The sequence below is a fragment of the Belnapia sp. AC561 genome, assembly GCF_979252845.1.
On sequence record NZ_CEEDBP010000018.1, the window covers coordinates 56,338 to 110,488 of the forward strand.

Sequence of the window (54,151 nt, forward strand, 5' to 3'; positions counted from 1 at the left end):
CGAGTTCGGCTGGAGTCATGGGCTGAGGTCCTGAAACAATAAGGGTCGGCAGGCATAGCCCCGCGGGGCAGGCGGCGCTACCCCTTTGGCGCCGCTTCCGGCGGGACTTCCCCTGGTGCCAAAAGGCGTAGCGACAGCGCATGCAAGCCACCGGCGAATTCGGCGGCCAGCGCAGCATGCACCGCGCGGGACCGGGCGAGGCGGCCCATGCCGTTGAAATCCGGGCTGACCATGGCCAGGCTGTAATGTGTCTCCCCGCCCGGGGCGGCGCCGGCATGGCCGGCATGGCGATGGCTGTCGTCCTGGATCTCGAGCGCTGCCACCGCGAAGGCGGCTTCGAGGGCCTGGCGGATGCGGCCGGCGCGGGTTTCCGAAGCAGGGGTTTCCGTCGGGGAAGGTTCCATGTCGGGTTTCTCGGCGGTTTTGCCGCCGGTGCCAAGCGGGCGTCATCGGGCCGCCTTGCGGAGCCGCCGGGGCACGCCCATAAATCGGGGATGCCTCCTCGACGTGGCGCCTCCCCCGAGCCTCAGAGCCCTGCGCGCCCCTGCGATGCGCCGGGCTGCGAGGCGCATGGCGAGTTCCGGGCGCCGAAATCCCGCGACAGCCTGAACGAATACCGCTGGTTCTGCCTGCCCCACATCCGGGAATTCAATGCTTCCTGGGACTATTACAAGGGCATGGGACCGGCGCAGATCGAGGCCAACCTGCGGCATGACACCGCCTGGCAGCGGCCGACCTGGCCACTGGGCCGCCTGGGCGGCGGGCATCGCTTCAGCGAGGAATACCTGCGGGACCCGCTGGGCCTGCTCTATGCCACCCCGCTGCATGCGCGGCGGACCCGGCCGGCGGAAAAGCCGGTGGCGCCGCCCGAACTGCGGGCCGCGCTGGACGTTCTCGGCCTGGAGTGGCCACTCGACCAGGCGACCCTGCGCGGTCGCTACCATGAGCTGGCCAAGCAGCTGCACCCCGATGTCAACGGCGGCGACCGCGGCGCGGAAGACCGTCTGAAGGATGTGAACCGCGCCTATAGCCTGCTGCGGCGGAAGGTGAGCGGCGGCCATGCCGCCCCGGAAGCCGCCGAAGCGAGTGCCGCGGGCTGATGATGAGGCCGGTTTGGAAAACGCCCCGATGCGGGTAGCCTGCCGCGCCTGCCTGTCCTAGTCTTTCATTCAAGAACCTGAGCGGATGCCGATGACCAAGGTCGCCAACCTCGCCGAAATCCGACCCACCTCGGCGATCGACGCCCCGGATACCACCGTGAATGCGCGGGAGGCCTTCGGACTCGATCTCGACATGCAGGTGCCGGCCTTCTCCGTCCGCACCGAGCACGTGCCGGAAGTGGACGACACCTATCGCTTCGACAAGGAGACGACTCTGGCCATCCTGGCCGGCTTCGCCAACAACCGTCGCGTGATGATCCAGGGCTACCACGGCACGGGCAAGTCGACCCATATCGAGCAGGTGGCGGCCCGGCTGAACTGGCCCTGCATCCGCGTCAACCTCGACAGCCACATCAGCCGCATCGACCTGATCGGCAAGGACGCCATCGTCCTGAAGGATGGCAAGCAGATCACCGAATTCCGCGAGGGCATCCTGCCCTGGGCGCTGCAGCATCCCTGCGCCCTGGTCTTCGACGAATACGATGCCGGCCGCCCGGACGTCATGTTCGTTATCCAGCGCGTGCTGGAGGTCGAGGGCAAGCTGACCCTGCTCGACCAGAACAAGGTGATCCGCCCGAACCCGTATTTCCGGCTGTTTGCCACGGCGAATACCGTTGGCCTGGGCGATACCACCGGCCTCTATCACGGCACCCAGCAGATCAACCAGGGCCAGATGGACCGCTGGAACATCGTCGCCACGCTGAACTACCTGCCGCATGGGCAGGAGACGCAGATCGTGCTGGCGAAGCTCGGCGTCGATGCCGCGGACGCCAAGGCGAAGAAGCGCGTCGAGGCGATGGTGGCGCTGGCCGACCTGACCCGCGCCGGCTTCATCGCCGGCGACATCAGCACCGTCATGTCGCCGCGCACCGTCATCACCTGGGCCGAGAATACCCGCATCTTCGGCGATATCGGCTTCGCCTTCCGCCTCACCTTCCTCAACAAGTGCGACGAGGCGGAGCGCAGCACGGTGGCCGAATACTACCAGCGCTGCTTCAACGAGGACCTGCCGACCGGCACGCAGCTGAAGAAGGCGGGCTGAGACGACGGCCGGGCGCAGCCGTTGGGTGGCGCCCGGCATGGGTCCCTGACCTGGGCAACTAAGGTTGGGGACCGCATGTTGATACTCCGGATCGATCAGGCACTCCCATGAGCAAGCAGGACCTGACCCGTCAGGAAGAATTCAAGCGTGCCACCGCCGGCACCTTGCGCGCCATCGCCCATGCCAATGCCGAGGTGCAGGTCGCCTTCCAGCCCGGCCCCGGCGGCGTCTCCGGCAAGCGGGTGCGGCTGCCGCTGCCGACCCGGGCCCTGCCGGCTGCCGAGATGGCCAAGCTGCGCGGCGCCGCCGATGCCGCCGCGCTGCGCATCCGCCACCATTCCGAAACCGTCCATGCCGCGCGCCTGCCGCAGCGGCGGGAGGCGAAGGAAGTCTACGATGCGCTCGAGGACGTGCGGGTCGAGGCGGTCGGCTCCAGGCACATGTCCGGCGTGGCGGCGAACCTCCGCGCCCGCCTGACCGACATGTGCGAGACCGAGGGCTACGACCGGATGACCCGGAAGGACCAGCTGCCGCTGCCCGCGGCGCTGGCGCTCCTCACCCGCGAACGCATCTCCGGCGAGCCGGCCCCGGCCGCGGCCAAGCGGGTGCTGGACCTCTGGCGGGACAGCCTGGGCGACCGCGCCGACGATGCCCTGGCCGAGATGGCCACCGCGACCGACGACCAGGACGCCTTCGCGCGCGCCGCCCGCAAGCTGCTGACCGCGCTCGACCTGGCCGAGGCCGAGGTGGAAGCCGAGGCGGAGGACCAGGACGACGGCGAGGAAAGCGGCGAGAATTCCAGCCAGCAGGACCAGTCCGGCGAGGGCGAGGCCCAGGCGCAGGACCAGGAATCCATGCTCGGCGCCCAGCCCGAGACCATGCAGGGCGAGGCGGCCGAGGAAGAGGCCCAGGAATCCGAGGACGAGGGCGCCGCCGCCGAGGGCGACGACAAGCCCGGCGGGCCGCAGCAGCGCCGCGAGGTGCCGCAGACCGACGACGCCAGCCGCTACCACCCCTTCACCACCGCGCACGACGAGATCGTCGAGGCGGATGAGCTCTGCGACCCGGAGGAGCTGGGCCGGCTGCGCCAGCAGCTCGACCAGCAGCTCAGCCACCTCCAGGGCGTCGTCTCCAAGCTGGCCAACCGGCTGCAGCGCCGCCTGCTGGCGCAGCAGCAGCGCGCCTGGGAATTCGACATCGAGGAAGGCATGCTGGACGCCGCCCGGCTGTCCCGCATCATCACCAACCCGCTGCTGGCGCTGACCTACAAGCGCGAGCGCGAGGCGGACTTCCGCGATACCGTCGTCTCCCTGCTGATCGACAACTCGGGCTCCATGCGCGGCCGGCCGATCACGGTCGCCGCCATGTGCTCCGACATCCTCGCCCGCACGCTGGAGCGCTGCGCGGTGAAGACCGAGATCCTCGGCTTCACCACCCGCGCCTGGAAGGGCGGCCAGTCCCGCGAGAAATGGGTGCAGGAGGGCAAGCCGCGCAATCCCGGCCGGCTGAACGACCTGCGGCACGTCGTCTACAAGGCGGCCGATGCCCCCTGGCGCCGGGCGCGGAAGAACCTCGGGCTGATGCTGCGGGAAGGCCTGCTGAAGGAGAACATCGACGGCGAGGCCTTGGAGTGGGCCTACAAGCGCCTGCGCAACCGGCCGGAGCATCGCCGCATCCTGATGGTGATCTCGGATGGCGCCCCGGTCGACGACAGCACGCTGAGCGTGAACCCGGGCAACTACCTGGAGCGCCACCTGCGCAAGACCATCGCCGATATCGAGGGCCGCGGCGACGTGGAGCTGATCGCCATCGGCATCGGCCATGACGTGACCCGCTACTACCGCCGCGCCGTGACCATCGTGGATGCCGAGGAGCTGGGCGGCACCATGATGAAGAAGCTGGCCGAGCTCTTCGACGAGGATGCTGCCGAGGCCTGGCAGCGTGCCGCCACGGAACGCTCTTCGCTCGTCGCCTGATTGGCGCAAGGTCTTTCCCGGCGCTGGTTGCTGGCGGGGCTGGCGACCAGCGGTTGCGTGCCCGGAGGCGTGGGCCTTGCCCAGGGCAATGCCCCCCCTGCCCGGCCCCTGGCGCTGGAGCCGATGCCGGCCGGCAGCGTGCTGGAAGCGCTGGGCGGCCTGGTCATCGATGACCAGGCCATGGGATTCGGCGGGCTCTCCGCCCTGCATATCGACGACGACCTGCGGCTGACCGCCATCAGCGACGTCGCCCATTGGATGACGGCGCGGCTGGTCCTGCGGGATGGCCGACCGGCCGGGCTGGCGGAGATGCGGGTCGGGCCCCTGCGCGACGGCGCCGGGCAACCCCTGCCCCGCGGCTATGGCGGCGATGCCGAGGCCCTGACCCGCCTGCCGGACGGTACCTGGCTGGTCGGTTTCGAACGCTGGCACCGCATCCGCGCCTATCGGACCCTCGATGGCCCCGGCGGCTTCGTGGAAGCCCCGCCGGGGCTGGAGCTGGCGCCGGGCAATGGCGGATTGGAAGCCCTGGCGGTGCTGGCGGATGGCCGCTGGCTGGCGATCGCCGAGCAGCTTCGGCCGCCGCGGCAGCCGATGCTGCGCCAGGGCTGGATCGGCGGCCCCGGCCGCTGGCGGCCCTTCGCCTATCGGCCGGAGGATGGCTTCGAGCCGGCCGATGCGGCGCCCCTGCCGGATGGCGGGGCGCTGGTGCTGGAACGCAGCTTCTCCATCTTCGCCGGCTTCGGCGGCCGGCTGGTGCGGCTGAGTGCCGCCCAGCTGCGGGCGGCGCCGGAGGGCGGGGTGCTGGAAGGCGAGGTCATCCTGCGCTTCGCCGCCCCCTTGCCGCGCGACAATTTCGAAGGCGTGACCGTCTTCCGCGCCGGCGGCCGGACGCTGATCGGGCTGGTCTCGGACGACAACGAGAACATGCTGCAGCGGACCCTGCTGCTGGTCTTCGCGCTGCCGGAGGATTGAAGCGATCCGGAAACGGATTCGTAGGAGTTTCGCGGTTTCATGCGGGCCTCGACCCATTGAGGTGCGTCCCATGTCCGCAGCGCTTCGCCGTCTCTGCTACTTCAGCCAAAGCCTGATCGAGGGGTCGGCGGAGGCCAAGGCCCAGGAGATCGAGCGGCTTCTCGCGGTTGCCCGCCGGGTCAACGCGGAGATGAGCGTGACCGGCATGCTGATGACCAGCGAGGATTGCTTCGCCCAGATCCTGGAAGGGACGCCCGAGGCCGTCGGCGAGATCTATGGCCGCATCCGGCAGGATGGCCGGCACGCCGGGGTCACCCTGCTGCGCGATGATCCCGTGGCGGACCGCGCCTTCGCCGGCTGGGCCATGCGCTCGGTCCATAGCCTGTCCTGGCCGCAACTGGCGGCGATGCGGCCGCAGCCGCTGTACGAGCGGCTCAACGCTTTGGCGACGGAGCCGGCGGCGCCGCAGTAGCGCTGCGCGTGGCGAGCCAATCCAGCATGCCACGGGCCGCGGCGACGCCGGTGCTGAAGCAGGCCTGCAGCAGGTAGCCGCCGGTCGGTGCCTCCCAATCCAGCATCTCCCCCGCCAGGAAAACGCCTGGGCGGGTATGCAGCATGAAGCGCTCGTCCACCTCCGCCCAGCCGACGCCGCCGGCCGAGGAGATGGCGCGGTCGATGGGCGCCACGCCGGTCAACCGCAGCGGCAGTGCCTTCACCAGGACGGATAACGGGGCCTGGGCACCGCCATGCAGCGCTTCCTGCACCAGCCCGATCGCCACCGGCGGCAGCCCGGCCCGGCGCAGATGATTGGCCAGCGATTGCCCGCCGCGCGGGCCATCCAGCCGGGTCGCCAGTTCCGCCGCGCCGACATCGGGCCGCAGGTCGAGGTGCAGGATGGCATGGCCCTCGGCGGCGATCGCCTCCCGCAAGGGGGCCGAGAGCGCATAGACCGCCCCGCCTTCAAGGCCATGGGCGGTTACCAGCGCCTCCCCCCGCACCCGGTGGCCGGCGAATTCGAGGGCGATGCGCTTCAGCGGCGCGCCCTCGTGCCGCTGGCGGAAGACATCGGACCACTCCACCAGGACGCCGCAATTGGAAGGCCGGAAGGGCACCACGCCCGGCAGCAGCCCGGTCCAGTTGCCGTCCGAGCCGAGCCGCGGCCAGGAAGCGCCGCCCAATGCCAGGATCGCCGCCGCGGGCCGGACCGCCACCGGCCCCTCCGGCGCGGCGAAGCGCAAGGCGCCCTCGGCGTCCCAGCCCTCCCAGTGGTGGCGGCTGCGCAGGGTCACCCCCAGCCCGCCCAGCCGGCCGAGCCAGGCGCGCAGCAGCGGGGAGGATTTCAGCGCCTTGGGGAAGATGCGCCCGCTGCTGCCGGTGAAGACCGGCTGCCCCAGCGCCTCGGCCCAGGCGGTCAGCGCCTCCGGCGGGAAGCCGGCGATGGCGGCCTCCAGCCGGGGCCGGGCCTCGGCATAGCGGCCGAGGAAGGCGGGCAGCGCCTCGCCATGGGTCAGGTTCAGCCCGCCGCGGCCGGCGATGAGAAATTTCCGGCCGGGGCTGGGCATCCGGTCGAAGACCGTGACGGCGGCCCCGGCCTGGGCCAGCACCTCGGCTGCCATGAGCCCGGCCGGGCCGGCGCCGATGACCGCAACGGCTGCATCTGTCTGAAACATGACGCCTTGTAGGGGCCGAAGCCCAGGCGGTGAACCCTTGGGCCTTCCGGCCGTTAGGGCGCCGCAACCTCCAAAGGGGAATTTCGATGGCTGACGGCTATTTTTCCAACCTCCGCTCGCGCGCCGAGGATGTCCGCGACTCCGCTGGGAAGTATGGCCGCGATGCCCGCGACTCCGCCGAGAAGTATGGCCGCCGCGCCTCCAGCTCCCTGCGCGATGCGGGCGAGACGATCCGCGACCGTGGCGACGATGCCCGGGGCGAGCTGGCGAAGCTCTGGAACGACCTCGAGGATCTGGTGGAGCGGCGCATCTCCCCCGCCGCGCAGGATGCGGCGCGCTATGCCGGCAGTTATGCCCGGGACGGCCGGGATGCGGCGCTCGACATGGCCTCCCAGCTGCGGGACGCGACCCGGTCGCGGCCGCTGATGGCGATCGGCATTGCCGTCGCCGCCACCTGGGTCATCAGCACCATGCTGCGCAGCAGCAAGCGCTGACCGAGCCGGACCGCGGCGGCCCAGACCGCCGCGGTCCATTCTCGGTGCCTTCCCGGCGGCGGGGGCGTAGGCCTCGCCGTGCCGTGTCGATCTTGAGTTTCCCTGGATGCTCGCCGTCGTGGCAGCATGGCGGGAATGCTTCGGCAGAGCTTCAAGCCGCGCCACCGCAGCCCAAGATAGGCAGGCGATGAACCACATCCTCTCCCCGGTCAGCTTCTTCCCCGCCAAGCGCCCGGCCCCGCCGCCGGAGCGGCGGCTGAAGGTCGTCTCCCCCTTCGAGCCGAACGGCGACCAGCCGGCCGCCATCAAGCAGCTGGTGGCAGGGCTGCGGGCGGAGGAACGCGACCAGGTTCTGCTCGGCGTGACCGGGTCCGGCAAGACCTTCACCATGGCCAAGGTGATCGAGGAATTGCAGCGCCCGACGCTGATCCTCGCCCCGAACAAGACCCTGGCGGCGCAGCTCTATGGCGAGATGAAGAGCTTCTTCCCGGACAACGCGGTCGAATACTTCGTCAGCTACTACGACTACTACCAGCCGGAAGCCTATGTTCCGCGCACCGATACCTATATCGAAAAAGATGCGCAGATCAACGAGCAGATCGACCGCATGCGCCACTCCGCCACCCAGTCCCTGCTGGAGCGGAACGACGTGGTCATCGTCGCCTCGGTCTCCTGCATCTACGGTATCGGCTCGGTCGAGACCTATTCGCGGATGGTGGTGAAGCTGGAGGTCGGCGGCCAGATCGACCGCGACGTGCTGATCAAGGGCCTGGTCGAGCAGCAGTATCGCCGCAACGACAGCTTCTTCGCCCGCGGCACCTTCCGCATCCGCGGCGAGACGGTGGATATCTGGCCGGCCCAGCTCGAGGACCGCGCCTGGCGCGTCAGCCTGTTCGGCGACGACATCGAATCCTTACGCGAATTCGACCCGCTGACCGGCGAGATCACCGGCGAGATGGAGCGGGTCAGCGTCTATGCCAATAGCCACTACGTCACGCCCCGCCCGACCCTGCAGCAGGCCATCATCTCCATCAAGGCGGAGCTGAAGGAGCGGCTGGCGGAGCTGCACGCGGCCGGCCGGCTGCTGGAAGCGCAGCGGCTGGAGCAGCGCACGCAGTTCGACATCGAGATGCTGGAGACGACCGGCGTCTGCAAGGGGATCGAGAACTACAGCCGCTACCTGACCGGGCGCCGGCCGGGCGAGCCGCCGCCGACGCTGTTCGAATACCTGCCGGAGAATGCGCTGCTGGTGGTGGACGAAAGCCATGTCACCATCGGCCAGCTCGGCGGCATGTACCGGGGCGACTTCGCGCGCAAAAGCGTGCTCGACGAATTCGGCTTCCGGCTGCCCTCCTGCAAGGACAACCGGCCGCTGAAGTTCGAGGAATGGGAGGCCTATCGCCCCGCCACCGTCTTCGTCAGCGCGACGCCAGGGCCCTGGGAGATGGAGCGCACCGGCGGCACCTTCGCCGAGCAGGTCATCCGCCCCACCGGCTTGATCGACCCGGTCACCGAGATCCGCCCGGTCGAGAAGCAGGTGGACGACCTGCTGGCCGAATGCCGGGAGCAGATGCAGAAGGGCGGCCGGGTGCTGGTGACGACGCTCACCAAGCGCATGGCCGAGGACCTGACGGAATACATGACCGAGGCGGGCATCAAGGTCCGCTACCTGCATTCGGACGTGGATACGCTGGAGCGGATCGAGATCATCCGCGACCTGCGCCGCGGCGTCTTCGACGTGCTGGTCGGCATCAACCTGCTGCGGGAGGGGCTCGACATCCCCGAATGCACCCTGGTCGCCATCCTGGATGCCGACAAGGAAGGCTTCCTGCGCTCCGCCACCGCGCTGATCCAGACCATCGGCCGCGCCGCGCGGAACGTGGAGGGCAAGGTGATCCTCTACGCCGACAAGATGACCGACAGCCTGCGCAAGGCGCTGGAGGAGACCGACCGCCGCCGGACCAAGCAGATCGCCTGGAATACCGCGCACGGCATCACGCCGACGACCATCAAGCGGCAGATCGCCGATGTCATGCAATCCGTCTACGAGGCGGATTACGTGACGGTCGAGGCGGTGGAGGGCGATGCCACCGCGCAGTTCATCGGCAAGGACCTGAAGGCCAGCATCGCCGAGCTGGAGAAGCGGATGCGGGCGGCGGCGGCGGACCTCGAGTTCGAGGAGGCGGCGCGGCTGCGCGACGAGATCAAGCGGATGGAGGCGATGGACCTGGGGCTGGAGCCGAACCTGGCCGGGCGCAGCCTGCAGGACAGCGTGCCGCGGGCGCCGGCCAAGGCCAAGCCGAAGGGCGACTGGAAGCCGAAGCCGCTGGGCCCGGGCGGCGGCGGCTACGACCCGGAGAAGAAGCGCGGCGGCCGCCGCCGCGCCTCATAGGGCCAAGGCGGAACATTCGCCCCTCTTGGCGCGTTCCGGCCGAAAGGCCAAGGAGGATGCGTCCATGGGTGAATATCGCGGCGAGATCGCCATCGACCGGCCGGCGGCGGAAGTCTTCGGCTTCCTCTCCGATATCCGCAACATGCCGCGCTACCTGCCCACGGTCCGCAAGGCCGCGCCGAGCGGCGACGGCAAGGTGGCCATGCAGGGCGAGGCCAATGGCCACCCCTACAAGGACGAAGGCTGGCTGAAATGCGATGCCGGTGCCCTCAGGATGCAGTGGGGCTCGGACAGCAAGCCGGACTACGGCGGCACGATCGAGGTGCGGGAGGCCGGTTCGGGCGCCCGGGTCTCGCTGAGCATGAGCCTGACGCCGGAGTCCGAGGTGGCGGCGCGGATGCAGCGGGACTCCGGCTCGGTGGACCACGCCATGCGGCAGGCGATGGACCGCACGCTGGAGGCCATCAAGGGCGCCTGCGAGACCCCGGCCGAGGCGCCATCCCGTGCCGACGACCTGCCCGAGAGCCGGCCCTTCGGCAGCAGCGCGACGCTAAACCCGGATATCTGAGCCGACTGAGCGAGGTGTCCTGATTGCTGCGGCGCAAGAAAACCTTGCGTCGCCGGGGCGGTCCGATAGCTTCTCCCGCGATCCCGAGGGAGACCGATCATGCTGCGCCGCGCCGTCCTTGCCACCGCCCTCGCCACGCCCCTGGCGATGCCCTTCCTGGCGCGGGCGCAGAGCTTCCCCAAGATCACCATCGGCATGTCCGGCTGGACCGGCTTCGCGCCGCTGACCCTGGCCGAGCAGGCTGGGCTCTTCAAGGCGAATGGCCTGGAGGTCGAAACCAAGTTCGTCCCGCAGCGGGAGCGCAACCTGGCGCTCGTCGGCGGCGCGCTGAACTGCGTGGTGACCACGGTCGATACCATGATCCTCTGGGCCAGCGCGGCGCCGCTGGTGCAGGTGCTGGTGCTGGACCGCTCCAAAGGCGGCGACGGCGTCGCGGTGCGGCCGGCCATCAATGGCTGGGCCGACCTCAAGGGCAAGACCATCGCGGTGGATGGCGCCGGGACCACGCCCTATTTCGTGCTGGCCTACATGATGCGGGAGAATGGCGTCAGCATAAAGGACGTCACCACCGCGACCCTGGCGCCGCAGCCGGCAGCCCAGGCCTTCGTCGCCGGGCAATTCGACGGCTGCTCCACCTATGAGCCCTATCTCTCCCAGGTCCGCGGCATGGGCGCCGACAAGGGCAGGATCCTGGCGACCACGGTGAACCATGCCTGCGTGGTGGATACGCTCGGCTTCCAGCCCGCCTTCATCCAGGCCAATCCGGAAGCGGTCCGCCGCGTGGTGAAGAGCTGGTACGACGCCCTGGCGATGATCGAGCGCGAGCCGGACCGCAGCTACGAGATCATGGGCAAGCGGGTCAACCAGACCGGCGAGGCCTTCAAGGCCAGCGCGCAATACATCGAGTGGCTGGATCAGGCGAAGAACAAGGACTACGTCGCCGGCGGCCTGCCGACCTTCATGCAGAAGGCGCATCTGGTGCAGCGGGAGACGGGCGTGGTCCGGCAGGACGTGGACCTGGGCAAGCTGCTGGATACCAAGTTTATCTAATTTTCCAGGACAAATATTTACCCAAGTCATTATTTTGGAATTATTAAGAAGGATTGAGAAGATTGAATACTCCAGAAGATGCACTCGACGGCGTCCTAAATTTTGGAGGCATCGACGCGCCATCGGATACATTGCTTGACGAATGTTTTGAAAGTCACGCTGCATATGTTGATGCTCGTGGTCACAGTAGGTTTGTCATAATTGGCCGCAAAGGAAGCGGAAAATCAGCAGTTTTTCGTCGCCTTCAGGCTTCGGCGGACTCAACACGCTTCGCATTTGGCCACGTGTTTTCCGATTATCCGTGGCACTTCCACACAAAACAAAAGCAGCATGGCGTTCCAGAAGAACATTGCTATATCAATAGCTGGTCATACTTAATATTTATGACCTTAGCTAAGCTTCTTTTAAATCAAGACAATTCTCAGCCTTACTCAGAATCATCGGTCGAGCAATTAGCCCTATTAGAGAGCTTTGTTTCCGACACATACGGATCCCGAGATCCGTCTATTGTGAGTATATTTGTTCCAACAAAAGAAATTAAGCTTAAAGCTGAGTTAGGCATTGACTGGAAAATTATAAAAGGAAAAATATCTGGAGAAGGAATGCCAATTGAATATTTGCCTTTAATAGCTGACGATTTAAATAGAACTCTTTTAACTGCTGTAACTTCTTGCGCCAATCCAGATAAAGAGTACTTTGTTTGCTTTGATGAGCTAGATCTCGGCATGAGTCTTTCAGACGGAGACTATCAAAATCGCATTGTCGGGCTTTTATTAGCCGCAAGAAAAATCAACTATTTTTCAAGAAGTAAATCAAAGCGCATCACAGTCGTTGTTTTTCTTAGAGACGATATTTATAGCTCACTACATTTCGAGGATAAAAATAAAATCACAGAATCGGATGTATCTATTATTCAATGGGATGAAGACAAAAATAATCCGACATTGAAGCCTTTGATGGAAAAGCGGTTTCATAAGGTTCTTGGGGTTGATGAAGCAAAAGCATGGGACCAAGTTTTTGACGAGACAAAAGAGATGACAGGACATCAAACTAAATATCAACACATAGCAGATCGAACTTTTTTGCGGCCGCGTGATTTTATAAAATTTTGCAACGAAACTCTCGCCGTATATAAAAGCAGAAATGATTCCCGACAAGGAAAATTCGAGAATATTGATGTTATTCAAGCAAGACGTTCTTATTCTGAATATTTACTCAATGAGCTTGACGATGAAATCCGCAAACATCATCCAAATTATAAAATGTACCTTGAGGTTTTTAAAACTATAAACAGTTTACAATTTACAATGGCTGATATGGAGAAGGCCTGCGAAGAACGAAAAAGCTTCTTGCCTGAAAATTTACGACCTCAAGATATATTATCTCAAATGTTCGATTTTTCGGTGGTCGGTTATTATCGCCCTGGTGGTGGAGCAGGTGGTGCAGACTACATTTTCCGCCACAAAGATAGACGCGCAATGTTTAATGAAAATGCAGCCAATTATCGAATTCATGCCGGATTCATGGAGGCATTAGGAGTGAAGAAGTTTACGAAATCTGCATAAATTTTGAAGGCGCTACACTGTGGCTTTGAGCTTTTCTCCGTTGCAGCCGGTCTCCCCCGGCGCCCGGGTCGTCCTGGGCGCCGGCTTCTTCGTCGTCTTCATCGCCGCCTGGGGGCTGGCGACCTATGGCGGCTGGGTGCCGCCGCTCTTCCTTGCTTCGCCGGGGAAGACGCTGGTCGCCGGCTGGTCGCTGCTGACCGAGTTCAACTTCGCCGGCGACATCGCCATCACCATCTGGCGGGTGGTCGGCGGCTTCCTCATCGCCGCGCTCATGGCGGTGCCGCTCGGCCTGCTGATGGGTGCCTTCAAGCCGGTCGAGGCCTTCTTCGAGCCCTTCTTCTCCTTCGCCCGCTACCTGCCGGCTTCCGCCTTCATCCCGCTGCTGATCCTCTGGGCCGGCGTGGGGGAGGCGCAGAAGCTCTCGGTCATCGTCATCGGCAGCGTCTTCCAGCTCGTCATCATGGTCACCGGCATCGCCGGCGCCACGCGGCTCGACCTGGTGGAGGCGGCGCGGACGCTGGGCTCCCGCCGCATCGCCATCCTGCGGCGCGTCGTCATCCCGGCGGCGGCGCCGCAGATCGCCGAGACCCTGCGGCTCGTGCTCGGCTGGGCCTGGACCTACGTGATCGTGGCGGAGCTGATCGGCGCGACCAGCGGCATCGGCCACATGATCATGGACAGCCAGCGGCTGCTGGATACCGGGCAGATGATCTTCGGCATCGCGGTCATCGGCATCATCGGGCTGGTGACCGACCTGCTGTTCAAGGCGCTGAACCGCCGGCTGTTCCCCTGGGCGGTGATCTGATGTCGGCCAAGACCCTGCGCGTCGAGGGTGTCACCCGGACCTTCCCGGGGCGCGGCCGCACCGCGCCGACGCTCGCCCTGCAGCCCACCGATGTCAGCGTGGCCCCGGGCGAGTTCGTTGCCCTCCTCGGCCCCTCCGGCTGCGGCAAGTCGACGCTGCTGCGGATCGTCGCCGGGCTGGACCGGCCGAGCGCCGGGCGGGTGCTGCTGGATGCCGTGCCGGTCACCGGCCCCGGGCCGGACCGCGGCATGGTCTTCCAGTCCTATACCCTGTTCCCCTGGCTGACCGTCGCGCAGAACATCCGCTACGGCCTGGCCGAGCGCGGCCTGCCGGAGGCGCAGCAGGCCGAGATCGCCGCCCGCTTCATCGCCCGCACCGGCCTCCGCGGCTTCGAGAACCATTGGCCGAAGCAGCTCTCCGGCGGCATGCAGCAGCGCTGCGCCCTGGCCCGGGCCCTGGCGAACGACCCGGAGATCCTGCTGCTGGACGAGCCCTTCGGCGCGCTCGACCACCAGACGCGGGAGCTGATGCAGGAGCTGCTGCTGGAGATCTGGGACGCGGATCGGAAAACGGTGCTGTTCGTCACCCACGACATCGACGAGGCGATCTTCCTCTCGAACCGCGTCCTGGTCATGTCCGCCCGCCCCGGCCGGATCAAGGCGGAGGTCGCGGTCCCCCTGCCCTATCCGCGCGACTGGACGATGAAGACCACGCCCGAATTCGCCGTGCTGAAGGCCCGGCTGATGGGCGAGATCCGCGAGGAGGTGCGGAAGTCCATCGCTGCCGTCTAGCCTTTCGCCCGGAACGGGTGACTAATCCCGGCGAAGCGATGGGAGGCTGCGATGCGTCTGGGTGTGATGCTGCCGCTGAGCGATATCGGCGGCGAGCCGCAGGTGGTGCGGGACTTCGCCCTGGCCGCCGAGGGGATGGGCTATACCAACCTCGGCCTGGCCGACCACGTGCTCGGGGTGAATGCCGCCTCGCGCCCGGATTGGGGCGACCGCAATACCTCGGCCGACCTGTTCCACGACCCCTTCGTCTGCTTCGGCTACCTCGCCGGGCTCTGCCGCCCCACCACCGAATTCTCGACCCAGGTGCTGATCCTGGCGCAGCGCCAGGCGGTGCTGGTGGCGAAGCAGGCGGCGAGCCTCGACCTGCTCTGCGGCGGGCGCTTCCGGCTCGGCGTCGGCGTCGGCTGGAACCCGGTCGAGTTCACCGGCCTGAACGAGAACTTCGGCAACCGCGGCCGCCGCAGCGCCGAGCAGGTCGAGGTCATGCAGCAGCTCTGGGCCGCGCCGCATGTGAGCTTCAAGGGCCGCTGGCACGAGATCCAGGACGCCGGGATCAACCCGCTGCCGGTCCACCGCCGCGTGCCGGTCTGGTTCGGCGGCCATGTCGAGCAGACCCTGGAACGCATCGCCACGCTCGGCGACGGCTGGATCATGAATGCCTATCCGCCGGGCGCCGAAATCGAGGCCGAGCTTGCCAAGCTGCGCCGCCTGACGGAAGCCGCGGGGCGCGACCCGGCGGCCATCGGGCTCGAGGTCTGGGTCTCCGGCGGCGCCGGCGACGAGTCCTCGTGGCGGGCCGAGGTCGCCTATTGGAAGACCCAGGGCGCCACGCATATCACCCTGACCAATACCTTCGGCCGGCGGCACCACAAGCGCATCGCCGGGCGCAGCGTGGCCGACCATCTGGCCGTCATGCGGCGCTTCCAATCGGCGGTGGCAGACGTCCTGTGACCGTCGCCATCGGCCTCGGCCTGCAGGACTTCCCCTTCTCCGGCGCGGCACCCTTCTGGGCCTGGGTGGACCTCTGCGAGGCCGGCGGGCTCGACAGCCTGTGGCAGACCGACCGGATCGTCAGCCGCACGCCGATCCTCGAATGCATGGCGGTGATGGCGGCGCTGGCCGGGCGGACGCGGCGGATCAAGTTCGGGATGAACGTCGTCTCCCTGGCGATGCGGGATCCGGTGCTGCTGGCCAAGCAATGCGCCACCATCGACATGCTCTCGGGCGGCCGGCTGCTGCCGGGCTTCGGCATCGGCAGCCCGCTGGCCCCCGAATGGGCCGCGCTGAACCTCGACCCGAAGCAACGCGGCCGCATGACCGATGAGGCGCTGGAGATCATCCACCGCCTCTGGCACGCGGAGAGCGTCGATTTCGAAGGCCGCATCTGGCAGCTCAAGGGCGCCTCGATTGCGCCGCGCCCGGTGCAGGCGGCGCTGCCGATGTGGATCGGCGGCGCATCCGAAGCGGCGGTGCGGCGCACCGCGCGCTACGGCAGCGGCTGGCAGGCCGGGGCGGAGACGCCGGAGGAAGCCGGGGCCGTGGTCGCCGCCATCAAGGCGGCGCTGCCCGCCACCGGCCGGACCATCGACGACGACCACTACGGCGCCGCCTTCGCCTTCCGCTTCGGCAGCGCCGAGGACCCCGGCGTGCAACGGCTGATGGCGGCCTATCGCAAGCGCACGGGCAAGGACCCGGCCGGCCGCTTCGTCACCGGCGATGCCGCATCCATCCTCGACCGCATCGGCGAATACGTCTCGGCGGGCTTGTCCAAGTTCATCCTGCGGCCGCTCGGCGAGGGCGATGCGGAGGTGCTGGCGCAGTCGCGCCAACTCATCGAGCAGGTGCTGCCCGAGGTCGCGCGGCGCTGGCCGAAGCCGGGGCGCTGAGCCACAATCCCGGGCAAGACCACCCGGGAGAAACCTCCATGACCGTCACCCGCCGCCTTGCGCTGGCCGCGCCCGCGCTGCTGCTCGGCACCCGCGCCAAGGCCCAGGCCTTCCCCAACCGCCCCGTCCGGATGGTCGTCCCCTATACCCCGGGCGGCGTCTCCGACATCACCGCGCGGCTGATGGCGGACCCGCTGGCCGCCGCCTGGGGCCAGGCGGTGCCGGTCGAGAACCGCGCCGGCGCCGATGGCGTCATCGGCACCGAGGTCGTGGCGCGGTCCGCCCCGGATGGCCATGTGCTGGGGCTGGTCTCGGTCGGGCATCCGGTGAATGCCGCCTATTACAAGCTGCCCTACGACACCATGAAGGACTTCTCCTTCATCACGCAGACCACCTCGACGCCGCTGGTGCTCTGTGCCGCGAAGAATTTCGCCGCCAGCACCCCGGCCGAGCTGGTCGCCCATGCGAAGAAGAATCCCGGCGTCACCTTCGCCGGCACCGGCGGCGTGGTGCGGCTGGCCCCCGTCCTGTTCGGCCAGCAGACCGGCACCGACCTCACCTACGTGCCCTATCGCGGCAGCACCCAGGCGCATCCGGATCTCATGGCCGGCCGCGTCGACATCATGTTCGATACCGTCCCGGCGGCGCTGGTGCATATCCAGTCCGGCGCGCTGAAGGCGCTGGCGACCACGGGGGCGAAGCGGGCGCCGCAGCTGCCGGAGGTGCCGACCATCGGCGAGGCCTTCCTGCCGGGCTTCGAGGCCTCGACCTGGGGCATGGTCATCGGCCCGGCCGGCATCCCGGCCGAGATCCTGGCCAGGCTGAATGCCGATTGCGTCGCCGCGGTGCGCCGGCCGGAGGTGATGGACCGCCACAAGGTGCTCGGCGCCGAGGTGGTCACCTCCTCGCCGGAGGAGATGCGCCGCTTCTGCCAGGCGGAGATGGAGAAATGGGGCGATGCGGCACGGAAGGCCGGGATCGTCCCGCAATAGGGAGTCGCCCCGCAGGCGTCGGGACTGCGGCGGTCAGGCCCCGAGGCGGGCCGCCGGCCGGAGCAGCCCTTCCAGCAGGTCCAGCAGGTCGCAGGGGACGAAAGGCTTCTGCAGCCGCGGCACCCCCTCATGCGGGCCCGCGCCCAGACCTTCGTCATAGCCGGTCATCAGCACGAAAGGCACGCCGATCCGCAGCAGCGCATCGGCGACCGGAGCCACGCTTTCGCCGCCCAAATTCATGTCGAGCACGGCGGCATCCAGCCCCCCGTCGGACGCCGCAGCGGTCAGCAGCGCCAGGGCATCCTCCACCGAGGCAGCCGGCCCCAGCACCTTGGCGCCCAGGTCGATCAGCTCGTCCTCGACCAGCAGGGCGACCATGGCCTCATCCTCGACCACCAGTATTCGCCTGTTGTTCAGCGGCATGTGGCTGTTTCGGGAAAATACCAATGTCACGCGGACGTCACTCCTGACCCGGGCTGCAAGCAGCGGGTGGTCCAGCAGCGGGGACGCTAAGGTTCCTACCAGCCCTTGTTTGTACGCTTGCGGACGATGTCTGCCGGGTCGCTCTCCGCCTGCCCCAGCAACCGTTCGTATTCCGAACGGACCGCAGCGAAGCATTCGCAGGCGGCCTGTTCCAGCCCCGCCCGGTCGGTCACCTCCATCTGCCCGCGGTCGTAGCGGATGAGGCCGGCCCGCTGCAGGCTGCCGGCGGCGACGCTGACGCCGGCGCGGCGCAGCCCCAGCATCATCGACAGCAATTCATGGGTGATCGGGAACCGGTCCTCGTCGGCCCGATCATGCGCCATGAGCAGCCAGCGGGCGAGGCGCTGCTCGGTCTGGTGCCGGCCGTTGCAGGCGGCGGTATGGGCGACCTGCTCATGATGCGCCAGGGCATAGCGCAGCAGTCGCTGCCTCAGGGCCGGGCTCCATTCGCAAGCCTCCAGCAGGGCCCCCGCCTCGATCCGCAGCGCCGTGCCGGGGCATTGCACGATGCCCTCGATATCGGACCGGTCCGTGCCATAGACCAGCGGCAGGCCGAGCATGCCTTCGCGCCCGACCAGCCCCACCTCGGCGCCGTCGCCATCCTCGAGCGTGATGACCATGGAAATGAATCCGCTTTCGATGAAATAGCCGGCGGTGATGGCCTCGTTGGGGATCTGCACCATCTGGCGGAACGGCAGTTCCACGCTCTGCAACAGCGGCGCAAGCCGCGCCCAATCCTCCGGCGGCAGACCGGCGAGAAGCCGATTGCGCGGGCCAGGCGACGAAATTTCAGGCAATGATCACACCTCGCAACGATAGCCGGCGAGAGACTGCGATCTCCCGCCGCCGCGCCGGCTCCGCGCGGCGATCCTCCAGCTATGCGCCGGAAACGATGTTGTCGGTACGGTTTCGAGGATCGTTCAGATTTCCCTGCACATAAACCTGCGCCGGCATCGCCGCGGGTCGTCAGGCGGCAGGCAGCCAGACGCGGAAGGTCGCCCCGCTGCCCGGCTCGCTCTCGATCAGCAGATGGCCGCGGTGCCGGTTTACGATATGCTTGACGATGGCAAGGCCGAGGCCGGTGCCACCGGCGCTGCGCGAACGGCCGCGGTCCACCCGGTAGAAACGCTCGGTCAGCCGGGGAATATGCTCGGGCGGGATGCCGGGGCCGTCGTCGGTGACGGAGAGCAGCACGCCCGGCCGGTTGGGCAGGCGAAGGTTCGGCAGGCGGGGGCCGCCGGTGCAGCGTCCGACCGCAAGCCTTACCTCGCCGCCCTCGCGGCCATGGCGGACGGCATTCTCCAGCAGGTTGCGGATCACCTGGGCGAGCTGCTCGCCATCGGCCGGCCCCGCCATGGCCTCCTCCAGCGCCAGCGCCAGGGTGGCGCCGCGGCCGCGGAACAGCGGCTCCAGCGCCTCCGCCTCGGCCTTGGCGATGGCGGCGACATCCGCGGTGCCGGTCGGTGGCTGGTGCTCGGTCAGCTCGATCCGGGACAGGCCGAGCAGGTCGTCGATCAGCCGCCGCATCCGCTCCGACTGCTCGGCCATGATGCCGAGGAAGCGCTTGCGCGCCACCGCGTCATCCTCGGCCGGGCCGCGCAGCGTCTCGATGAAGCCGATCAGGCTGGCGAGCGGGGTGCGCAGCTCATGGCTGGCATTGGCGACGAAATCCGCCCGCATCCGCTCCACCGCCCGCTCCCGCGACCGGTCCGACAGCATGATGACGATGCGGCCGCCATCGGCCAGCGCCGGTTCCATCGGGATGACCTGGGCGGCGATCTCCCGCATCACCGGCACCGGCAGCACCAGGTCGGCGGTCTGCGGCCGGCCATCGGCCAGCGCCTTGTCGACCGCCGCGGCCAGGGTCGGGTGGCGCAGCAGGGCGGCGACGTCGCCGTCGCGCGGCGGCCCGGCGGCGCCCCCGTTGCCGCCGCTGCCGAACAGGGCGCGGGCGGCGGCATTGGCGCGCAGCGGCGCACGGTCCGGCGAGAGCACCAGCAGCGGATCGGGCAGCCGCTCCACGATCGCCTCATCCGCCCGGCGCAGGCGGCCCACCAGCTCCCCCTGGGCGGCCAGGCTGCGGGCGAGGCGGGCGACGCCCTCGGCGATCTCGCCGACCGCGGGCAGCAGCGGGGTGCCATCGGGCGGCACCAGCTGGCCGTCCTCCTCGGCGGCGCGGCGCAGCGCCTCCGCCAGCCGGGCGAGGTTGCCGATCCAGAGCCGCGCCACGGCCAGGGCCGCGAGCAGGCAGACGGCCAGGGCGAGGATCCCATGCAGCGGATCCACCGCGCCTTCCAGCAGCAGCACCCCCAGCACCAGGACCGGGACGCCGCCGATCAGCCCGGCGGCGCCGAGCAGCCGGGCGAGCGGCGGCGACGCCATGGCCCTCAGCTGCCGGCGGCGCCGGGGATCGGGGCCGGCTGCACCAGCCGCGGCTCGCCGGAAGGATCCAGCGCGAACAGCGCCAGGCCGTGCTGGGCCAGGCCCTCCGGCGCCAGGCGGATCGGGCCGTCGGCGCCGAGCATGGCCTGGCCGACGGTCCCCGCCAGCGGACCCGCCATCGCGCCATCGCCCTCCCGCGCCGCCCGGCTGGCCAGCGCCGCGGCATCATAGGCGACGCCGGCGAGGCGCGGCGGACGCTCCCCGAAGGCGGACTGGTAGCGCTGCTCGAAGGCGGAGCGGGTGGCCGGGTCGGGGCCGGGGAACCAGGCATCGGCCAGCGCCGGCTCGCGCGCCACCACCGGGTCCTGCGCCCAGAGCGAGGTGCCCATCAGCCGGGCCGGCTGCGGCAGCGCGGTCGCCAGGGCGATGGCCGCCGCCTTGGCGCGCTCGCCGCCGAGGCCGAGCAGCACCGCATCCAGCCCTTCCGGCCCTGCCTGCGTCGCCAGGTCGCGGGCGGCGGCGGCGCTGTCGCCCGCCCGCGCATGCAGCACGACGACCGGCGCGGCGAGGCCGAGCGCCGGCATCCGGGCGCGCAGCGCGGCGGCGAGGCGCCGGCCGAACTCGTCATCCGGCGCGATCAGCCCGAAGCGCCGGGCGCCGAGGGCGGCGGCGGCATTGGCCAGCCGCTCCGCCTGTTCCGCCGGCGTCGTGCCGAGCACCCAGACGCCGTTCCCCGCCTGGGCGGCATCCGAGGTGAAGGCCATGAGCGGCGCGCGGGCGGCCCGGGCCGGGCCCGCCGCGGCGGCGGTCTCGGTCAGGGTCAGCGGCCCGGCGAGTGCCCGGGCCCCCTCGCCGAGGGCGGACCGGGCCGCCTCGGCGGCGCCGGCCGGGGTGCTGCCGGTATCGCGGGGCAGGAATTCGATCCCCGGATCGGCCTGGTCGAACAAGGCGAGCTGGGCGGCATTGAGCATCGCCTGGCCGAGCGGGCGGTTGGCCCCGCTGAGCGGCAGCAGCAGCCCGACCCGGGTGCGCGGCGGCTCGACCGGCAGCGGCGCCGCGGCGGGCGCCGGCCAGGCCGGGGTGGCGTAGCGCGGCGGGGCTTGCGTGGCACAGGCGACGAGGGGCAAGAGCAGGGCCAGCAGGCCCAGGCGTACCGCAACCCGCCGCTTCGGGTGACGCCGGGGGCCGGCGGTGGAACAGGATGGCGGCGCAACGCATGACGGATTTGGCAAGCGATCCTCCTGACCCGGTGCCGGCCGGCACCCTGCCGGCAGGCATCTCAACCGGTCTGACCCTGGTGGCAACGCCGATCGGCAACCTTGGTGACCTGTCGCCCCGCGCGCTGGCGGCCATGCAGGGCGCCGCCGTGGTGCTCTGCGAGGATACCAGGGTAACCGGCGCCATGCTGGCCCGGCATGGTGTTTCGGTGACCATGGTTCCTCTGCACGAGCACAATGAGGATGACCAGACCCCACGCATCCTGGAACGCCTGCGGGCGGGCGAAAGAATCGCCCTGGTTTCGGATGCCGGGACGCCGCTGGTCTCCGACCCCGGCTATCGGCTGGTGCGCGCGGCCATCGCGGCCGGGCTGCCGGTGGGCGCGGTGCCCGGGCCGAATGCCGCGGTCATGGCGCTGACCCTGTCCGGGCTGCCGCCGCATCCCTTCCTCTTCCTCGGCTTCCTGCCGGTGAAGGCAGGGGCGCGGACGGCCGAGATCGCCCGGCTGCGGGCGGTGGAACGGGCCGGGCTGGCCGCCAGCCTGATCTTCTACGAAGCGCCGCACCGGCTGGCCGAAACCCTGGCGGCGCTCGCCGAGGGCTTCGGCCCGGCCCGGCCGGCGGCGGTGGCGCGGGAGCTGACCAAGCGCTTCGAGGAGGTCCGGCGCGGCACCCTGGCGGTGCTGGCCGCGCATTACGCCGCCGAGCAGGCCCGCGGCGAGATCGCGATCGTGATAGGCCCGGCGCCCGAGGAGGCCGCCGGTGCGGTCGAACTCGACCAGGCGCTGCGGGATGCGCTGGCGGCGGGACTCAGCGTGCGGGACGCCGCCGCCGCGGTGGCGACCGCGACGGGCCTGCCGCGCAAGCAGGTCTATCGCCGGGCGCTGGAGATGGGAGGCGGGGATGGTGGATAAGGCCAAGGTCACGGCGGCGGAACGCCGGGTGCTGCGGGTGATCGAGCAGGCGACGGTCAAGATCGACCATGCGGTGAACGAGGCCCAGATGATCGCCTTCGACGCCATGGAGGCCACGGGCCCCGAGCGGCTGACGCTGGCCGGGAAGGCGCTGGAGACCAGCGGGCTCAGCGTCGATGCCTGGGGCATCCTGGCCGCCGAGGCGCCGGACGGGTCGGCCTTCGCCCTCCAGCTCTGGCGGCATGCGGTGGCGGTGGGGGAGGCCGGCTTCGGCCCCTGGCGCATGGCCGCATGGAAGGGCGAGTTCTGGCAGATCATCGAGACCCGCCCCTATATGCGCGCCCGCCAGGGACTGGCGCTGGAGCTGCGCCGGCAAGGCGCGGTGGCCGAGGCCATCGATACCCTGCGCGGCACCCTGGCGCTGAACCCGAACGACAACCAGGGGATCCGCTACATCCTGCTGGACTGGCTGCTGGAGGCCGGCGCGGTGCCGGAAGCCGCGGCGCTGCATGGCGCCTATGAGGAGGACGACAGCGCCGCCTGGCACTACGGCGCCCTGCTGCTGGCCTTCCGCCAGGGCGGCGCGGCGGCCGCGGCGCCCCTGCTGGCGGTGGCGCTGGCGAACAACCCGCATGTGCCGGGGCTGCTGCTCGGCCGGGTGGCGGCACCGGCGGCGGAGCCGGAATTCTATACGCCGGGCGAGGCCAGCGAGGCGGTGGTCTATCTGCAGACCGGCGCCGCCGGCTGGCAGGCCGCGCCCGGGGCCCTGGACTGGCTGCGGGAGGCGGTGCCGGGCGAGGAAGCACCGCCGGCGAAGCCGAAGCGGAAGGCGAAGCCCAGGGCCTAGCGCAGCAGCACCGGCAGCATGGCGTCCAGCCGCATCCGGCCCTCGTCCGTCGCCAGCAGCCGCCCGGCCGGGCTCCATTCCAGGTAGCCTTCGTCCAGGCAGGCCAGCAGCATGGCCGGGTCCAGCGCCTCGGCCAGCGACAGGCCGCTGCGCGCCTGGATGCGGGCCGGGTCGATCCCCTCGGTCAGCCGCAGCCCCATCAGCAGCGCCTCCCGGGCGCGGTCCTGCGAGCTCAGGCTCTCCTCCGACGTCGTGGCATGGCCGTCGCGTTCGACCCGCGTCAGCCATTCCTCCGGCGCCCGGTGGCGGCGGCCGGCGAGCAGGGCGCCATCGAGCATCAACCGTTGATGCGCCCCGGGGCCGATGCCGAGGTAGTCGCCATAGCGCCAATAGACCAGGTTGTGCCGGCTTTCGGCTCCCGGCTTGGCGTAGTTCGAGATCTCATAGGGGGCGAGGCCGAAGCGCGCCGCCTCCTCGACCGTCGCCCAGTACAGCCGCGCCGCCTCATCCGCATCCGGCAGGGTGAAGGCGCCGCGGGCATATTCGGTGGCGAAGCGCGTCCCCGGCTCGATGGTGAGCTGGTAGAGCGAGAGGTGGTCGGCGGCCAGCGCCAGCGCCTGGCGCAACTCCGCCCGCCAGGCCGCCTCGGGCTGGTGCGGCCGGGCATAGATCAGGTCGAAGGACAGCCGCGGGAACAGCCTGCGGCCGATCTCGAGCGCCGCCATCGCCTGCGCCGCGTCGTGCCGGCGACCGAGGAAGCGCAGCGCCTCCCCATCCAGCGCCTGGATGCCGAGCGAGAGGCGGTTGACGCCGGCATCGCGGATTTCGCCGAGGCGCGCCGCCTCCACGCTGGTCGGGTTGGCCTCCAGCGTCACCTCGAGGTCGGCCGGCGCATCGAACAGCGCCCTTGCATCGGCGATCAGCGCGGCGGCGGTCGATGGGTCCATCAGGCTCGGGGTGCCGCCGCCGAAGAAGATGCTGGCCAGCGGCCGGCGGCCATGGCGGTTGGCCCGCGCCGCCTCATGCGCCAGCTCCCGCCGCAGCCCCTCGCGCCAGCGAACCTGGTCGATGCTGTCGCGGACATGGCTGTTGAAGTCGCAATAGGGGCATTTCGCGGCGCAGAACGGCCAGTGGATGTAAAGCGCGATGGGTTCCATAGATGCGGGATATGGCCCCGCCGGGGCCGCCTGTCGAACCCGAGCCGGAACTCCGTCCCATGCTGCCCATCACCGCCTTCTATGCCGCCCTCTGCGGCCTGGTTTTCGCCGGCCTGACGCTGGGGGTGGTCCGGGCGCGGATGCGCAGCAAGGTGCTGCTCGGCACCGGCGGCGACCGGATGCTGGAACGGGCGGTGCGGGCGCATGCCAATTTCAGCGAATTCGTCCCCCTGGCCCTGGTGCTGCTGGCGCTGGCCGAGGGGCTGGGGCTGGCCGCCTGGGCGCTGCATGCCTTGGGCGCGGTGCTGGTGCTGGCCCGCATCGGCCATGGCATCGGCATCAGCCGGGAGCCGGACGTCGCCGCCCTGCGCGGCCTCGGCGCGGTGCTGACGCTGAGCGTGGTGCTGCTGGCCAGCCTCGCGCTGCTGGCGCTCGCCGCCCCGCGCATCCTGGGCTAGCCTCCAGCCTCCAACCAGGGAGGGAAAGCCCATGCCGACGACCGTGAAGGATATGGTGGCCGCCGCCAATGCCAGCGTGCCGCGGATCAGCGCCGCCGAGGCCCAGGCGCTGCAGGCCTCGGGCAAGGCCGTCTTCATCGACCTGCGCGAGCCGGCCGAGATCACCGCCTCCGGCAAGGTGCCGGGCGCCCTGCCGATCCCGCGCGGGCTGCTCGAATTCCGCGTCGATCCGGAAAGCCCGGCGCGCAACCCGGCGCTGGGCAAGCCGACGGTCATCACCTACTGCGCCTCGGGCGGCCGCGCCGCGCTGGCGGGGAAGATGATGCAGGACCTCGGCTACCCGGATGTGCGCAACCTCGGCGGCTTCAAGGATTGGGTCGAGGGCGGCGGGCCGGTTGAGAAGGGCTGAGCCCATGCGTCCCGTCCGCAAGGTCGCGGTCATCGGCGCCGGGACCATCGGCGCGAGCTGGGCGGCCTGGTTCCTCAGCCGCGGGCTGGAGGTGGTCGCCAGCGACCCCTCCCCCGATGCCCCCGCGCTGATCCGCCGCATGATCGAGGGCGCCTGGCCGATCCAGGGCGCCACGCCGGAGGCCGACCCCGGCCGCTGGTCCTTCGAGCCGGACCCGGTCAAGGCGGTGGCCGGCTGCGATCTGGTGCAGGAAAGCGCGCCGGAACGCTACGAGGTGAAGCAGCCCCTGCTGCGCGCCATCAGCGCGGCGCTGCCGGAGGACGTGCTGATCCTCTGCTCCTCCTCCGGCCTGCTGGTCAGCCGGCTGTCGGAGGGCTGCACCCATCCGGGGCGGGTGGTCATCGGCCATCCCTTCAACCCGCCGCACCTGATCCCGCTGGTCGAGGTGGTGGGCGGCACGACGGCGAGCCCGGCGGCCGTCGCGGCCGCGGTCGCCTTCTACCGCGCCATCGGCAAGTACCCGATCACCCTGAACAAGGAAGTGCCGGGGCACCTGGCGAACCGGCTGCAGGCGGCGCTCTGGCGGGAAGCGGTGCACATGGTGGCGGAGGGCGTGGCCAGCGTCGCCGACGTCGATGCCGCCATCAGCCAGGGGCCCGGCCTGCGCTGGGCGCTGATGGGGCCGCACACGACCTTCCATCTGGCGGGCGGCGAGGGCGGCTATCCCGCCTTCATGCATCACCTGATGCCGGCGGTGACGAGCTGGTGGGAGAGCCTGGGCAACCCGGTGGTGACGCCGGAGCTGCAGGCGAAACTCATTGCCGGGGTGACGGAGGCAACCGGCGGCCGCCCCATCCCCGAACTCGCCGCGGAACGCGATGCGGCGCTGGTACGGCTGCTGGCGGCCAAGGGCTGAACACCAGCCCGAGGCCGCCAGGCGGACCGGAGGGCTAGAGCCTTCCGGTCAGCGCCATCACCAGCAGCACCACCACGACGATGCCGATCAGGCCCGAGGGGTAGTAGCCCCAGCCCCGGCTATGCGGCCAGGTCGGCAGCACGCCGAGCAGCACGACAATCAGGACAATCAGCAGAACGGTTGAACTCATCGCAGGACCTCCGTCCGGCAGCGTGCCGGTGCGGAGGGCGAACGTGTTCCTCGCGCCGTGGTTGCGCCGAATTCACCGGAGGAATTCCGGGGAGATGAGGTTCGGCAGGAAAAGCACAATGCTCGGGAAGACGATGATCAGCACCAGCACCGCGAACATCGGTGCCAGCATGATCATGGTGTCCTTCAGCGCATCGCCGATCCGCATCCCGGCCACCGAGCAGGCGATCATCAGGCACAGCCCATAGGGCGGCGTCACCAGCCCGAAGGCGAGGCTGACGATGCCGATCATGGCGAAATGCACCTGGTCCATGCCGACGCCCATGGTCAGCGGCTGCAGGATGGCGCCGACGATGATGATGGCCGGGATGGCATCCAGGAAGCAGCCGACCACCAGGAAGACGCCGGCGATGAAGAAGCCGACGCCGATCGGACCCATCCCCCAGGTCTTCACCCCGGCGAGCAGGAATTCCGGGATCTGGTAGAAGGCCAGCAGCCAGCCGAAGGCCGAGGCGGTGCCGACGCAGAACAGGGTGACGCCGGCCAGCCGCCCGGTATCGCCGAGCGCCGCGACCAGCCCCTTCCAGTCCATCTCGCAATAGACCACGAAGGACAGGAAGCCGGCATAGAGCACCGCGATGCAGGCGGACTCGGTCGCGGTGAACCAGCCGAAGATCTTGCCGCCGATGATGATCAGCGGCGTCATCAGCGCCGGGATGGAGACGAGGAAGCTGCCGAAGATCTCGGCCAGCGTCGCCCGCGGATAGGTCGGGTAGCCGCGCGCCTTCGCATAGGCATGCACGGTGCCCATCTGCACCAGGGCGATCAACGCGCCGGGGATGACGCCGGCCAGGAACAGCGCGCCGATCGAGACGGTCAGCACGCCGCCCCAGACGATCATCAGGATGGACGGCGGGATGATGACCGCGAGCACCGCGGAGACGGCAGTGATGGCGACGGAGAAGCTGTCGTCGTAGCCCTCCTTCCGCTGCGCCTCGATGAAGATCTTGGACTGCGACGCCGCATCCGCCGTGCTGCTGCCCGAGATGCCGGCGAAGAAGAAGGACAGCACCACGTTGATCTGGGCGAGGCCACCGGGGAAATGCCCGACGAGCGAGCGGGAGAAGTTCATCAGCCGGTCGGTGATGCCGCCGATGTTCATCAGGTTTGCGGTCAGCAGGAAGAAGGGCACCGCCAGCAGGATGAAGGAGTTGTAGGCATTGAAGGTTTCCTGCGCGAGCATCATCGGGCTCAGCCGCGGCTCGATCAGCAGGATGGGCAGGCAGGCGAGGCCGAGCGAGACGGCGACGGGCACGCGCAGCACCAGCAGCAGGAAGAAGATACCGAAGAGGATCTGCGCCGCGGTGCCCGCGCCGAGGACATTGCCACCCATCACGCGTTACCCCGCAGCACGGCGACCGCATTCAGCATGCGTTCGGTCTGGAACAGCAGCCAGACCACGCCGGCGATCGGCCAGGCCATGTGGATGGTCCAGAGCGGCAGCTCGGCCAGCTCGCTGATGCGGTAGATGGCGAATTCGGTGAACTCCCAGCCCCACCAGATGAAGACGCAGGCGAAGATCACGACGAAGCTGCCGGAGAGCAGTTCGAGCTTCGCCTCGCCCCGCGGGGTCAGCCGGGGGAAGACATCGACGACGAAATGCGTGCCCTCCCGCACCGCCAGCATGGCGCCGAGCATGACCGCATAGACCAGGCAGAAGCGGGCCAGTTCCTCGGTCCAGATATAGGCCGGGATGAAGCTGGTGTAGCGGGAGAAGATCTGCAGCGTGACCGGGATGATGATGATCGCGACGCTGACGATGAGAAGGAATGCAATACCGCGGCCGAGCACGAAATTGACGCGGCGGAGCGCGGCCGGCGCCCCGGGGGAGGATGTCGTCATGAGGAATCCTGACTGGGGGAGGCCGGGCGCCGCGCGCAGTACGCGGCGCCCGTTCCGCGACTAGGCGGTCAGCGCGTTGATGCGGTTGAGGATGCTCTCGGCATCGATCTCCCGCGCATAGGCGGCCATGACCGGGTCCACCAGCCGCTTCATCTCGGCGCGCTGGGTGAACTCGACCTTGTGCAGCTTGCCGGACTTGGCCAGGGCCTCGATGATCTGGCCGTCGGCGCTGGACTCCGCTTCGCGGTGGAAGGCCGCGGCCTCCTTGCCGGCCCGCTTGATCGCCGCCTGCAGGTCGTTCGGCAGCTTCGCCAGGGTCTGGGTCGCGAAGCACAGCGGGCGGATGGTGATGGCGTGCTGGGTCATCGAAAGCTGCGGCGCCACCTCGAAGAAGCGCATCTGCTCGACGCCGGCCGCCTCGTTCTCGCCGCCATCGATGACGTTGTTCTGGATGGCGTTGTAGATCTCGTTGTAGGCGATGACGGTGGGCGACATGCCGATGGCGGCGAAGGTGCGGGACCAGATCGGCGCGCCCTGGACCCGGACCTTGAGGCCCTTCAGCTCGGCCAGGTTGGACACCTTCTTGTTGAAGAAGATGTTGCGCACGCCGCCGCCGCCGTAGCCGATCATCGCCACCTTGGCGCGGCGCTCGACCTCGTCGGCCACCGGCTTGAACATGTCCTGGTCCAGCACCGCGTTCCAGTGCGCCAGGTCGCGGAAGATGAAGGGCGCGTCGACGAAGGGCGCCGCCTTGGAGAAGGTGGACATATGCGCCGGCGAAACCACGGCATAGTCCACCGCCCGGCCCTGCGCCATGTACTCGAAGTACTGCTTCTCCAGGCCGAGTGACGAGTTCTTGTGCAGCACGAAGTTGACCGGCTTGCCGTAGTACTGCTTCACCAGCTCCTCGAAGCGGACCAGCGCCTTGGTATAGGGGTGCTCGTCGCCGAATTGGGAGGCGCCGTTCAGCGTGATGGTGCCCTGGGCACGCACGGGGATGGACAGGATGGCGGGCGTGGCGAGCACGCCGCCGAGCAGGGCCCTGCGGTACATCGGATAACTCCCTTGGACATCACGGCCGGCTTCGCGCCGGCTCTGTCCGCGAGATTACCCTCAGACCATGACGGTTGGGAACCGGCTGGTTACGCCGGTTCCCGTTTCTTGTGCGTCAGCCGAGATGCCGGGCGAAGAAGGCCAGGGTCCGCTCCTGTGCCTTGGCCGCATCGGCGGCAACGTAGCTGCCGCGCTCCTCGCAGCCGAAGCCATGGCCGGCGCCCTGGTAGACGAAGATCTCGACCCCGGGCTGGGCGGCGCGGATCGCCTCCACATCGGCCATGGGGATGGAGGCATCGGTCTCGCCGAAGTGGAGCTGCACCGGGCAGCGTGCCTCCTCGTCCTTGGCGGCGACGATGCCGCCGCCGTACCAGCCGCAGGCCGCGGCGAAGGCGCTGGTGCGGGTCGCGCCATGCCAGGCGACGGTGCCGCCCCAGCAATAGCCGACGATGCCGCGCTTCGCCGCCTTGGGCAGGGCGGCGGCGGCGGCCAGCACATCCAGCACGGTCTTGCCGGCATCGATGGTGCCACGGAGGTCGCGGCCGCGCGCCACGTCCGCGGCGGCATAGCCCAGCTCGACGCCGCGCTCGGTCCGGTCGAACAGTGCCGGGGCGATGACGGCGTAGCCTTCCTTGGCGAAATCGTCGCAGATCCGGCGCATGTGCCGGTTCACCCCGAAGATCTCCTGGACGACGACCAGGGCGCGCTTCGCATCGGCCGGGCCGGCGCTATAGGCGGCGAAGGTATGGCCATCGGCGGCGGTGAGTTCGATCATGGGCATGGAAATCTCCTCCCGTTCTGGGGTGTGGGCGCTATGCTGCGGCTATGGGCGAAATCGTCAACCTGAACCGCGTGAAGAAGCAGCAGGCCCGCGTCGCCGCCACGGCCGAGGCGGCGGCCAACCGGGCGAAGCACGGCCGGACCGCGGCCGAGAAGGCCAACGACCGCCGGGCCGAAGCCCGGCGGCAGGCCTTGCTGGATGGGGCGAAGCGCCCGCCCACGAAGGACTAGCTGCGGGCCTCCTGGCCCATGATCTTCTCATAGACCTGCAGGACCGAGGTCGAATCCTGCCCGCCGAGGCCCATCGCCCGTCCCATCCGCATCAGGTTCAGCGCCTCCGGCGCCATCAGCCCGGGCAGCCCATGCTCGGCCGCCAGGTCGACCGCCAGGCCGACATCCTTGTAGGCGAGGTCGAGCGCGAAGCTGGCGGTGAAATTGCCCTTCAGCGCCCGGTTCGCCATGCCGCGGAAGGCCGCGCTGTCGCCTGAGCCATTCTGGATGATGCCGGCCAGGATACCCATGTCGATCCCCGCCAGGGCGCCGAGCATCAGCCCCTCCGCCGCGATCGCCATGTTGCAGAGGGCGAGCATGTTGTTGACCAGCTTGGCGACCGAGCCGGAGCCGACCGGCCCGACATGCACCACCTGGCTGCTGAAGGACGCGAGCAGGCCCCGGTTGGCTTCCACCGTGGCCGCCTCGCCGCCCACCATGACGACGATGGTGCCGTCGGTCGCCCGGATGACGCCGCCGGTGACCGGGCTGTCGAGGAAGCCGATGCCCTTGGCCGCCAGTTCCTCCGCCAGCCGCCGCACCACCGCCGGGGCATTGGTGCTGAGGTCGATCAACGCGGTGCCGGACCTGGCATGGGCGCCGATGGTCGCCGCCACCGCCTCCACATGCTTCGGCGTCGGCAGGGAGGTGAAGATGACGTCGCACTCGGCCGCCAGCGCCGCGATCCCGGTGCCGGCGGTGCCGCCGACCGCGGTGCAGGCGGCGATGGCCTCGGGGTTGAGGTCATAGACCACGACCTCATGGTTCACGCCCTTGATGAGGTTGCGGCACATCGGGCCGCCCATATTGCCGAGACCGATGAACCCGAGCTTCATGGCCGCCCTCTCCCCTTGGATCTTTCCGGGACCAGCCTAGGCGCGCTGCGGCCGGATTGTAAAAATTGGCCCGATGGCGGCGTGCCGGGTAACCTTCGCCCATGAACCCGAGGATCCGCATGCGCCATTTCCCCGCCGCCCTGGCCCCTGCCGTCCTGGCCCCCGCCGTTCTGGGCCCCGCCGTCCTGGCATTCGGACTTCTCGCCCTGTTGGGCTGCGCCAATGAATCGGCCATTCCGGAAGCCGGCATCGCCGGCTCGGGCGGTACCTCCCGCAGCGCCTCGGCCTCCCGGCCGCCGCCGCGGGTGGTCGCCTTCGACGGCCGCTGGATGGGCACCATCACGCTGAACCCGGACCGCACCCGGGAATGCCCGCGCGCGCCCTCACAGGAGCGGGAAATCACCGTCACCCAGGGCCGCGCGACCTTTGTGCTCAATCCCGAGATGCGGCAGACCCAGACCGGTCTGGTCGCCGCCGAGGGATCCGTGCGGCTGGCCGATTCGCTCGATCGGACCATCGCCACGACCGGGCTTTTCGCCGATGGCGTCTTCCTCGGCGAATACCGCAACGGGCTCTGCACCTACACCGTCCGCATGACGAAGCGCAGCTGAGGATGCCGCTGCCGACCCGCCATGTCCTGGCCGGCTTCCCGCCCACCGTCTCCCCCAGCAGCCATGCGGTGGAGGCGGAGGGCTGGGTCTACCTGACCGGGCAGCTCGGCCGCGACCTGGACGATCCGGCGGCACCCCTGCCGGAGGACGTGGCGGCGCAGACGGACCAGGCGCTGGCCAATCTGGCGCGGACCCTGGCCGCGCTCGGCCTGGGGCTGGAGCACGTCGTCTCCTGCCGGGTCTATCTGACGCGCTTCGAGGCGGATTACGCGGCGATGAACGCGGCCTATGCCCGGGCCTTCCCGGCAGGCGCCCGGCCGACCCGGGCCTGCGTCGGCGTCACCGCCCTGGCGCTCGGCGCGCTGGTCGAGATCGAGGCGGTGGCGCGGCGGCCCTAGTCACCGCAGGATCCTGGCGCTCCCCGCCACCCCGAGCAGCAGCGCCGCCACCAGCAGGAAGGCCGCCGGCAGCCCGGCGAATTGGGCGATGATGCCGATCGCCGCCGGGCCGGCCAGCACGCCTGCATAGCCGAGCGTGGTGACCGCCGGGACCGCCAGGCTTTCCGGCATGACGCGCTGGCGGCCCACCGCGGTAAACAGCACCGGGACGATATTGGAACACCCCGCCCCGACCAGCGCATAGCCGGCCAGCGCCGCCTCCCAGGCCGGGACCAGCACGGCGAGGGCGAAGCCGGCCGCAGCCAGCACGCCGCCGGCCAGCACCACCGCCGGCCCGCCGAGCCGGGCGACGATGCGGTCCCCGCCCAGCCGGCCGAGGGTCATGGTGACGGAGAAGGCGGCATAGCCGAGGCCGGCCGTGGCCGGGTCCATGCCCCGCACGGCGGTGAGGAAGACCGCCCCCCAGTCCAGCACCGCGCCCTCGGCCAGGAAGCCGATGCAGCATAGCAGGCCGATCGTCAGCACGATGCCATGCGGCAGGGCGAAGGCGGGGCCACCGCTGGGCTCGCCCCGCGGCAGCAGATGCGGCGCCGCGATGGCCAGCGCCGCCAGGGCCGAAGCCACCACGGCCAGGCTGGCCGCCAGCGGCGCAGCGCCTGCCGCCAGCAGCGCCGCCATGCCGGCCGCGCCGGCGATGCCGCCCAGGCTGAACAGCCCATGGAAGCCGGACATCAGCGGCCGGGCGCTGGCCCGCTCCACCCCGATCGCCTGGATATTGATGGCGACATCCACCGCGCCGATGCCCGCCCCGAAGGCGACCAGGGCCAGCAGCAGCAGCCAGAGGCTGGTCGCCGCGGCCAGCAAGGGCAGCGCCAGGCAGGCGACCAGGGTGCCGAGGGCGACGACCCGGCGGCAGCCCAGCCGCGCGACGGCGGCGCCGGCCAGCGGCATGGCAAGGATCGAGCCGATGCCGAGGCCGAGCAGCAGCAGACCCAGCACCCCCTCCGTCACCCCCAGCCGCGACTTGGCGAAGGGCACCAGCGGCGCCCAGGCCGCCATGACCAGGCCGGCGATGAAGAAGCCGAGGCGCGTCGCACGCTGCTGCCGGCGGAGCAGGTCGGATTCGGTCAATCCAGTCGGATCCTTGTCGATGCCAGGAGGAGGCCCTGGGGCCGTCAGCGCGGCCCGCTTTGCGGCGGCGGCGCGCGATGCTCGATCCAGGCCGAGAGCCGGCGCAGCAGCACATGCGCGAAGAAGACCAGCGCCGTCAGCCCGAGCGCCATGCCGTATTCCGCCAGCCCCGCCGCGGTGCCGACCGCCGCCACCGCCCAGAAGGTGGCCGCGGTGGACAGGCCGCGCACCGTCGTGCCCCGCCGCAGGATGACCCCGGCCCCGAGGAAGCCGACGCCGGTGGCGATCGCCCCCAACGCGGCACCGGGATTGCTGCCGCCATGGTCCACGGCGATGCGGGCGAAGACGCAGGCGGCGGCGGCGACCAGGGCGCAGGACCGCAGCCCGCCGGGATGCCGCCGCCATTCCCGCTCGGCGCCGATCAGGGCGCCCAGCGCGAAGGCCAGCACGACGGTCAGCGCGTGTTCCGGGAAGGGATGCATCAGCCCTTCCACGCCGCGCTAGACGTTGAAGCGGAAGAGCAGGACGTCGCCGTCCTTCACCAGGTATTCCTTGCCCTCGATCCGCATCTTGCCGGATTCCTTGGCGCCCTGCTCGCCACCCAGCGCCACGTAGTCGTCATAGGCGATGGTCTCGCAGGCGATGAAGCCGCGCTCGAAGTCGCCATGGATGACGCCGGCGGCCTGCGGTGCCTTCATCCCGCGGGTGATGGTCCAGGCCCGCGTCTCCTTCGGGCCGACGGTGAAGTAGGTCAGCAGGCCGAGCAGCGCGTAGCCGGCGCGGATGACCCGGTCGAGCCCGGCATCCGGCAGGCCGAGGCTCTCGAGGAACTCGCCGCGGTCGGCCTGGGCCATCTGGCTGATCTCGGCCTCGATGGCGGCGGAGACGACCACGGCGCGGGCGCCCTGCGCCGCGGCCATGGCGAAGACCTTCTCGGAGAAGGCATTGCCGCTGCCGGCGGAGGCTTCCTCGACGTTGCAGACATAGAGCACCGGCTTGGTGGTCAGCAGCTGCAGCCGCTTCGCCGCCTCCTCCTCGCCCTTCGGCACCGCGGTGCGCGCCGGCTTGCCGGCCTGCAGCGCGGCGACGATCGGGTCGATCAGCACCAACTGGGCGATCGCTTCCTTGTCGCCGTTCTTCGCGCGCTTCTGCAGGCCGATCTGGCGCTTCTCCAGCCCCTCGAGGTCGGCCAGCATCAGCTCGGTCTCGACCGTCTCGGCATCCCGCACCGGATCGACGCTGCCCTCGACATGGGTGACGTCGCTGTCCTCGAAGCAGCGGAGGACATGGACGATGGCATCCACCTCCCGGATATTCGCCAGGAATTGGTTGCCCAGGCCCTCGCCCTTGGAGGCGCCGCGCACCAGCCCGGCGATGTCGACGAATTCGAGCGTCGTCGGGACGATCTTCTGGCTTTTCCCGATGCGCGCCAGCTCACCCAGGCGCGGGTCGGGCACGCCGACGCGGCCGACGTTCGGCTCGATGGTGCAGAAGGGATAATTGGCCGCCTGCGCCGCCGCGGTCTCGGTCAGCGCATTGAACAGCGTGGATTTGCCGACATTGGGCAGGCCGACGATGCCGCAGTTGAAACCCACGATACTCTCCTCAACAAAAGGCCTGCCCTAGCGGGCGCGGCCGAGCAGCTCGGCCAGGGTCTGGGCGATGGTGGCGGCGGCGATGCGGGCGGCGCCGTCGTCAGTGCCGAGCGCGAGCGCCGCGGCGCGGATCGGCGCGGCCAGCACGCCAGGCAGGGTGCCGCCGCGGCGGGCGGCCGTTGCGATGCGGTCGGCCAGCGCGGCCGGGTTGCCGCCGCCGCCGGTGATCTCCGCGGCATCGAGCAGCAGCGCCGCCTTCATCGCCGCCTCGCCGGCGGCGGCGAGCGCCACCCGCTGGCGGCGGATATCGGACAGCGGCCCGCCATTGGGGTCGCCGGGGGTGAGGGCCGCGGCGGCACGCAGCGCGGCGGCGGTGGTGGCCAGCGCCTGCGCTTCCCGCACCATCGCGGCGGCCAGGGTGGCGGCACCATTGGCGAAATCCTCGGCCCCCGGGCCACCCATGCCGCCGGCGAAATCGGCTTCCTCAGGCTCCATGGGCGGGTTCATCGGCTGCTCTCCTGGGTCAGCAAGGCGACCTTCGTCATGAACTCCTCCGCCTTGCCGGTGGCGAGGCCCTGGACCAGCAGCGGCGCGGCATCGGCCACGGCCTCCAGCAGCGGCTCCAGCCAGGTATCCACCTTGGCGAAATTCCCCAGCACATGGCCGGTCACGCGGTCCTTGTGGCCGGGATGGCCGATGCCGAGGCGCACCCGCCAGAAGTCCGGCGAGCCCAGCGCCCGCTGCATGTCGCGCAGGCCGTTGTGCCCGGCCGCGCCGCCGCCGCGCTTCACCCGGACCTTGCCGGGGGCGAGATCCAGCTCGTCGTGGAAGGCGCAGATCGCCTCGGGCGGGATCTTGTGGAAGGCGCCGGCGGGCTGCACCGCCTCGCCCGAGCCGTTCATGTAGGTCAGCGGCTTTAGCGCCAGCACCTTGGTGCCGGCGATGCTGCCCTCGGCGATCAGGCCCTTGAAGCGCTGCCGCCAGGGCGAGAAGCCATGGCGGCGGGCGATCGCATCGAGCGCCATGAAGCCGATATTGTGGCGATGCCGCGCCTGGGAGGGCTCGGGATTGCCCAGGCCAACCCAGAGCAGCATCGCCATCTTACCCGTGGACTTGGGTTACTTCTTCTTGGCCGGCGCCTTGGCGGCGGCCGGAGCGGCTGCCGCGGCCTTGGCCGGAGCACCCTTGCCACCCTTGCCCTTGGCGGGCGCGGCCTCGACCGGGGCGGCGGCCACCGGGGCGATGTCCTCGACCACCGTCGGCGCGGCGACCGTCGCCACGACGAAGTCGCGGTCGATGACGGACTTCGTGCCGAACTGGTCCTTCACCACGGACCAGCGCAGGCTGTCGCCGATCTCGGCAGCGGCCAGGTCGACCTCGAAGCTGTCCGGCACTTGGTCGGGATCGGCGAAGACCTCGATGTCGCGGCGGACGACGTTCAGCACGCCGCCGGTCTTGATGCCGGGGCAGGTGTCCTCGTTCAGGAAGGTGACGGGCACCTTCACGCGGATCTTCTGGCCGACGGCGAGGCGCTGGAAGTCCACATGGATCGGGCGGTCGCTGACCGGGTGGAACTGGATGTCGCGCATCAGGGTACGCGTGGTTCCACCGCCCTTGACGGCGACCTCGTACAGGTGGCTCTGCCAGCCGCCCTTGTGCAATTCCTTCATGATATCGCGCGGGTCGAGGGCGATCAGCGTCGCCTCCTGCTTCGCGCCATAGATCACTGCGGGGACCAGGCCCCCTTTCCGAGTTGCGCGCGCCGCCCCCTTACCGGCCTGCTCACGCGTCTCGGCCTCGATCCGAATGGTTTGGACCATGGTCGGTACTCCGTTTGCTACGTCTTTGAAGACTAGGTCTATGAACCCGGCGCAACGCCGAGCGCGCGGGCCTCCAGGGGTGCCCGCGTCGGTGCCGCAGTTAGCGGATCGGCGTTTCCCGCGCAACAGCGCAGGGCCTGGCCAGCCCAAGCCTTGTGAACGCCCAGGCCTTGCGAAGACCCGGGCCTTGTGAACGACCCCTTGACCCGGACGGTGCGGCAGCGGAGCGTTCGGGCATGGAAGCCATGCTCGTTCTCCTCGTCCTCGGTTTTTTCCTGGGCTGGGGGCTGGGGATCGCCGGCTTCGTCAAGGCCGGTGGATTGCGGCGCCGGGTCGAGGCGCTGGAGACCGCGCTGCGCGAGGGTACGCCCCTGGGCACGCCCCTGGCCGAGGTCGCGCCGGCCCCGCCCTCGCCCTGGGCGCAGCCGGCCGCGCCACCTGTCGAAGCCGTGCCGGAGGCGACCGAGGCGCTGCCGCCGCCCGAAGCCCCGGCTCCGGCGGACCCGCCGCCCCCGCCCAGCCGCCGCCCGGGGATCGAGGAATTGCTCACCCTGCGCTGGGGCGTCTGGCTCGGCGCCGGGGCGCTGCTGCTGGCCGGCGTCTTCCTGGTGCGGACCGCGGTCGAGGAAGGCTGGCTGGGGCCGGAGGCGCGCTGCGGCCTGGCCGCGCTGCTCGGCCTCGGGCTGATCGCCGGCGCCGAATGGCTGCGCCGCCGCCCGGCCGCGGACCGCCCGAACATCCCCTGGCCGGACCAGGCCCCGGCGGCGCTGGCGGCGGGGGGCGTCGCCATCCTCTTCGGCGCCGCCTATGCGACCGGGCCGATGTACGGGCTGGTGCCGCCGCTGCTCGGCTTCGCCCTGCTGGCCGCGGTCGCCCTCGGCGGCATCGCCCTGGCACTGCTCTTCGGCCCGGTGGTCGCCGCCATCGGCATCGCCGGCGCCTATGTGACGCCCGCGCTGGTCGAGACGCAGGATCCCTCGCTGCCCGGACTCTTCCTTTATCTGCTGGCGGTCACCGCGGCGGCGCTGGCGGTGCTGCGGCAGGTGGGCGCCGCCTGGCTCGGCTGGTGCGCGACGGCCGCGGCGGCCGGCTGGGTGCTGGCCGGGGGGATGATCGCGACCAGCGCCGCCGACCTCTGGTCCCCGGCCCTGTTCGCCCCGGCCGCGGCGGCGCTGCATGTCGGCTTCCTGCCGGGCGCGGCGCTGGACAGCACGCTCGGCCGCCGCCTCGCCTTCCTGCCCTTCGCCGTCCTCGCCGCCGCGGTGCTGGTGCTGGTCCCCGGCGCCGGCGGCTTCGCCCCCGCCGTCGGCGTGCTGCTCTTCACCCCGGTCGCGCTGGCGCGGGCGATCCGGGAGCCACGCCTCGTCCTGCTGCCCTGGGTCGCGGCACTGGCCGGGCTGCTGGCCCTGCTCGGCTGGACCATCCCCGCTTGGTTGCCGCCGGATGAGGCGGTGACCATCGACGGCGTGGTGCAGGCGCTGCTGCCGATCCATCCCTGGCCGCCGGAGGCGCTGGTCCCCTTCCTGACCGGCGCGCTGCTGCTGGCCGGGATGCATGCCGCGGCCGGCATCTGGCAGGAACGCCGGGCGCCGCGGCCGGTCGCCTGGGCGGCGCTGCCGGCCGCGGTGCCGGTGCTGGTGCTGCTGGTGGCCTATGCCCGGGTGCGCGGCTTCGCCCTCGACGCCCGCTGGGCCCTGGCGGCGCTGGCGCTGGCCGGCGCGCTCACCGGGCTGGCGACCCTGGCCCAGAAGGAAGGCGCACTGCCGCGGGCCGGGGCCCATGCCGCCGGCGCCATGGCCGCGCTGGCGCTCGGCGCCGCCATGGTGCTGTCCGACCAATGGCTGACCCTGGCCGTGGCATTGTTCCTGCCGCCGCTCGCCTGGGTGGAGGGCCGCAGCGGCCTGACCCCGCTCCGCCATGTCGCCCTGGCGGTGGCCGGGGTGGTGCTGGTCCGGCTGCTGCTGAACTGGAACATCCTGGACTATGCCTTCGGCAGCACGCCGGTGCTGAACGGCCTGCTCGCCGCCTATGGCGTGCCGGCCGCCAGCTTCGCCCTGGCGGCCTGGATGTTCGGCCGCCGCCGGGACGACCTGCTGGTCGGGGTGCTGGAAGCCGGCGCCCTGGTCTTCACCGCCGCCCTGGTGATGCTCGAGATCCGCCACGCCCTGACCGGCGGCGAGCCCCTGGTGGTGGAGGATTGGGGCTTCCGCGAGGCGGCGCTGCAGGTGACCGCCCTGGCGCTGCTGGCGACCATCACCCGCTGGCTGGACGCGCGGCTGGGCGGCCGGCCGGTGCTGGGCTGGGGCTGGCGGCTGCTGCTGGGCCTGGTTCTCCTGCTCGGCACCTGGCTGATCCTGGCCAATCCGGCAACGGAGACGGGGGTGGGGATCCTGCCCTGGCCGGTCTTCAACGAGCTGGCGCTGGCCTATGCCATCCCGGCCGTGCTGGTCGCCCTGGCGGTGCCGGCGGCGCGGCAGCCCTGGTTCGCACGGCTGCTGGCGCTCTATGCCCTGGTGGCCGGCTTCGTCTGGGTGACGCTGGAGGTGCGGCACCGCTTCCAGCCGTTCGACATGTCGCTCGACCTGGAGCCGATCGGCGGCTCGGAGCTCTATGCCTATAGCGGCGCCTGGCTGGCCTTCGGTGCGGCGCTGCTGGCGCTCGGCATCCGCCAGGGCGCGCCGGCGCTGCGGCTGGCGGCGCTGGCGGTCATCGGGCTGACGATCCTCAAGGCCTTCTTCGTCGACATGGCCGAGCTCGAGGGGCTGTGGCGGGTACTCAGCTTCCTCGGGCTCGGCCTGGCGCTGATCGCGCTCGGCGCGGTCTACCGCCGCTTCGTCGTGGTCACGCCCCCTCTGGCGCCAGCGCCGCCGGCGTGACTTCCCAGATATCGCCGCTGGACGGCGGCGCGCAGTAGATGGGCAGGGCATTCGGCGTGCGGACGTTCGGCTCGTGCCCGAAGGCCAGCCGCAGGGCGCGGAACAGCGCGCCATGCGCGACGATGAGCACCGGGCCCGGCAGCGCCGTGGCCCGGTTCACCGCGGCGACCGACCGGGCCAGCAGCCCGGCGAAGGTCTCCGCCCCCTCCGGCGTGTAGGTCCCGGCGATCCAGTCGTCGTACCAGTCGCCCATCGGCTTGCCTTCCTGGTCGCCGAAGGAGACCTCCTGCAGGTCCTCGTCGAAGCGCACCGGCAGGCCCAGCGCCGCCGCCGCCACCTCCGCCGTCACCCGCGCGCGGATGAGCGGGGAGGCGACGATGGTGGTGATGGGGCCGAGGCCGCGCAGGGTCTCGGCCGCCCGCTTCGCCTGGGCCTGGCCGATGCCGTTCAGCGCGATGTCGCTGCGGCCCTGGGACAGGCCCTGGGCGTTCCAGTCCGTCTCGCCGTGGCGGAGGAACCAGAAGGGAATGCGGTTCAGGCTCTCCGCCACGCCGGCCACCCTTACGCCAGGCCTTCGGCGGCCATGGTCCGCTGCACCGCCGGCCGGGCCTTCATCCGGGCGTAATGCGCGGCGACGTTCGGCGGCAGCTCGTTGTTGAGCCGGCCGTTCCACCAGAAGGAGACATAGAACAGCGCGCTATCGGCGAAGGAGAAATCGCCGAGCAGGTAGTCCTTGCCCTCCAGCGCCTTGTCGAAGACCGCGAGGCCCTTGCGGAAGATCTCCTCGCCCTTCGCCTTCACCGCCGCATGGTCGGCCTCGTTCGGGGCGAAATTGCCCGGGCGGAAGATGCGGGAGAAGCCCTGCATATGCAGCGTGGCGACCGCGAAATCGATATATTCCAGCGCCTTGGCAAGCTGATCGGCGCCGGCGGGCAGCAGCTTCGCCTCGGGGAAGGTGGTGGCGAGCCAGAGCGCGATGGCCGGGTATTCGGTGACGACCCCGCCATCGTCCTTCACCAGGGTCGGCACCTTGGACTTCGGGTTGATATCGGTGAACTCGGGCTTGAACTGGGCACCCTCGCGGATGTTCAGCGCCACCGGCTCATAGGGCTTGCCGATCTCCTCCAGCAGGACATGAATGCCGACGGAACAGGCGCCGGGCGCATAGAACAGCTTCATGGGAGGCCTCCTCGATTGCGGCGGCAGACTCACCGAGGCGGTGGCTATGGGCAAGGGGAAATCCAGATAGCCCCGCATTGGCCGAGGGCGCATGGCTGGAATGCCGGCGGAGGCGGTAGCCGATGAAGAAGTATTTCGTTAGAGTGAGGATATACGAAACTATGATGCGGAAATCAGCGCCATGGCGCCCATGAACGAACCCACCATCGGCTTCACCCGGACCCGGACGCCGCAGCGCCGGCCGGAGGACTCCACCCTGTCCTTCGGCAAGGTCCTGACCGACCACATGTTCATGATGAACTACGAGGACGGCCGCGGCTGGCACGACCCCCGCGTCGTCCCCTATGCCCCGCTGACGCTCGACCCCGCCACCTCCGTCCTGCACTACGGCCAGGCGGTGTTCGATGGGCTGAAGGCCTTCCGTGGCGAGGACGGGACCATCCGGCTGTTCCGCGCCCAGCGCCATGCCGAGCGGCTGAACAAATCCTGCGCCGCCCTCTGCATCCCCACCATGGATGCCGGCCTCATCCGCCGCTCCTTCGAGGCGATCGTCGGCGCCGACCATGCCTGGGTGCCCTCGAGCCCCGGCACCTCGCTCTATATCCGCCCGACCGTCATCGCGACGGAGGTCCAGCTCGGCGTCCATCCGGCGCATAGCTACACCTATTTCGTCATCTGCTCCCCGGTCGGCTCCTACTACAAGGAAGGGGTGAAGCCGGTCCGCATCCTGGCGACGGACAAGTACGTCCGCGCGGTGCAGGGCGGCCTGGGCGAGGCCAAGACGGCGGCCAATTACGCCGCCTCGCTGGCGGCGCAGCAGGATGCCGAGCGCCAGGGCTATACCCAGGTGCTCTGGCTCGACGGCCTGGAGCGGCGCTACATCGACGAGGTCGGCACCATGAACATCATGCTGCGGATCGGCGACGAGGTGATCACCCCGCCGCTGGCCGGCACCATCCTCGATGGCGTGACGCGCAACTCGGCGCTGACCCTGATGCGCGACTGGGGCCTGAAGGTCTCCGAGCGGAAGATCGCGATCGAGGAGGTCATGCAGGCCGGCCGCGACGGCACCCTGGCCGAGATGTGGGGCACCGGGACGGCCGCGGTGGTCTCCCCGGTCGGCGAGCTGGGCTACAAGGGCGAGACCATCCGCATCGGCGGCGGCCAGACCGGCCCGGTGACGCAGCGGTTGTACGATGCGATCGTCGCGCTGCAATACGGCCGGGCGCCCGACCCGCATGGCTGGATGAGCAGCGTGCCGGTGCCCGTCGCCGCCTGAAGCCTGAAGCCTGAAGCCTGAAGCCTGACGGCAGGCCCGCGATCGGCGGGCCTGCCAAGCCTTAGTCAACCAACGTCAGTTGAACAGCGAGGAGACCGAGCTTTCCTCGGAAATGCGCCGCATCGCCTCGGCCAGCAGCGGGGCGATGGTCACCTGGCGGATGTTGGAGGAGACGCGCACCGCCTCCGTCGCCAGGATGCTGTCGGTCACCGTCATGTTCTCGATCGGCGAGGCCCCGACCCGGGCCACCGCGCCGCCCGAGAAGACGCCGTGGGTGACATAGACGGACACGCCGCTGGCGCCGTTCTTGATCAGCGCCTCGGCCGCATTCACCAGGGTGCCGCCAGAATCGACGATGTCATCCACCAGGATGCAGTGCCGGCCATCCACTTCGCCGATCACGTTCATCACCTCGGACACGCCGGCCCGCGGGCGGCGCTTGTCGATGATGGCGAGGTCGGTGTGCAGCCGCGACGCCATGGCCCGGGCCCGCACCACCCCGCCGACGTCGGGGGAGACGACCAGCAGGTCGCGGCCCTTGTAGCGTTCCATGATGTCGCGGGAGAACAGCGGGGCGGAGAACAGGTTGTCCACCGGGATGTCGAAGAAGCCCTGGATCTGCGCCGCATGCAGATCCATGGTCAGCACCCGGTTGGCCCCGGCCGTGGTGATGATATTGGCCACCAGCTTGGCCGAGATCGGGGTGCGGGACCCCGACTTCCGGTCCTGCCGGGCATAGCCGAAATAGGGGATGACCGCGGTCACCCGCCGGGCGCTGGCGCGGCGCAGCGCGTCCAGCATGATGAGCAATTCCATCAGGTTGTCGTTGGCCGGATAGCTCGTGGACTGGATCACGAAGACATCCTCGCCGCGGACGTTGTCGTCGATCTCGACGAAGACCTCCATGTCGGCGAAGCGCCGGACGGAGGCACTGGTAAGCGGCAGGCCCAGGGAAGCGGCAACCGCCTCGGCCAGAGGGCGGTTGCTGTTGCAGGCGACGATCTTCATCCTCGGCCGGACCCTTGATATGACACGCGAGGTGTCTGTGCGCGACCCGAACGCCGCCGAAGCCCGCATTCCGCATGGCCGGGCGGAAATATCAAGGTGATGGGGGCCTGTAAATCACCGGGAGCCCGCGGCTGTGACATGGCAGCGCCGCGGGAATGACCCGGCCGCGCCGCAACCGCAACCGGGCCGCGCCGCGATCTTAACCCAGAGCCTCGCGGCGGCGGGACCGCCGCCCCCGGCTTTTGCCCCGCCATTTTAACCGGACCGAAAGCCGCACGCGGCAATTTCTGCCCCGTCGGCAAAACGCTGGCCGGGGGAAAGTGGTGATGCGGCGGCCTGGTTCGGCGGCACGGCAGGTGGCGAAGGGGCGCAGCCCGGCCCGGTTGGCGCCATGGGCGGGCTGATTGCCGGCCTGCGGGCGCTGGGCCCGGTCCGGCTGCTGGCGCTGCTGGCCGTGGGCATCGGCATCCTCGGCCTGCTGGCGGCCATGGCCTTCCGCGCCGGCGACCCGCCGATGAGTCCCCTCTTCGGGGAGCTGGAATCGCGCGATGCCGCGGCCATCGTCGCCGCGCTGGAACGCCAGCGGGTACCCTACCGGCTGGCCGGGGGCGGCACCCAGGTCCTGGCACCGACCGACCAGGTCGCCCGGCTGCGGCTGCTGCTGGCGCGGGATGGCCTGCCGGCCGGCGGCGGCGTCGGCTGGGAAATCTTCGACCGCAGCGAAAGCCTGACCACCAGCCCCTTCCAGCAGGACGTGAACCGGCTGCGCGCCTTGGAAGGGGAGCTGGCACGGACCATCCGCGGCCTCGCCGGCGTCCGCTCCGCCCGCGTCCACCTCGTGCTGCCCCGCCGGGAAGCCTTCTCCCGCGAAAGGGGCGAAGCCCAGGCCAGCGTGGTGCTCGCCATGCAGGGCGCCCAGCGGCTGGACCGGGACGGCGTGCAGGCGGTGCTGCACCTGGTCGCCACCGCCGTGCCCGGGCTGAAGCCGCAAAGCGTCTCCATCGTCGACAGCCGGGGCGAATTGCTGGCCCGCGGCGGCCAGGCCCTCGCCGGCCCGGCCCAGGCACTGAGCCAGGAGGAGATGCGCCGGGCGCAGGAGCTGCGGATCGGCCGCGCGGTCGAGGAGCTGCTGGAACGCACCCTCGGCCCCGGCCGGGTCCGCGCCGAAGCCACCGTCGAGATGGACTTCGAGCGCGTGGAAACCCGCGAGGAACGCTTCGACCCGGAAAACCAGGTGCCCCGCAGCACGCAAAGCGTGACCGAGGCGAGCCGCGGCGCCGAGCCGGCCCCCACCACCGTCGCCACCAACCTCCCCGGCCAGGAGGCCGCGCCCGGCGGCGGCTCCTCGGAGAACCGGCAGGAGGAGACGACCAATTTCGAGATCGGCCGGACCAGCCGCAATACCGTGCGGGACCACCCGGTGGTGCGCCGCCTGTCGATCGCCGTGCTGGTGGACGGCATCGCCGAGCCGCCCGCCCCCTGGCGGGAACGCCCGCCGGAGGAACTGGCCCGCATCGCCACCCTGGTCCGCAGCGCCATCGGCTTCGACGAACGGCGGGGCGACAAGGTCGACGTCGTCTCCATGCGCTTCGTCGAGGAAGCCCAGGCGACGCCGGAGGCCGGTGGCTTCCTCGGCCTGGCCGTCAGCCCGGCGCTGGCGACGCGGCTGATCGAGAGCGGGCTGCTGGCCCTGGTGGCGCTGGTCACCATCCTGCTGCTCGGCCGGCCGATGGTCGGGCGCTTCACCGCGGTGCTGGCGCCGCAGGGCGTGCTGGCCGGGGCCCAGGCGGGCGCGGCCGGGGCGGATGGCGCGGTGGCCGGGCCGGGCGGGGCGGTGGCGACGCTGCCGGATGGCTCCCCCGCCCCGGCCGGTGAGGCCGGCCCCGAGGATGCGGCCCGGCTGGAAAGCGGGGAAAGCATGGTCGACCTGGCGCATGTGCAGGGCCAGCTGCGCGCCTCGGCCATCGCCAACCTGGTGAAGATGGTCAACCAGCATCCGGATGAGGCCCTCTCGGTCCTCCGCCGCTGGCTGGCCCCGGAAGGAGCAAGCTGATGGTCATGTCCAAGGACGGCATGACGGGGCCGCAGAAGGCCGCCGCCCTCCTGCTCGCCCTGGGGGAGGAGCATGCCGCCGGCCTCTTCGCCCGGATGCATGAGGATGAGATCCGCGACCTTTCGGTGGCGATGGCGACGCTCGGCACCGTGCCCGCCGCCACCATCGAGGATTTGTGCAAGGATTTCAGCGAACAGCTCGGCCAGGCCGGCTCGCTGACCGGCAGCTTCGAAAGCACCGAGCGGCTGCTGCTGAAGACCCTGACGCCCGACCGCGTCGCCCTGATCATGGAGGAGATCCGCGGCCCCGCCGGCCGCACCATGTGGGACAAGCTGGGCAACGTGAACGAGGCGGTGCTCGCCAATTACCTGAAGAACGAATACCCGCAGACCGTCGCCGTGGTGCTCACCAAGGTCCGCGCCGACCACGCCGCCCGCGTGCTCTCGCTGCTGCCGGAAGGCTTCGCCATGGAAGTGGTGATGCGCATGCTGCGGATGGAGACGGTGCAGAAGGAGGCGCTCGAAGGCGTCGAGCGCACCCTGAAGATGGAATTCATGTCGAACCTCGCCCGCGCCGCGCGGCGCGATGCGCATGAGATGATGGCCGAGATCTTCAACAACCTCGACCGCGCCGCCGAGGGCCGCATCCTGAGCGCGCTCGAGGAGCGCAACCGCGACAGCGCCGAGCGCATCCGCGGGTTGATGTTCACCTTCGAGGACCTGCAGCGGGTCGATGGCGCCGGGCTGCAGACCCTGCTGCGCTCGGTCGAGAAGGACAAGCTGGCGCTGGCGCTGAAGGGCGCCTCGGAGACGCTGCGCGAGATGTTCATGAAGAACCTGACGGAACGCGCCGCCAAGCTGCTGCGCGACGACATCGCCGGGCTCGGCCCAGTGCGGCTGCGCGACGTGGATGAGGCGCAGGCGACGATCGTCTCCGTCGCCAAGGACATGGCGGCGACCGGCGCCATCACCCTGCAGGACGGCCGGGACGAGGAAATGGTGCCATGAGCGGCTTCGAGCCGATCCTGGTGCTGCAGCGGCCGAAGCCCGGCGCCGCGACCAGCGCCCGCTTCTTCGTGCCGGACCTGGATGCACCGCCGCCCGAGGCGCCGGACCCGGCCGCCCTGGCCGCGGCCGAGGCTGCCGCCGCCGCGGCGACGCAGGCCGCGCTGCTGGCCGCCGAGCATGCCCGCGGCTTCGCCGCCGGGGAAGCCGCGGGCCAGGCCGCCGCCGCCGCCAGCCAGGCCGCCGCCCAGGCCAGCGCGCTGGCCGCCATCGCCGCCGCCCTCGCCGAGGCAGGCCATGGCGCGGCGCAGGCGGCCGGACAGGCCGCGGGCGACCTCGCCGGGCTGCTGCTCGCCGCGCTGGATGCCGCCCTGCCCGCCGCCACCCTGCGGCTGGCACCCGAGAGCGCCGCCCTGCTCGCCGCCCGCCTGGCCCCGCTGCTGGCCGATTCCGTGGCCGTGACGCTGCATGTCGCCCCCGGCTGCGGCCCGGCGGCCGAGGCGCGGATCGGCGACCCGCGCCTGCAGGTGCGGGAAGACCCCGCCCTGCCGGCCGGCGCGGCGCGGGCCGATTGGCGCGGCGGCGGCGCCGGCTTCACGCCGGCCGCGCGGCGCGAGGCGGTGGCAGCGCTGCTCGAAAGCTTTGGACTGCAACCCATGACCGAGGAGGCCTGACCGATGGCAGCGCCCGATGGATTCGAGACCATGGCGCCGGTGGATGCGACGGCCCCGCGTGCCGCCGCGCCCTCCGGCCGCGACCTGGAGGCGGTCTACGACATCCCGGTGCAGGTCAGCGCGGTGCTGGGCCGGGCGACGATGCAGGTCTCGCAGCTGCTGAAGCTCGGCCGCGGCGCGGTGGTCGAGCTCGACCGCAAGCTGGGCGAGGCGGTGGACATCTACGTGAACAACCGCCTGGTCGCCCGCGGCGAGGTGGTGATGGTCGAGGACAACCGCCTCGGCGTGACCATGACCGAGATCGTGAAGGGCGACCGGGGAATCTAGCGCATGACACGGCTCCTCATCATCGGCGCGCTGGACGCGGAACTCGGCCTGGCCGCGCGCATCGCCACCGCGCGCGGCGCGCGGCTGGCCCAGGCGGATGGCGTCGCCTCCGGCATGGCGCGGCTGCGGGCGGAAGGCGCCGACCTCGTCCTGTGCGACGTCAGCCACGACATCGGCTGGCTCGTGGAACAGCTGGCGGCCGAACGCATCGCCTGCCCCGTCATCGCCTGCGGCCGCAACCCGGATCCGGCCGCGGTGGTGCGCGCCATCCGCGCCGGGGCGAAGGAATTCCTGCCCCTGCCGCCGGATGCGGACCTCATCGCGGCGATGCTCACCGCCGCCGCGGGCGATGCGGAAGCACCCGTCACCCGCGATGCGGCGATGGTGGCGCTGCTTGCCCGGGCGACACAGCTTGCCACCGCCCAGGCCAGCGTGCTGATCACCGGCGAAAGCGGCACCGGCAAGGAGGTGCTGGCGCGGCACATCCATCGCAACAGCCGCCGCGCCCAGGGCCCCTTCGTCGCGCTCAACTGCGCCGCCCTGCCGGAAGCGCTGCTGGAATCCGAGCTCTTCGGCCATGAGAAGGGCGCCTTCAGCGGCGCCGTCGCTGCCCGCCGCGGCAAATTCGAACAGGCCGATGGTGGCACCCTGCTGCTCGACGAAATCGGCGAGATGGACACCCGGCTGCAGGCGAAAATCCTCCGCGTGATCCAGGAACGCGAGGTGGACCGGCTGGGCGGCGGCGCGCCGACCAAGGTGGATGTGCGGCTGCTGGCCGCCACCAACCGTGACCTCGCCGCCGAGGTCCAGGCCGGGCGGTTCCGCGCCGACCTGTATTTCCGGCTGAATGTCGTCGCGCTGCATATCCCGCCGCTGCGCGACCGGCCGCAGGACATCAGCGCCCTCGCCGCGCATTTCGCCGAACGCTTCGCCGAGGCCAATGGCCTGCCCCGCCGCGGCGTGACCCCGGCGGCGGAGGCGCTGCTGCTCGCCCACCCCTGGCCCGGCAACGTCCGGGAGCTGGAGAATGCCCTGCACCGCGCCGTGCTGCTGGCGCGCGGCAACAGCATCGGCCCGGAGGCGATCGAGCTGACCAGCCTGCCGCCACCCCGCACCGAAGCCGCCGCCACCGCCACACCCGCCACCACCACCGCCGCCCCGCGCAGCGTCGCCGGCCTGGTCGGCCGCAAGGTGGAGGAGGTGGAACGCGACCTCATCCTCGAGACCCTCACCCATTGCCTCGGCAACCGCACCCGCGCGGCCGAGATCCTCGGCATCTCCATCCGCACCCTGCGCAACAAGCTGCACGAATACCGCGCCCAGGGCGTCCCGGTCCCGGCGATCCACCCGACCGGCTATCCGAACGCCTATTGGCCGGCGGAAGCCTGAGGCATGGGGGCCATCGCGGTGCCTGACTGGCTGCGGCGCCTGCAGCCGGGCGGCGACGTCACCCTCGCGGTCGGCGTCGGCCTGCTGCTGGCGGTGCTGGTGGTGCCGCTGCCGACCCTGCTGCTGGATGCGGGGCTCGCGCTTTCCATCACCCTCGCGGTGCTGGTGCTGATGGTCGCACTCTTCCTGCGCACCCCGCTCGATTTCACCGCCTTCCCGCAACTGCTGCTGCTGACCACGCTGCTGCGCCTGGCGCTCAACGTCGCCACCACCCGCACCATCCTGAGCCATGGGCATGAGGGACCGGAATCCGCCGGCCAAGTGGTCGCGGCCTTCGGCGGCTTCCTGATGGGCGGCGACGTGATGGTCGGGATGATCGTCTTCGCCATCCTGCTCATCGTCAATTTCATGGTCGTCACCAAGGGCTCCGGCCGCATCGCCGAGGTCGCCGCCCGCTTCAGCCTGGATGCCATGCCGGGCAAGCAGATGGCGATCGACGCCGACCTCTCCGCCGGCATCATCGACGAGGCGGAGGCGCGCCGCCGCCGCACCGAGCTGGAACAGGAAAGCGCCTTCCACGGCGCCATGGACGGCGCGGCGAAATTCGTCCGCGGCGATGCCATCGCCGGGCTCATCGTCACCGTGGTGAACCTGCTCGGCGGCCTCGCCATCGGCGTGCTGCGGCATGGCCTGCCGATCGGCGAGGCGGCGACGACCTTCGCCACGCTGACCGTCGGCGACGGCCTGATCAGCCAGATCCCCGCGCTGCTGATCTCGGTCGCCGCCGGCATCGTCGTCACCAAGGGCTCCGGGCGGGAGCGTGCCGATGAGGTGATGAGCCGCCAGCTCGGCGGCGGCTGGAAGCCCATGGCGCTGGCCGCCGGCGTCGCCGGGTTGCTGGCGCTGATGCCGGGGATGCCGCTGCTGCCCTTCCTGGCGCTGGCCGCCGGCGGCGGGGCGCTGGCCTGGACCAGGCGCGCCGCCGATGCCGAAGTCGCCAATGCGCCGCCCCCCGCGCCGCCGCCACCGGGCGAACCGCCGGTCGCCGAGAGCCTGCGGCTCGACCTGCTGCGGCTCGAGCTCGGCTACGGGCTGCTGGCGCTGGCGGCCGGCGAGGCACCCCGGCTGACCGAGCAGATCCGCGCGCTGCGCCGTTCCATGGCCAGCGAGATGGGCTTCGTGCTGCCCAGCGTCCGCATCCAGGACAACCTGGAGCTGCCGCCGGACCACTACATCCTCCGCGTCAAGGAGATCGAGGCGGCGCGCGGCCGGCTGCGGCCGCCGCTGCACCTGGCCATCGACCCCTCCGGGCAGGTTCCCGCCATGGCCGGGGAACGCACGACCGAGCCCACCTTCGGCCTGCCCGCCCTCTGGATCGAGGAAGCGCTGCGCGACGAGGCCCTGGCGCGCGGCTGCACCGTGGTCGACTGCGCCGGCGTGCTGGCGACGCACCTGACCGAGACGGTGCGGGAGAACATGGCCGAGCTGCTGTCCTTCGCCGAGACCCAGAAGCTGCTGGATGAGCTGCCCAAGGAACATCAGAAGCTGATCGCCGACGTCATCCCCTCGCAGATCGGCGTCGGTGCGCTGCAGCGGGTGCTGCAGGCGCTGCTGGCGGAGCGCGTCTCCATCCGCGACCTGCCGACCATCCTGGAAGGGGTGCAGGAAGCGACGGCGGGCGGCGCGCGGGGGATGTCCACCATCCTCACCGTGGTGCGCGGCCGGCTGGCGCGGCAGCTCTCGGATGCCGCGCGCGGGCCGCAGGGCTACGTGCCGCTGATCGCGCTGTCCTCCGACTGGGAACTCGCCTTCGCCGAAAGCCTGGCCGGCCCGCCGGAGGAGCGCCAGCTCGCCATGGCCCCCTCCCGCCTGCAGGAATTCATGCAGCGGGTGCGGGAGGTCTTCGATGCCGCCGCCGCCACCGGGGAGACGCCGGTGCTGGTCTGCTCCGCCGGCATCCGCGGCCATGTCCGCGCCATCGTGGAACGCTTCCGCCCCTCCACCACCGTGCTGAGCCAGGCGGAGATCCATCCGCGCAGCCGCATCCGCACCGTCGGCAGCTTGTAATGGCGCCCCGATGCGGCTGAAGCTGTTCCGCGCCGCCAGCATGGCGGAGGCCATGGCCCAACTCCGCACCGCGCTGGGGCCGGAGGCGGTGATCCTCGACAGCCGCCGGGTGCCGGGCGGTGGGGTGGAGGTGACCGCCGCGCTCGGCCGCAGCGCCGAGCCGCCCGACTGGGCGACCGGAGCCCCGGCCGACCCGGCCGAGCCGCGGCTGATCCTGCCGCAACCGGTCGCGCCGCCGTTGCCACCCACCTCGCCCCATCTCGCCCGCCACAACCTGCCCGCCGCGCTCGCCGCCCGGCTGCGGCCCGGCCGGCTGGCGGAGGGGCTGGGCGCCAGCCTGACCTTCGCCCCGCTGCCGGATGGGCTGGCCCGGCCGGTGCTGCTGGCCGGCCCGCCCGGCGCCGGCAAGACGCTGAGCTGCGCCAAGCTCGCCACCCGCGGCGTCCTCGCCGGCGCCTCACCCCTGGTCGTCACCACCGATGGCGACCGGGCCGGGGCGGCGGAACAGCTCGCCGCCTTCACCCGGCTGCTTGGCCTGACCCTGGCGGTGGCGCCGGAGCCGGCGGTGCTGGCCCGGGCCATGGCCCGCCGCCAGCCCGGCCAGCCGACCCTGGTGGATACCGCCGGCTGCGACCCTTTCGATGCCGCCCAGGCCGCCCGGCTGCGCGCCCTGGCCCAGGCGGCGGATGCCGAGATCCTGGTCGTGCTGCCGGCCGGCCTCGACCGGGAGGAAGCGGCCGAGCTCGGCGCCGCCTTCGCCGCGCTCGGCGCCCGCCACCTTTTGCCGACGCGGCTCGATGGCGCCCGCCGCCTGGGCGGCATCCTCGCCGCCGCCGCCGCCGGCCTCGCCCTGGCGGAAGCCGGCACCGGCCCCGGCGTGGCCGATGGGCTCACCCCGATCGATGCCGCCTGGCTGGCCCGGCGCCTCGACCCCTCCCTTGATACGGACGCCCTCGCATGAGCCTGCCGAATGCCGGGCGGATCATCGCCATCGCCTCGGGCAAGGGCGGCGTCGGCAAGACCTGGCTTGCCATCAGCCTGGCCCAGGCGCTGGCCCAATCCGGGCAGCGGGTGCTGCTGGTGGATGCGGATTTCGGCCTGGCCAATGTCGACGTGCAGCTCGGCCTCGCCCCGGCGCAGGACCTGGGCGCGGTGCTGGGCGGGCAGGTGCCGCTGGCCGCCGCCGCCCAGCGGCATGAGGCGGGCTTCGATATCCTGCCCGGCCGGTCCGGCTGCGGCTCCCTCGCCGGGCTCGGCCCCGCCGCCCTGGCGCGGCTACCGGGGCTGCTGCGGGCGGCGGCGGCGGGCTGGGGCCTGGTGGTGCTCGACCTCGGCGCCGGGCTGGAGCCCACGGTGCGCCAGCTCGCCGCCGCGGCGGATACGCTGCTGGTCCTCGCCACCGGGGAGCCGACGAGCCTGACCGATGCCTATGCCGTGCTGAAGCTGCACCGGCGGGACCGGCCGGGCGGCGATGCCCGCGTCGTGGTGAACCTGGCGGCGGACCGGGCGAAGGGGAGCGGGTCTGGCGCAGCCTGGATACCGCCTGCGGCCGCTTCCTCGGCGCCGGGGTGCCGCTCGCCGGCATCATCCGACGCGACGCGAAGGTCCCGGAGGCGATCCGCCGCCAGATGCCGCTCCTCACCCGCCATCCCGGCAGCGTCGCGGCGCAGGACGTGGCCGCCCTGGCCCAAGCTGTGCAGGACTGATTTCCACCCCAGGGCGATCATCACGTTCCCTGGACGCGCCTGGGCTGCATCGGGCCTTTTCCGGCTTTCCGCCTGGGCTCCGGCCGCTTCGCCCCTGCTGCCATATTGCGGCGCGGCATTGCAGCCAAAGGGCGTTTGGTGCTTGTGTTGCGCAACGGCCCGGGGTTTCGGGGTGGCCGTGATGACGCATGTCCTGCCCTTCCGCCCGATGCTGGGGCCGAGCTACCGGAGCATTCGATGACCTTCCGCCACCTCCTTCTCGCCACCGCCGTCGCAGCCGTCGCGGCCCTGCCCGTCAGCGGCCGCGCCCAGCCGGTGAGCGGGCTGTATGTCGGCGCCGGTGCCGGCATCAACAACTGGAAGGACAACAGCCGCCGCGGCATCTCCATCCATGACAACGACATCGGCTTCGCCGGCGTCGGGTCGCTGGGCTGGGGCTTCGGCAACGGCTTCCGGGCCGAGGTGGAAGGCAACTACCGCAACCACGAGATCAAGACCCTGGTGCTGCCGAACCGGCTGCTCGGCCATTCCGGCACCGTCGACCGCTACGGCGTGATGGCGAATGCGCTCTTCGACTTCGACCTCAGCAGCTTCGGCATCTCGCCCTCGGTCTACATGCCCTACCTCGGCGGCGGTGCCGGCTATGCCTGGACCGATGTCAGCAAGGCCCGGCTGCGCGGCGCCGGCACCAGCAATTACGTCGTGGACGATACCGCCGGGTCCTTTGCCTATCAGGCGATCGTCGGCGGCGCCTTCGGCCTGGCCCCGGGCCTCGCCATGACGGTGGAGTACCGCTACTTCAACGTGCTCTCGCCGAGCCTCGAGATCACCCGCACCAGCGGCCCGGCCCAGGCCAATGTCCCCGGCAGGTGGAAGCCGGAAGGCGAGAACCACAGCCTGCTGGTCGGCCTGCGCTATGCCTTCAACCCGCCGGCCGCCGCCGCCCCGGTGGCCGAGGCACCGGCCGCGCCGCCGCCGCCGCCGAGCGTCGCCCGCACCTATCTGGTCTTCTTCGACTGGAACTCGGCCGACCTGACCGACCGCGCCCGGCAGATCATCGGCGAGGCCGCCGGCAATGCCCGTCGCCTGGCCGCCACCCGGATCGAGCTGGCCGGCCATGCCGACCGTTCCGGCACCCCCGCCTACAACCAGCGCCTGTCCGAGCGCCGTGCCCAGGTCGTGGCCGCGGAGCTGGAACGCCAGGGCGTGCAGCGCGGCGACATCGGCGTGACCGCCTTCGGCGAAAGCCGCCCACTGGTGCCCACGGCCGATGGCGTGCGCGAGCCGCAGAACCGCCGGGTCGAGATCGTCCTGCGCTGAGGCCGGCCGACACCGACCGCAGCAGGCCCGGGGGAGCGATCCCCCGGGCCTTTTTTCTGCCCAGGCCGCGGAACCGGCGAAACATCTGGCGCTCCGCGGCGGTTTCCGCTGAAACCACCCGAGGGGCGCAGCGTCGCCTCGCCGCGACAACGAAGCCACCCTGGGAAACGTCCATGCTCCAGCGCCGCCACCTGCTCGCCGCCCCCCTCCTGGCCGCGCCCGCCCTGCTGCGGCCCAGCGCCGCCCGGGCGCAGGAGGTGACCCTGCGGCTGCACCACTTCCTGCCGGCGGTGTCCAACGTGCATCGCTTCTTCCTGCAGCCCTGGGCGCAGAAGGTCGCGGCCGAGAGCAACAACCGCATCCGCATCCAGATCTTCCCGGCGATGCAGCTCGGCGGCGCCCCGCCGCAGCTGTTTGACCAGGCGCGCGACGGCGTCGCCGACATCGTCTGGACCCTGCCCGGCAATACCCCCGGCCGCTTCCCCCGCATCGAGGTCTTCGAGCTGCCCTTCGTCGCCCACAAGCGCGCCGCGGT

The 54,151-nt window shown here is 70.6% G+C and carries 58 protein-coding genes (2 of these 58 running past the window's edge); 35 read left to right on the plus strand and 23 right to left on the minus strand.

All coding sequences use genetic code 11. The annotated features are described in order from the left end of the window. Together AC0IW9_RS16015 and AC0IW9_RS16020 are read right to left on the minus strand one after the other, a co-directional pair. Nucleotides 1-19, minus strand: the start of a protein-coding gene (locus tag AC0IW9_RS16015) for a DUF3126 family protein (RefSeq protein ID WP_202825157.1). Its footprint begins 200 nt before the window's first position; 19 of the gene's 219 nt are visible here — the first part of the coding sequence; it begins with the start codon at nt 17-19; the stop codon falls past the left edge of the window. Nucleotides 20-77: 58 nt separating this feature from the next. Further along, nucleotides 78-404 carry a BolA family protein gene (locus AC0IW9_RS16020; RefSeq protein WP_471649275.1) on the minus strand — a complete coding sequence of 109 codons (327 nt, stop codon included), beginning with the start codon at nt 402-404 and terminating at the stop codon, nt 78-80. 90 nt (nt 405-494) lie between these two features. Here AC0IW9_RS16020 and AC0IW9_RS16025 point away from each other — a divergent pair, with 90 nt between their 5' ends. The 5 genes from AC0IW9_RS16025 (at nt 495) to AC0IW9_RS16045 (ending at nt 5,625) form a co-directional block, all read left to right on the plus strand. Beyond that, nucleotides 495-1,100: a J domain-containing protein gene (locus tag AC0IW9_RS16025; protein WP_471649276.1), complete on the plus strand. Its 606-nt coding sequence runs from the start codon at nt 495-497 to the stop codon at nt 1,098-1,100. Nucleotides 1,101-1,191: 91 nt separating this feature from the next. Beyond that, nucleotides 1,192-2,202, plus strand: a complete 1,011-nt coding sequence (gene cobS, locus AC0IW9_RS16030) for a cobaltochelatase subunit CobS (RefSeq protein WP_471649277.1) — start codon at nt 1,192-1,194, stop codon at nt 2,200-2,202. 107 nt (nt 2,203-2,309) lie between these two features. After that, nucleotides 2,310-4,178, plus strand: coding sequence for a cobaltochelatase subunit CobT (gene cobT, locus AC0IW9_RS16035; RefSeq protein ID WP_471649278.1), 1,869 nt, complete (start codon nt 2,310-2,312; stop codon nt 4,176-4,178). Between the two features lie 57 nt (nt 4,179-4,235). Beyond that, on the plus strand, nt 4,236-5,153 hold the full coding sequence (locus AC0IW9_RS16040; protein WP_471649279.1) for an esterase-like activity of phytase family protein: 918 nt from the start codon (nt 4,236-4,238) through the stop codon (nt 5,151-5,153). 70 nt (nt 5,154-5,223) lie between these two features. Then, a complete protein-coding gene (locus tag AC0IW9_RS16045) occupies nt 5,224-5,625 on the plus strand; it encodes a BLUF domain-containing protein (protein WP_471649280.1) in 402 nt (133 codons plus the stop codon). On the opposite strand, the gene AC0IW9_RS16050 is transcribed toward AC0IW9_RS16045, so the two are convergent. Continuing rightward, nucleotides 5,588-6,823 carry a TIGR03862 family flavoprotein gene (locus AC0IW9_RS16050; RefSeq protein WP_471649281.1) on the minus strand — a complete coding sequence of 412 codons (1,236 nt, stop codon included), beginning with the start codon at nt 6,821-6,823 and terminating at the stop codon, nt 5,588-5,590. The two genes, AC0IW9_RS16045 and AC0IW9_RS16050, sit on opposite strands and share 38 nt — an antisense overlap. Before the next feature lie 86 nt (nt 6,824-6,909). Here AC0IW9_RS16050 and AC0IW9_RS16055 point away from each other — a divergent pair, with 86 nt between their 5' ends. From AC0IW9_RS16055 to AC0IW9_RS16100, 10 genes are all read left to right on the plus strand, one after another. Beyond that, a complete protein-coding gene (locus tag AC0IW9_RS16055) occupies nt 6,910-7,317 on the plus strand; it encodes a hypothetical protein (protein ID WP_471649282.1) in 408 nt (135 codons plus the stop codon). Between the two features lie 187 nt (nt 7,318-7,504). Beyond that, nucleotides 7,505-9,709 carry an excinuclease ABC subunit UvrB gene (uvrB, locus tag AC0IW9_RS16060; RefSeq protein WP_471649283.1) on the plus strand — a complete coding sequence of 735 codons (2,205 nt, stop codon included), beginning with the start codon at nt 7,505-7,507 and terminating at the stop codon, nt 9,707-9,709. Nucleotides 9,710-9,773: 64 nt separating this feature from the next. Beyond that, nucleotides 9,774-10,277 carry an SRPBCC family protein gene (locus tag AC0IW9_RS16065; protein WP_471649284.1) on the plus strand — a complete coding sequence of 168 codons (504 nt, stop codon included), beginning with the start codon at nt 9,774-9,776 and terminating at the stop codon, nt 10,275-10,277. 99 nt (nt 10,278-10,376) lie between these two features. Further along, nucleotides 10,377-11,327, plus strand: a complete 951-nt coding sequence (locus tag AC0IW9_RS16070) for an ABC transporter substrate-binding protein (protein WP_471649285.1) — start codon at nt 10,377-10,379, stop codon at nt 11,325-11,327. A 62-nt stretch (nt 11,328-11,389) separates the two neighbouring features. Continuing rightward, a complete protein-coding gene (locus AC0IW9_RS16075; RefSeq protein ID WP_471649286.1) occupies nt 11,390-12,892 on the plus strand; it encodes a P-loop ATPase, Sll1717 family in 1,503 nt (500 codons plus the stop codon). A gap of 19 nt (nt 12,893-12,911) precedes the next feature. Continuing rightward, nucleotides 12,912-13,697, plus strand: a complete 786-nt coding sequence (locus tag AC0IW9_RS16080; protein ID WP_471649287.1) for an ABC transporter permease — start codon at nt 12,912-12,914, stop codon at nt 13,695-13,697. Then, nucleotides 13,697-14,488, plus strand: coding sequence for an ABC transporter ATP-binding protein (locus AC0IW9_RS16085; RefSeq protein ID WP_471649288.1), 792 nt, complete (start codon nt 13,697-13,699; stop codon nt 14,486-14,488). Before AC0IW9_RS16080 ends, AC0IW9_RS16085 begins: the two co-directional genes overlap by 1 nt. 51 nt (nt 14,489-14,539) lie before the next feature. Continuing rightward, complete coding sequence (locus AC0IW9_RS16090; RefSeq protein WP_471649289.1) at nt 14,540-15,439, plus strand: LLM class F420-dependent oxidoreductase; 900 nt, start codon at nt 14,540-14,542, stop codon at nt 15,437-15,439. Further along, the gene (locus AC0IW9_RS16095) at nt 15,436-16,374 is read left to right on the plus strand and encodes an LLM class flavin-dependent oxidoreductase (protein ID WP_471649290.1); all 939 of its coding nucleotides are present in this window, start codon (nt 15,436-15,438) and stop codon (nt 16,372-16,374) included. Before AC0IW9_RS16090 ends, AC0IW9_RS16095 begins: the two co-directional genes overlap by 4 nt. 38 nt (nt 16,375-16,412) lie before the next feature. Then, nucleotides 16,413-17,366 carry a tripartite tricarboxylate transporter substrate binding protein gene (locus tag AC0IW9_RS16100; RefSeq protein WP_471649291.1) on the plus strand — a complete coding sequence of 318 codons (954 nt, stop codon included), beginning with the start codon at nt 16,413-16,415 and terminating at the stop codon, nt 17,364-17,366. 33 nt (nt 17,367-17,399) lie between these two features. Here the strand turns inward: AC0IW9_RS16100 and AC0IW9_RS16105 are convergent, their stop codons facing one another. From AC0IW9_RS16105 to AC0IW9_RS16120, 4 genes are all read right to left on the minus strand, one after another. Continuing rightward, nucleotides 17,400-17,789, minus strand: coding sequence for a response regulator (locus AC0IW9_RS16105; protein ID WP_471649292.1), 390 nt, complete (start codon nt 17,787-17,789; stop codon nt 17,400-17,402). Nucleotides 17,790-17,884: 95 nt separating this feature from the next. Next, entirely contained in the window at nt 17,885-18,553 is a 669-nt protein-coding gene (locus AC0IW9_RS16110) for a Crp/Fnr family transcriptional regulator (RefSeq protein WP_471649293.1), read from the minus strand. Nucleotides 18,554-18,815: 262 nt separating this feature from the next. Beyond that, nucleotides 18,816-20,231, minus strand: a complete 1,416-nt coding sequence (locus AC0IW9_RS16115) for an ATP-binding protein (protein WP_471649294.1) — start codon at nt 20,229-20,231, stop codon at nt 18,816-18,818. A gap of 5 nt (nt 20,232-20,236) precedes the next feature. Continuing rightward, complete coding sequence (locus AC0IW9_RS16120) at nt 20,237-21,358, minus strand: ABC transporter substrate-binding protein (RefSeq protein ID WP_471649295.1); 1,122 nt, start codon at nt 21,356-21,358, stop codon at nt 20,237-20,239. Nucleotides 21,359-21,447: 89 nt separating this feature from the next. Here AC0IW9_RS16120 and rsmI point away from each other — a divergent pair, with 89 nt between their 5' ends. Together rsmI and AC0IW9_RS16130 are read left to right on the plus strand one after the other, a co-directional pair. Continuing rightward, the gene (gene rsmI, locus AC0IW9_RS16125) at nt 21,448-22,362 is read left to right on the plus strand and encodes a 16S rRNA (cytidine(1402)-2'-O)-methyltransferase (protein ID WP_471649296.1); all 915 of its coding nucleotides are present in this window, start codon (nt 21,448-21,450) and stop codon (nt 22,360-22,362) included. Beyond that, on the plus strand, nt 22,352-23,209 hold the full coding sequence (locus AC0IW9_RS16130; protein ID WP_471649297.1) for a hypothetical protein: 858 nt from the start codon (nt 22,352-22,354) through the stop codon (nt 23,207-23,209). The genes rsmI and AC0IW9_RS16130 overlap by 11 nt, the downstream gene beginning before the upstream one ends. On the opposite strand, the gene hemW is transcribed toward AC0IW9_RS16130, so the two are convergent. Beyond that, nucleotides 23,206-24,366, minus strand: a complete 1,161-nt coding sequence (hemW, locus tag AC0IW9_RS16135; RefSeq protein WP_471649298.1) for a radical SAM family heme chaperone HemW — start codon at nt 24,364-24,366, stop codon at nt 23,206-23,208. The two genes, AC0IW9_RS16130 and hemW, sit on opposite strands and share 4 nt — an antisense overlap. 59 nt (nt 24,367-24,425) lie before the next feature. On the opposite strand from hemW, the gene AC0IW9_RS16140 reads away from it, so the two are divergent. The 3 genes from AC0IW9_RS16140 to AC0IW9_RS16150 are packed head-to-tail and all read left to right on the plus strand — an operon-like array spanning nt 24,426 to nt 26,149. Further along, nucleotides 24,426-24,824 (plus strand): MAPEG family protein, encoded by a 399-nt coding sequence (locus AC0IW9_RS16140; RefSeq protein ID WP_471649299.1) that lies wholly within the window; start codon nt 24,426-24,428, stop codon nt 24,822-24,824. Between the two features lie 31 nt (nt 24,825-24,855). After that, nucleotides 24,856-25,233, plus strand: a complete 378-nt coding sequence (locus AC0IW9_RS16145; RefSeq protein WP_471649300.1) for a rhodanese-like domain-containing protein — start codon at nt 24,856-24,858, stop codon at nt 25,231-25,233. A gap of 4 nt (nt 25,234-25,237) precedes the next feature. Then, nucleotides 25,238-26,149: a 3-hydroxyacyl-CoA dehydrogenase NAD-binding domain-containing protein gene (locus AC0IW9_RS16150; protein ID WP_471649301.1), complete on the plus strand. Its 912-nt coding sequence runs from the start codon at nt 25,238-25,240 to the stop codon at nt 26,147-26,149. A 34-nt stretch (nt 26,150-26,183) separates the two neighbouring features. On the opposite strand, the gene AC0IW9_RS16155 is transcribed toward AC0IW9_RS16150, so the two are convergent. The 5 genes from AC0IW9_RS16155 to AC0IW9_RS16175 all read right to left on the minus strand — a co-directional run bounded on the left by AC0IW9_RS16155 (nt 26,184) and on the right by AC0IW9_RS16175 (nt 30,068). After that, nucleotides 26,184-26,339, minus strand: coding sequence for a DUF3309 family protein (locus tag AC0IW9_RS16155; protein ID WP_471649302.1), 156 nt, complete (start codon nt 26,337-26,339; stop codon nt 26,184-26,186). 72 nt (nt 26,340-26,411) lie between these two features. Continuing rightward, complete coding sequence (locus AC0IW9_RS16160; protein WP_471649303.1) at nt 26,412-27,731, minus strand: TRAP transporter large permease; 1,320 nt, start codon at nt 27,729-27,731, stop codon at nt 26,412-26,414. Next, nucleotides 27,731-28,240: a TRAP transporter small permease gene (locus tag AC0IW9_RS16165; RefSeq protein WP_471649304.1), complete on the minus strand. Its 510-nt coding sequence runs from the start codon at nt 28,238-28,240 to the stop codon at nt 27,731-27,733. Before AC0IW9_RS16165 ends, AC0IW9_RS16160 begins: the two co-directional genes overlap by 1 nt. Before the next feature lie 60 nt (nt 28,241-28,300). Then, a complete protein-coding gene (locus tag AC0IW9_RS16170; protein WP_471649305.1) occupies nt 28,301-29,293 on the minus strand; it encodes a TRAP transporter substrate-binding protein in 993 nt (330 codons plus the stop codon). 115 nt (nt 29,294-29,408) lie between these two features. Beyond that, on the minus strand, nt 29,409-30,068 hold the full coding sequence (locus AC0IW9_RS16175; protein ID WP_471649335.1) for a dienelactone hydrolase family protein: 660 nt from the start codon (nt 30,066-30,068) through the stop codon (nt 29,409-29,411). A 50-nt stretch (nt 30,069-30,118) separates the two neighbouring features. Between AC0IW9_RS16175 and AC0IW9_RS16180 the strand changes: the two genes are divergently transcribed. Further along, the gene (locus tag AC0IW9_RS16180; protein ID WP_471649306.1) at nt 30,119-30,304 is read left to right on the plus strand and encodes a DUF4169 family protein; all 186 of its coding nucleotides are present in this window, start codon (nt 30,119-30,121) and stop codon (nt 30,302-30,304) included. Here the strand turns inward: AC0IW9_RS16180 and AC0IW9_RS16185 are convergent. Next, nucleotides 30,301-31,179: an NAD(P)-dependent oxidoreductase gene (locus tag AC0IW9_RS16185; RefSeq protein ID WP_471649307.1), complete on the minus strand. Its 879-nt coding sequence runs from the start codon at nt 31,177-31,179 to the stop codon at nt 30,301-30,303. The two genes, AC0IW9_RS16180 and AC0IW9_RS16185, sit on opposite strands and share 4 nt — an antisense overlap. 119 nt (nt 31,180-31,298) lie before the next feature. Here AC0IW9_RS16185 and AC0IW9_RS16190 point away from each other — a divergent pair, with 119 nt between their 5' ends. Next, nucleotides 31,299-31,790, plus strand: a complete 492-nt coding sequence (locus AC0IW9_RS16190; protein WP_471649308.1) for a hypothetical protein — start codon at nt 31,299-31,301, stop codon at nt 31,788-31,790. Nucleotides 31,791-31,792: 2 nt separating this feature from the next. Next, on the plus strand, nt 31,793-32,188 hold the full coding sequence (locus tag AC0IW9_RS16195) for a RidA family protein (RefSeq protein ID WP_471649309.1): 396 nt from the start codon (nt 31,793-31,795) through the stop codon (nt 32,186-32,188). Here the strand turns inward: AC0IW9_RS16195 and AC0IW9_RS16200 are convergent, their stop codons facing one another. Genes AC0IW9_RS16200 through AC0IW9_RS16225 form a run of 6 tightly spaced genes read right to left on the minus strand, consistent with a single transcriptional unit; the run spans nt 32,189 to nt 36,734 of the window. Next, complete coding sequence (locus tag AC0IW9_RS16200; RefSeq protein ID WP_471649310.1) at nt 32,189-33,319, minus strand: MFS transporter; 1,131 nt, start codon at nt 33,317-33,319, stop codon at nt 32,189-32,191. A 44-nt stretch (nt 33,320-33,363) separates the two neighbouring features. Beyond that, the gene (locus tag AC0IW9_RS16205) at nt 33,364-33,801 is read right to left on the minus strand and encodes an MgtC/SapB family protein (RefSeq protein ID WP_471649311.1); all 438 of its coding nucleotides are present in this window, start codon (nt 33,799-33,801) and stop codon (nt 33,364-33,366) included. A gap of 18 nt (nt 33,802-33,819) precedes the next feature. Continuing rightward, the gene (gene ychF, locus AC0IW9_RS16210) at nt 33,820-34,914 is read right to left on the minus strand and encodes a redox-regulated ATPase YchF (protein ID WP_471649312.1); all 1,095 of its coding nucleotides are present in this window, start codon (nt 34,912-34,914) and stop codon (nt 33,820-33,822) included. Between the two features lie 27 nt (nt 34,915-34,941). Then, nucleotides 34,942-35,421: a hypothetical protein gene (locus AC0IW9_RS16215; protein WP_471649313.1), complete on the minus strand. Its 480-nt coding sequence runs from the start codon at nt 35,419-35,421 to the stop codon at nt 34,942-34,944. Continuing rightward, entirely contained in the window at nt 35,418-36,008 is a 591-nt protein-coding gene (gene pth / locus AC0IW9_RS16220) for an aminoacyl-tRNA hydrolase (protein ID WP_471649314.1), read from the minus strand. The genes AC0IW9_RS16215 and pth overlap by 4 nt, the downstream gene beginning before the upstream one ends. A gap of 24 nt (nt 36,009-36,032) precedes the next feature. Beyond that, on the minus strand, nt 36,033-36,734 hold the full coding sequence (locus AC0IW9_RS16225; protein WP_471649315.1) for a 50S ribosomal protein L25/general stress protein Ctc: 702 nt from the start codon (nt 36,732-36,734) through the stop codon (nt 36,033-36,035). A gap of 236 nt (nt 36,735-36,970) precedes the next feature. On the opposite strand from AC0IW9_RS16225, the gene AC0IW9_RS16230 reads away from it, so the two are divergent. Beyond that, a complete protein-coding gene (locus AC0IW9_RS16230; protein WP_471649316.1) occupies nt 36,971-39,610 on the plus strand; it encodes a DUF2339 domain-containing protein in 2,640 nt (879 codons plus the stop codon). Here the strand turns inward: AC0IW9_RS16230 and AC0IW9_RS16235 are convergent. Next, complete coding sequence (locus tag AC0IW9_RS16235; protein ID WP_471649317.1) at nt 39,576-40,160, minus strand: histidine phosphatase family protein; 585 nt, start codon at nt 40,158-40,160, stop codon at nt 39,576-39,578. The two genes, AC0IW9_RS16230 and AC0IW9_RS16235, sit on opposite strands and share 35 nt — an antisense overlap. An 11-nt stretch (nt 40,161-40,171) precedes the next feature. After that, a complete protein-coding gene (locus AC0IW9_RS16240; RefSeq protein WP_471649318.1) occupies nt 40,172-40,789 on the minus strand; it encodes a glutathione S-transferase family protein in 618 nt (205 codons plus the stop codon). 181 nt (nt 40,790-40,970) lie between these two features. Here AC0IW9_RS16240 and AC0IW9_RS16245 point away from each other — a divergent pair, with 181 nt between their 5' ends. Continuing rightward, entirely contained in the window at nt 40,971-42,068 is a 1,098-nt protein-coding gene (locus tag AC0IW9_RS16245; protein ID WP_471649319.1) for a branched-chain amino acid aminotransferase, read from the plus strand. A gap of 75 nt (nt 42,069-42,143) precedes the next feature. On the opposite strand, the gene AC0IW9_RS16250 is transcribed toward AC0IW9_RS16245, so the two are convergent. Further along, complete coding sequence (locus AC0IW9_RS16250) at nt 42,144-43,076, minus strand: ribose-phosphate pyrophosphokinase (RefSeq protein ID WP_471649320.1); 933 nt, start codon at nt 43,074-43,076, stop codon at nt 42,144-42,146. A 391-nt stretch (nt 43,077-43,467) separates the two neighbouring features. On the opposite strand from AC0IW9_RS16250, the gene fliF reads away from it, so the two are divergent. From fliF to AC0IW9_RS16300, 10 genes are all read left to right on the plus strand, one after another. Then, on the plus strand, nt 43,468-45,129 hold the full coding sequence (gene fliF, locus AC0IW9_RS16255) for a flagellar basal-body MS-ring/collar protein FliF (RefSeq protein ID WP_471649321.1): 1,662 nt from the start codon (nt 43,468-43,470) through the stop codon (nt 45,127-45,129). Then, the gene (fliG, locus tag AC0IW9_RS16260) at nt 45,129-46,136 is read left to right on the plus strand and encodes a flagellar motor switch protein FliG (protein ID WP_471649322.1); all 1,008 of its coding nucleotides are present in this window, start codon (nt 45,129-45,131) and stop codon (nt 46,134-46,136) included. Before fliF ends, fliG begins: the two co-directional genes overlap by 1 nt. Then, nucleotides 46,133-46,807, plus strand: a complete 675-nt coding sequence (locus AC0IW9_RS16265) for a hypothetical protein (RefSeq protein WP_471649323.1) — start codon at nt 46,133-46,135, stop codon at nt 46,805-46,807. Before fliG ends, AC0IW9_RS16265 begins: the two co-directional genes overlap by 4 nt. Nucleotides 46,808-46,837: 30 nt before the next feature. Beyond that, complete coding sequence (gene fliN / locus AC0IW9_RS16270) at nt 46,838-47,134, plus strand: flagellar motor switch protein FliN (RefSeq protein WP_471649336.1); 297 nt, start codon at nt 46,838-46,840, stop codon at nt 47,132-47,134. Nucleotides 47,135-47,137: 3 nt separating this feature from the next. Next, a complete protein-coding gene (locus tag AC0IW9_RS16275) occupies nt 47,138-48,523 on the plus strand; it encodes a sigma 54-interacting transcriptional regulator (protein WP_471649324.1) in 1,386 nt (461 codons plus the stop codon). Nucleotides 48,524-48,526: 3 nt separating this feature from the next. Then, entirely contained in the window at nt 48,527-50,590 is a 2,064-nt protein-coding gene (flhA, locus tag AC0IW9_RS16280; RefSeq protein ID WP_471649325.1) for a flagellar biosynthesis protein FlhA, read from the plus strand. Nucleotides 50,591-50,600: 10 nt separating this feature from the next. Continuing rightward, nucleotides 50,601-51,551, plus strand: coding sequence for a flagellar biosynthesis protein FlhF (locus AC0IW9_RS16285; RefSeq protein WP_471649326.1), 951 nt, complete (start codon nt 50,601-50,603; stop codon nt 51,549-51,551). Then, the gene (locus tag AC0IW9_RS16290) at nt 51,548-52,537 is read left to right on the plus strand and encodes a nucleotide-binding protein (protein ID WP_471649327.1); all 990 of its coding nucleotides are present in this window, start codon (nt 51,548-51,550) and stop codon (nt 52,535-52,537) included. The genes AC0IW9_RS16285 and AC0IW9_RS16290 overlap by 4 nt, the downstream gene beginning before the upstream one ends. Then, entirely contained in the window at nt 52,534-53,616 is a 1,083-nt protein-coding gene (locus AC0IW9_RS16295; protein WP_471649328.1) for an OmpA family protein, read from the plus strand. Before AC0IW9_RS16290 ends, AC0IW9_RS16295 begins: the two co-directional genes overlap by 4 nt. Before the next feature lie 173 nt (nt 53,617-53,789). Beyond that, a protein-coding gene (locus AC0IW9_RS16300; protein ID WP_471649329.1) for a TRAP transporter substrate-binding protein crosses the window boundary here: on the plus strand, nt 53,790-54,151 show its 5' portion. The gene runs 685 nt beyond the window's last position; only the first 362 of its 1,047 coding nucleotides appear in the window; the start codon lies at nt 53,790-53,792; its stop codon lies off the right edge, out of view.

Excerpts from the sequence above, each read along its gene's own strand:
- AC0IW9_RS16020 (WP_471649275.1), bottom strand. The coding sequence starts at position 404 with ATGGAACCTTCCCCGACGGAAACCCCTGCTTCGGAAACCCGCGCCGGC.
- AC0IW9_RS16025 (WP_471649276.1), top strand. The coding sequence starts at position 495 with ATGCCTCCTCGACGTGGCGCCTCCCCCGAGCCTCAGAGCCCTGCGCGC.
- cobS (WP_471649277.1), top strand. The coding sequence starts at position 1,192 with ATGACCAAGGTCGCCAACCTCGCCGAAATCCGACCCACCTCGGCGATC.
- cobT (WP_471649278.1), top strand. The coding sequence starts at position 2,310 with ATGAGCAAGCAGGACCTGACCCGTCAGGAAGAATTCAAGCGTGCCACC.
- AC0IW9_RS16045 (WP_471649280.1), top strand. The coding sequence starts at position 5,224 with ATGTCCGCAGCGCTTCGCCGTCTCTGCTACTTCAGCCAAAGCCTGATC.
- AC0IW9_RS16050 (WP_471649281.1), bottom strand. The coding sequence starts at position 6,823 with ATGTTTCAGACAGATGCAGCCGTTGCGGTCATCGGCGCCGGCCCGGCC.
- AC0IW9_RS16055 (WP_471649282.1), top strand. The coding sequence starts at position 6,910 with ATGGCTGACGGCTATTTTTCCAACCTCCGCTCGCGCGCCGAGGATGTC.
- uvrB (WP_471649283.1), top strand. The coding sequence starts at position 7,505 with ATGAACCACATCCTCTCCCCGGTCAGCTTCTTCCCCGCCAAGCGCCCG.
- AC0IW9_RS16065 (WP_471649284.1), top strand. The coding sequence starts at position 9,774 with ATGGGTGAATATCGCGGCGAGATCGCCATCGACCGGCCGGCGGCGGAA.
- AC0IW9_RS16070 (WP_471649285.1), top strand. The coding sequence starts at position 10,377 with ATGCTGCGCCGCGCCGTCCTTGCCACCGCCCTCGCCACGCCCCTGGCG.
- AC0IW9_RS16085 (WP_471649288.1), top strand. The coding sequence starts at position 13,697 with ATGTCGGCCAAGACCCTGCGCGTCGAGGGTGTCACCCGGACCTTCCCG.
- AC0IW9_RS16090 (WP_471649289.1), top strand. The coding sequence starts at position 14,540 with ATGCGTCTGGGTGTGATGCTGCCGCTGAGCGATATCGGCGGCGAGCCG.
- AC0IW9_RS16100 (WP_471649291.1), top strand. The coding sequence starts at position 16,413 with ATGACCGTCACCCGCCGCCTTGCGCTGGCCGCGCCCGCGCTGCTGCTC.
- AC0IW9_RS16105 (WP_471649292.1), bottom strand. The coding sequence starts at position 17,789 with ATGCCGCTGAACAACAGGCGAATACTGGTGGTCGAGGATGAGGCCATG.
- AC0IW9_RS16115 (WP_471649294.1), bottom strand. The coding sequence starts at position 20,231 with ATGGCGTCGCCGCCGCTCGCCCGGCTGCTCGGCGCCGCCGGGCTGATC.
- rsmI (WP_471649296.1), top strand. The coding sequence starts at position 21,448 with ATGACGGATTTGGCAAGCGATCCTCCTGACCCGGTGCCGGCCGGCACC.
- AC0IW9_RS16130 (WP_471649297.1), top strand. The coding sequence starts at position 22,352 with ATGGTGGATAAGGCCAAGGTCACGGCGGCGGAACGCCGGGTGCTGCGG.
- hemW (WP_471649298.1), bottom strand. The coding sequence starts at position 24,366 with ATGGAACCCATCGCGCTTTACATCCACTGGCCGTTCTGCGCCGCGAAA.
- AC0IW9_RS16140 (WP_471649299.1), top strand. The coding sequence starts at position 24,426 with ATGCTGCCCATCACCGCCTTCTATGCCGCCCTCTGCGGCCTGGTTTTC.
- AC0IW9_RS16145 (WP_471649300.1), top strand. The coding sequence starts at position 24,856 with ATGCCGACGACCGTGAAGGATATGGTGGCCGCCGCCAATGCCAGCGTG.
- AC0IW9_RS16150 (WP_471649301.1), top strand. The coding sequence starts at position 25,238 with ATGCGTCCCGTCCGCAAGGTCGCGGTCATCGGCGCCGGGACCATCGGC.
- AC0IW9_RS16155 (WP_471649302.1), bottom strand. The coding sequence starts at position 26,339 with ATGAGTTCAACCGTTCTGCTGATTGTCCTGATTGTCGTGCTGCTCGGC.
- AC0IW9_RS16160 (WP_471649303.1), bottom strand. The coding sequence starts at position 27,731 with ATGGGTGGCAATGTCCTCGGCGCGGGCACCGCGGCGCAGATCCTCTTC.
- AC0IW9_RS16165 (WP_471649304.1), bottom strand. The coding sequence starts at position 28,240 with ATGACGACATCCTCCCCCGGGGCGCCGGCCGCGCTCCGCCGCGTCAAT.
- AC0IW9_RS16170 (WP_471649305.1), bottom strand. The coding sequence starts at position 29,293 with ATGTACCGCAGGGCCCTGCTCGGCGGCGTGCTCGCCACGCCCGCCATC.
- AC0IW9_RS16175 (WP_471649335.1), bottom strand. The coding sequence starts at position 30,068 with ATGATCGAACTCACCGCCGCCGATGGCCATACCTTCGCCGCCTATAGC.
- AC0IW9_RS16180 (WP_471649306.1), top strand. The coding sequence starts at position 30,119 with ATGGGCGAAATCGTCAACCTGAACCGCGTGAAGAAGCAGCAGGCCCGC.
- AC0IW9_RS16185 (WP_471649307.1), bottom strand. The coding sequence starts at position 31,179 with ATGAAGCTCGGGTTCATCGGTCTCGGCAATATGGGCGGCCCGATGTGC.
- AC0IW9_RS16190 (WP_471649308.1), top strand. The coding sequence starts at position 31,299 with ATGCGCCATTTCCCCGCCGCCCTGGCCCCTGCCGTCCTGGCCCCCGCC.
- AC0IW9_RS16195 (WP_471649309.1), top strand. The coding sequence starts at position 31,793 with ATGCCGCTGCCGACCCGCCATGTCCTGGCCGGCTTCCCGCCCACCGTC.
- AC0IW9_RS16205 (WP_471649311.1), bottom strand. The coding sequence starts at position 33,801 with ATGCATCCCTTCCCGGAACACGCGCTGACCGTCGTGCTGGCCTTCGCG.
- AC0IW9_RS16215 (WP_471649313.1), bottom strand. The coding sequence starts at position 35,421 with ATGAACCCGCCCATGGAGCCTGAGGAAGCCGATTTCGCCGGCGGCATG.
- pth (WP_471649314.1), bottom strand. The coding sequence starts at position 36,008 with ATGCTGCTCTGGGTTGGCCTGGGCAATCCCGAGCCCTCCCAGGCGCGG.
- AC0IW9_RS16225 (WP_471649315.1), bottom strand. The coding sequence starts at position 36,734 with ATGGTCCAAACCATTCGGATCGAGGCCGAGACGCGTGAGCAGGCCGGT.
- AC0IW9_RS16230 (WP_471649316.1), top strand. The coding sequence starts at position 36,971 with ATGGAAGCCATGCTCGTTCTCCTCGTCCTCGGTTTTTTCCTGGGCTGG.
- AC0IW9_RS16240 (WP_471649318.1), bottom strand. The coding sequence starts at position 40,789 with ATGAAGCTGTTCTATGCGCCCGGCGCCTGTTCCGTCGGCATTCATGTC.
- AC0IW9_RS16245 (WP_471649319.1), top strand. The coding sequence starts at position 40,971 with ATGGCGCCCATGAACGAACCCACCATCGGCTTCACCCGGACCCGGACG.
- AC0IW9_RS16250 (WP_471649320.1), bottom strand. The coding sequence starts at position 43,076 with ATGAAGATCGTCGCCTGCAACAGCAACCGCCCTCTGGCCGAGGCGGTT.
- fliF (WP_471649321.1), top strand. The coding sequence starts at position 43,468 with ATGGGCGGGCTGATTGCCGGCCTGCGGGCGCTGGGCCCGGTCCGGCTG.
- fliG (WP_471649322.1), top strand. The coding sequence starts at position 45,129 with ATGGTCATGTCCAAGGACGGCATGACGGGGCCGCAGAAGGCCGCCGCC.
- AC0IW9_RS16265 (WP_471649323.1), top strand. The coding sequence starts at position 46,133 with ATGAGCGGCTTCGAGCCGATCCTGGTGCTGCAGCGGCCGAAGCCCGGC.
- fliN (WP_471649336.1), top strand. The coding sequence starts at position 46,838 with ATGGCGCCGGTGGATGCGACGGCCCCGCGTGCCGCCGCGCCCTCCGGC.
- AC0IW9_RS16275 (WP_471649324.1), top strand. The coding sequence starts at position 47,138 with ATGACACGGCTCCTCATCATCGGCGCGCTGGACGCGGAACTCGGCCTG.
- flhA (WP_471649325.1), top strand. The coding sequence starts at position 48,527 with ATGGGGGCCATCGCGGTGCCTGACTGGCTGCGGCGCCTGCAGCCGGGC.
- AC0IW9_RS16285 (WP_471649326.1), top strand. The coding sequence starts at position 50,601 with ATGCGGCTGAAGCTGTTCCGCGCCGCCAGCATGGCGGAGGCCATGGCC.
- AC0IW9_RS16290 (WP_471649327.1), top strand. The coding sequence starts at position 51,548 with ATGAGCCTGCCGAATGCCGGGCGGATCATCGCCATCGCCTCGGGCAAG.
- AC0IW9_RS16295 (WP_471649328.1), top strand. The coding sequence starts at position 52,534 with ATGACCTTCCGCCACCTCCTTCTCGCCACCGCCGTCGCAGCCGTCGCG.